Source organism: Thomasclavelia sp., from assembly GCF_047249845.1.
Classification (GTDB): domain Bacteria; phylum Bacillota_I; class Bacilli_A; order Erysipelotrichales; family Coprobacillaceae; genus Thomasclavelia.
The window spans coordinates 1-57,671 of sequence record NZ_JBKTWO010000011.1 but is presented as its reverse complement, the minus strand read 5'-3'; the positions used below and the strand labels follow the sequence as shown (position 1 = coordinate 57,671).

Annotated in this window: 55 protein-coding genes (1 of these 55 running past the window's edge); 8 read left to right on the top strand and 47 right to left on the bottom strand. The window is 28.3% G+C overall.

The window, feature by feature from the left end; genetic code table 11:
- The 3 genes from ACLR9T_RS04610 to ACLR9T_RS04600 all read right to left on the bottom strand — a co-directional run.
- Positions 1-356 carry the 5' portion of a hypothetical protein gene (locus ACLR9T_RS04610; RefSeq protein ID WP_413108361.1) on the bottom strand. The gene continues 208 nt to the left of window position 1, outside the view, so the window shows 356 of its 564 coding nt (coding positions 1-356); its start codon is at positions 354-356; its stop codon lies beyond the left edge, outside the window.
- 108 nt (positions 357-464) lie between these two features.
- A complete protein-coding gene (locus tag ACLR9T_RS04605) occupies positions 465-956 on the bottom strand; it encodes a hypothetical protein (protein ID WP_413108360.1) in 492 nt (163 codons plus the stop codon).
- Between the two features lie 122 nt (positions 957-1,078).
- Entirely contained in the window at positions 1,079-1,963 is an 885-nt protein-coding gene (locus tag ACLR9T_RS04600; RefSeq protein ID WP_413108359.1) for a D-alanyl-D-alanine carboxypeptidase family protein, read from the bottom strand.
- A 157-nt stretch (positions 1,964-2,120) separates the two neighbouring features.
- Here ACLR9T_RS04600 and ACLR9T_RS04595 point away from each other — a divergent pair, with 157 nt between their 5' ends.
- Entirely contained in the window at positions 2,121-2,858 is a 738-nt protein-coding gene (locus ACLR9T_RS04595) for an acyl-[acyl-carrier-protein] thioesterase (RefSeq protein ID WP_413108358.1), read from the top strand.
- A gap of 529 nt (positions 2,859-3,387) precedes the next feature.
- On the opposite strand, the gene ACLR9T_RS04590 is transcribed toward ACLR9T_RS04595, so the two are convergent.
- The 13 genes from ACLR9T_RS04590 to ACLR9T_RS04530 form a co-directional block, all read right to left on the bottom strand.
- A complete protein-coding gene (locus ACLR9T_RS04590) occupies positions 3,388-3,579 on the bottom strand; it encodes a DUF951 domain-containing protein (RefSeq protein WP_413108357.1) in 192 nt (63 codons plus the stop codon).
- A complete protein-coding gene (gene folD, locus ACLR9T_RS04585) occupies positions 3,569-4,417 on the bottom strand; it encodes a bifunctional methylenetetrahydrofolate dehydrogenase/methenyltetrahydrofolate cyclohydrolase FolD (protein WP_413108356.1) in 849 nt (282 codons plus the stop codon). The genes ACLR9T_RS04590 and folD overlap by 11 nt, the downstream gene beginning before the upstream one ends.
- A gap of 61 nt (positions 4,418-4,478) precedes the next feature.
- Entirely contained in the window at positions 4,479-5,459 is a 981-nt protein-coding gene (dusB, locus tag ACLR9T_RS04580) for a tRNA dihydrouridine synthase DusB (RefSeq protein ID WP_413108355.1), read from the bottom strand.
- Positions 5,460-5,719: 260 nt separating this feature from the next.
- On the bottom strand, positions 5,720-6,589 hold the full coding sequence (hslO, locus tag ACLR9T_RS04575) for an Hsp33 family molecular chaperone HslO (RefSeq protein ID WP_413108354.1): 870 nt from the start codon (positions 6,587-6,589) through the stop codon (positions 5,720-5,722).
- Between the two features lie 145 nt (positions 6,590-6,734).
- A complete protein-coding gene (ftsH, locus tag ACLR9T_RS04570) occupies positions 6,735-8,696 on the bottom strand; it encodes an ATP-dependent zinc metalloprotease FtsH (protein WP_413108353.1) in 1,962 nt (653 codons plus the stop codon).
- A gap of 9 nt (positions 8,697-8,705) precedes the next feature.
- The gene (hpt, locus tag ACLR9T_RS04565; protein WP_413108352.1) at positions 8,706-9,236 is read right to left on the bottom strand and encodes a hypoxanthine phosphoribosyltransferase; all 531 of its coding nucleotides are present in this window, start codon (positions 9,234-9,236) and stop codon (positions 8,706-8,708) included.
- Between the two features lie 25 nt (positions 9,237-9,261).
- Positions 9,262-10,506 carry a tRNA lysidine(34) synthetase TilS gene (gene tilS, locus ACLR9T_RS04560; RefSeq protein ID WP_413108351.1) on the bottom strand — a complete coding sequence of 415 codons (1,245 nt, stop codon included), beginning with the start codon at positions 10,504-10,506 and terminating at the stop codon, positions 9,262-9,264.
- A 96-nt stretch (positions 10,507-10,602) separates the two neighbouring features.
- Positions 10,603-12,111 (bottom strand): SpoIIE family protein phosphatase, encoded by a 1,509-nt coding sequence (locus ACLR9T_RS04555; protein ID WP_413108350.1) that lies wholly within the window; start codon positions 12,109-12,111, stop codon positions 10,603-10,605.
- 1,204 nt (positions 12,112-13,315) lie between these two features.
- Positions 13,316-13,810 (bottom strand): GNAT family N-acetyltransferase, encoded by a 495-nt coding sequence (locus tag ACLR9T_RS04550; protein WP_413108349.1) that lies wholly within the window; start codon positions 13,808-13,810, stop codon positions 13,316-13,318.
- 47 nt (positions 13,811-13,857) lie between these two features.
- Positions 13,858-14,151 (bottom strand): nitrous oxide-stimulated promoter family protein, encoded by a 294-nt coding sequence (locus tag ACLR9T_RS04545; RefSeq protein ID WP_413108348.1) that lies wholly within the window; start codon positions 14,149-14,151, stop codon positions 13,858-13,860.
- The gene (locus tag ACLR9T_RS04540; protein WP_413108347.1) at positions 14,151-15,797 is read right to left on the bottom strand and encodes an amino acid ABC transporter ATP-binding/permease protein; all 1,647 of its coding nucleotides are present in this window, start codon (positions 15,795-15,797) and stop codon (positions 14,151-14,153) included. The genes ACLR9T_RS04545 and ACLR9T_RS04540 overlap by 1 nt, the downstream gene beginning before the upstream one ends.
- Positions 15,784-17,517, bottom strand: coding sequence for an ABC transporter ATP-binding protein/permease (locus ACLR9T_RS04535; protein ID WP_413108346.1), 1,734 nt, complete (start codon positions 17,515-17,517; stop codon positions 15,784-15,786). The genes ACLR9T_RS04540 and ACLR9T_RS04535 overlap by 14 nt, the downstream gene beginning before the upstream one ends.
- The gene (locus tag ACLR9T_RS04530) at positions 17,510-17,884 is read right to left on the bottom strand and encodes a YbaN family protein (RefSeq protein ID WP_413108345.1); all 375 of its coding nucleotides are present in this window, start codon (positions 17,882-17,884) and stop codon (positions 17,510-17,512) included. The genes ACLR9T_RS04535 and ACLR9T_RS04530 overlap by 8 nt, the downstream gene beginning before the upstream one ends.
- A gap of 232 nt (positions 17,885-18,116) precedes the next feature.
- On the opposite strand from ACLR9T_RS04530, the gene ACLR9T_RS04525 reads away from it, so the two are divergent.
- Both ACLR9T_RS04525 and ACLR9T_RS04520 read left to right on the top strand, forming a co-directional pair.
- On the top strand, positions 18,117-18,623 hold the full coding sequence (locus ACLR9T_RS04525) for a CarD family transcriptional regulator (RefSeq protein WP_413108344.1): 507 nt from the start codon (positions 18,117-18,119) through the stop codon (positions 18,621-18,623).
- 9 nt (positions 18,624-18,632) lie between these two features.
- Positions 18,633-19,079, top strand: coding sequence for a hypothetical protein (locus tag ACLR9T_RS04520; RefSeq protein ID WP_413108343.1), 447 nt, complete (start codon positions 18,633-18,635; stop codon positions 19,077-19,079).
- 191 nt (positions 19,080-19,270) lie between these two features.
- Here ACLR9T_RS04520 and prmC read toward each other — a convergent pair whose 3' ends face one another.
- The 15 genes from prmC to nrdD form a co-directional block, all read right to left on the bottom strand.
- Positions 19,271-20,128, bottom strand: coding sequence for a peptide chain release factor N(5)-glutamine methyltransferase (prmC, locus tag ACLR9T_RS04515; RefSeq protein ID WP_413108342.1), 858 nt, complete (start codon positions 20,126-20,128; stop codon positions 19,271-19,273).
- On the bottom strand, positions 20,128-21,204 hold the full coding sequence (prfA, locus tag ACLR9T_RS04510) for a peptide chain release factor 1 (RefSeq protein WP_413108341.1): 1,077 nt from the start codon (positions 21,202-21,204) through the stop codon (positions 20,128-20,130). The genes prmC and prfA overlap by 1 nt, the downstream gene beginning before the upstream one ends.
- Before the next feature lie 378 nt (positions 21,205-21,582).
- A complete protein-coding gene (locus ACLR9T_RS04505) occupies positions 21,583-22,179 on the bottom strand; it encodes a thymidine kinase (RefSeq protein ID WP_413108340.1) in 597 nt (198 codons plus the stop codon).
- A 13-nt stretch (positions 22,180-22,192) separates the two neighbouring features.
- On the bottom strand, positions 22,193-23,563 hold the full coding sequence (gene dnaB / locus ACLR9T_RS04500) for a replicative DNA helicase (protein WP_413108339.1): 1,371 nt from the start codon (positions 23,561-23,563) through the stop codon (positions 22,193-22,195).
- Between the two features lie 9 nt (positions 23,564-23,572).
- Positions 23,573-24,019: a 50S ribosomal protein L9 gene (gene rplI / locus ACLR9T_RS04495; RefSeq protein WP_413108338.1), complete on the bottom strand. Its 447-nt coding sequence runs from the start codon at positions 24,017-24,019 to the stop codon at positions 23,573-23,575.
- On the bottom strand, positions 24,019-25,980 hold the full coding sequence (locus ACLR9T_RS04490; protein WP_413108337.1) for a DHH family phosphoesterase: 1,962 nt from the start codon (positions 25,978-25,980) through the stop codon (positions 24,019-24,021). The genes rplI and ACLR9T_RS04490 overlap by 1 nt, the downstream gene beginning before the upstream one ends.
- A 41-nt stretch (positions 25,981-26,021) precedes the next feature.
- On the bottom strand, positions 26,022-26,588 hold the full coding sequence (locus ACLR9T_RS04485) for a DUF2232 domain-containing protein (protein ID WP_413108336.1): 567 nt from the start codon (positions 26,586-26,588) through the stop codon (positions 26,022-26,024).
- A gap of 384 nt (positions 26,589-26,972) precedes the next feature.
- Positions 26,973-28,538 (bottom strand): putative ABC exporter domain-containing protein, encoded by a 1,566-nt coding sequence (locus tag ACLR9T_RS04480; protein ID WP_413108335.1) that lies wholly within the window; start codon positions 28,536-28,538, stop codon positions 26,973-26,975.
- Positions 28,528-29,220, bottom strand: a complete 693-nt coding sequence (locus ACLR9T_RS04475; RefSeq protein WP_413108334.1) for an ABC transporter ATP-binding protein — start codon at positions 29,218-29,220, stop codon at positions 28,528-28,530. The genes ACLR9T_RS04480 and ACLR9T_RS04475 overlap by 11 nt, the downstream gene beginning before the upstream one ends.
- Positions 29,221-29,315: 95 nt before the next feature.
- The gene (locus ACLR9T_RS04470; RefSeq protein ID WP_413108333.1) at positions 29,316-30,230 is read right to left on the bottom strand and encodes a ParB/RepB/Spo0J family partition protein; all 915 of its coding nucleotides are present in this window, start codon (positions 30,228-30,230) and stop codon (positions 29,316-29,318) included.
- On the bottom strand, positions 30,220-30,990 hold the full coding sequence (locus tag ACLR9T_RS04465; protein WP_413108332.1) for a ParA family protein: 771 nt from the start codon (positions 30,988-30,990) through the stop codon (positions 30,220-30,222). The genes ACLR9T_RS04470 and ACLR9T_RS04465 overlap by 11 nt, the downstream gene beginning before the upstream one ends.
- Before the next feature lie 13 nt (positions 30,991-31,003).
- Entirely contained in the window at positions 31,004-31,864 is an 861-nt protein-coding gene (locus ACLR9T_RS04460) for a phosphatidylserine decarboxylase (RefSeq protein WP_413108331.1), read from the bottom strand.
- The gene (locus ACLR9T_RS04455) at positions 31,861-32,475 is read right to left on the bottom strand and encodes a CDP-alcohol phosphatidyltransferase family protein (protein WP_413108330.1); all 615 of its coding nucleotides are present in this window, start codon (positions 32,473-32,475) and stop codon (positions 31,861-31,863) included. The genes ACLR9T_RS04460 and ACLR9T_RS04455 overlap by 4 nt, the downstream gene beginning before the upstream one ends.
- Positions 32,476-32,674: 199 nt before the next feature.
- Complete coding sequence (gene nrdG / locus ACLR9T_RS04450; RefSeq protein WP_413108329.1) at positions 32,675-33,193, bottom strand: anaerobic ribonucleoside-triphosphate reductase activating protein; 519 nt, start codon at positions 33,191-33,193, stop codon at positions 32,675-32,677.
- 2 nt (positions 33,194-33,195) lie between these two features.
- Complete coding sequence (gene nrdD, locus ACLR9T_RS04445) at positions 33,196-35,355, bottom strand: anaerobic ribonucleoside-triphosphate reductase (protein WP_413108328.1); 2,160 nt, start codon at positions 35,353-35,355, stop codon at positions 33,196-33,198.
- A 381-nt stretch (positions 35,356-35,736) separates the two neighbouring features.
- Between nrdD and ACLR9T_RS04440 the strand changes: the two genes are divergently transcribed.
- On the top strand, positions 35,737-36,417 hold the full coding sequence (locus ACLR9T_RS04440; RefSeq protein ID WP_413108327.1) for a PIG-L family deacetylase: 681 nt from the start codon (positions 35,737-35,739) through the stop codon (positions 36,415-36,417).
- A gap of 40 nt (positions 36,418-36,457) precedes the next feature.
- Here ACLR9T_RS04440 and ACLR9T_RS04435 read toward each other — a convergent pair whose 3' ends face one another.
- From ACLR9T_RS04435 to ACLR9T_RS04420, 4 genes are all read right to left on the bottom strand, one after another.
- Positions 36,458-37,303 carry a hypothetical protein gene (locus ACLR9T_RS04435; RefSeq protein ID WP_413108326.1) on the bottom strand — a complete coding sequence of 282 codons (846 nt, stop codon included), beginning with the start codon at positions 37,301-37,303 and terminating at the stop codon, positions 36,458-36,460.
- A 669-nt stretch (positions 37,304-37,972) separates the two neighbouring features.
- Complete coding sequence (locus ACLR9T_RS04430; RefSeq protein WP_413108325.1) at positions 37,973-38,917, bottom strand: glycosyltransferase family 2 protein; 945 nt, start codon at positions 38,915-38,917, stop codon at positions 37,973-37,975.
- Positions 38,904-39,311 (bottom strand): GtrA family protein, encoded by a 408-nt coding sequence (locus tag ACLR9T_RS04425; RefSeq protein ID WP_413108324.1) that lies wholly within the window; start codon positions 39,309-39,311, stop codon positions 38,904-38,906. Before ACLR9T_RS04425 ends, ACLR9T_RS04430 begins: the two co-directional genes overlap by 14 nt.
- Positions 39,283-41,724: a YfhO family protein gene (locus ACLR9T_RS04420; RefSeq protein ID WP_413108323.1), complete on the bottom strand. Its 2,442-nt coding sequence runs from the start codon at positions 41,722-41,724 to the stop codon at positions 39,283-39,285. The genes ACLR9T_RS04425 and ACLR9T_RS04420 overlap by 29 nt, the downstream gene beginning before the upstream one ends.
- A gap of 132 nt (positions 41,725-41,856) precedes the next feature.
- Here ACLR9T_RS04420 and ACLR9T_RS04415 point away from each other — a divergent pair, with 132 nt between their 5' ends.
- The 3 genes from ACLR9T_RS04415 to ACLR9T_RS04405 are packed head-to-tail and all read left to right on the top strand — an operon-like array spanning position 41,857 to position 44,427.
- A complete protein-coding gene (locus tag ACLR9T_RS04415) occupies positions 41,857-42,558 on the top strand; it encodes a response regulator transcription factor (RefSeq protein WP_413108322.1) in 702 nt (233 codons plus the stop codon).
- Positions 42,551-43,873: a histidine kinase dimerization/phospho-acceptor domain-containing protein gene (locus ACLR9T_RS04410; RefSeq protein ID WP_413108321.1), complete on the top strand. Its 1,323-nt coding sequence runs from the start codon at positions 42,551-42,553 to the stop codon at positions 43,871-43,873. Before ACLR9T_RS04415 ends, ACLR9T_RS04410 begins: the two co-directional genes overlap by 8 nt.
- A gap of 41 nt (positions 43,874-43,914) precedes the next feature.
- Positions 43,915-44,427 carry a dUTP diphosphatase gene (locus ACLR9T_RS04405; RefSeq protein ID WP_413108320.1) on the top strand — a complete coding sequence of 171 codons (513 nt, stop codon included), beginning with the start codon at positions 43,915-43,917 and terminating at the stop codon, positions 44,425-44,427.
- Between the two features lie 314 nt (positions 44,428-44,741).
- Here the strand turns inward: ACLR9T_RS04405 and ACLR9T_RS04400 are convergent, their stop codons facing one another.
- The 6 genes from ACLR9T_RS04400 to ACLR9T_RS04375 form a co-directional block, all read right to left on the bottom strand.
- On the bottom strand, positions 44,742-45,626 hold the full coding sequence (locus tag ACLR9T_RS04400; RefSeq protein WP_413108319.1) for a sensor histidine kinase: 885 nt from the start codon (positions 45,624-45,626) through the stop codon (positions 44,742-44,744).
- 15 nt (positions 45,627-45,641) lie between these two features.
- Positions 45,642-46,466: an ABC transporter permease subunit gene (locus tag ACLR9T_RS04395; RefSeq protein WP_413108318.1), complete on the bottom strand. Its 825-nt coding sequence runs from the start codon at positions 46,464-46,466 to the stop codon at positions 45,642-45,644.
- Position 46,467: 1 nt separating this feature from the next.
- Positions 46,468-47,379 (bottom strand): ATP-binding cassette domain-containing protein, encoded by a 912-nt coding sequence (locus ACLR9T_RS04390; protein ID WP_413108317.1) that lies wholly within the window; start codon positions 47,377-47,379, stop codon positions 46,468-46,470.
- A gap of 83 nt (positions 47,380-47,462) precedes the next feature.
- On the bottom strand, positions 47,463-48,134 hold the full coding sequence (locus tag ACLR9T_RS04385; RefSeq protein ID WP_413108316.1) for a response regulator transcription factor: 672 nt from the start codon (positions 48,132-48,134) through the stop codon (positions 47,463-47,465).
- An 83-nt stretch (positions 48,135-48,217) separates the two neighbouring features.
- Positions 48,218-49,996 (bottom strand): ABC transporter ATP-binding protein, encoded by a 1,779-nt coding sequence (locus ACLR9T_RS04380; RefSeq protein ID WP_413108315.1) that lies wholly within the window; start codon positions 49,994-49,996, stop codon positions 48,218-48,220.
- Positions 49,989-51,719: an ABC transporter ATP-binding protein gene (locus ACLR9T_RS04375; protein WP_413108314.1), complete on the bottom strand. Its 1,731-nt coding sequence runs from the start codon at positions 51,717-51,719 to the stop codon at positions 49,989-49,991. Before ACLR9T_RS04375 ends, ACLR9T_RS04380 begins: the two co-directional genes overlap by 8 nt.
- Positions 51,720-51,802: 83 nt before the next feature.
- Between ACLR9T_RS04375 and ACLR9T_RS04370 the strand changes: the two genes are divergently transcribed.
- Positions 51,803-52,612, top strand: a complete 810-nt coding sequence (locus ACLR9T_RS04370; protein ID WP_413108313.1) for a MerR family transcriptional regulator — start codon at positions 51,803-51,805, stop codon at positions 52,610-52,612.
- A gap of 11 nt (positions 52,613-52,623) precedes the next feature.
- Here the strand turns inward: ACLR9T_RS04370 and ACLR9T_RS04365 are convergent, their stop codons facing one another.
- The 6 genes from ACLR9T_RS04365 to ACLR9T_RS04340 form a co-directional block, all read right to left on the bottom strand.
- On the bottom strand, positions 52,624-53,061 hold the full coding sequence (locus tag ACLR9T_RS04365; RefSeq protein ID WP_413108370.1) for a hypothetical protein: 438 nt from the start codon (positions 53,059-53,061) through the stop codon (positions 52,624-52,626).
- A gap of 1 nt (position 53,062) precedes the next feature.
- Positions 53,063-53,440 carry a Spx/MgsR family RNA polymerase-binding regulatory protein gene (locus ACLR9T_RS04360; RefSeq protein ID WP_413108312.1) on the bottom strand — a complete coding sequence of 126 codons (378 nt, stop codon included), beginning with the start codon at positions 53,438-53,440 and terminating at the stop codon, positions 53,063-53,065.
- 147 nt (positions 53,441-53,587) lie between these two features.
- Positions 53,588-54,358 (bottom strand): nucleoid occlusion protein, encoded by a 771-nt coding sequence (noc, locus tag ACLR9T_RS04355; RefSeq protein ID WP_413108311.1) that lies wholly within the window; start codon positions 54,356-54,358, stop codon positions 53,588-53,590.
- An 8-nt stretch (positions 54,359-54,366) separates the two neighbouring features.
- Complete coding sequence (gene rsmG, locus ACLR9T_RS04350; protein WP_413108310.1) at positions 54,367-55,068, bottom strand: 16S rRNA (guanine(527)-N(7))-methyltransferase RsmG; 702 nt, start codon at positions 55,066-55,068, stop codon at positions 54,367-54,369.
- Positions 55,069-55,074: 6 nt separating this feature from the next.
- The gene (gene mnmG / locus ACLR9T_RS04345) at positions 55,075-56,937 is read right to left on the bottom strand and encodes a tRNA uridine-5-carboxymethylaminomethyl(34) synthesis enzyme MnmG (protein WP_413108309.1); all 1,863 of its coding nucleotides are present in this window, start codon (positions 56,935-56,937) and stop codon (positions 55,075-55,077) included.
- Positions 56,938-57,107: 170 nt separating this feature from the next.
- Positions 57,108-57,476 (bottom strand): hypothetical protein, encoded by a 369-nt coding sequence (locus ACLR9T_RS04340; RefSeq protein WP_413108308.1) that lies wholly within the window; start codon positions 57,474-57,476, stop codon positions 57,108-57,110.
- Between the last annotated feature and the right edge of the window lie 195 nt (positions 57,477-57,671).

Genomic DNA, 57,671 nt, shown 5'->3' with positions numbered 1-57,671 from the left:
GGATTATTACTGTTAATACTCTCTTTAACTATCTTACTAGCAACATTTACACTCGGTCTTCTGAAAATAATATATTTACAATTATTTAATAATCTACTTAATCTGCGAGCATACAAATAGGCATATGGAAATCCTCTTTCTTTAGGTTTCATCAATTTAAACATTTCAATCATATGATCTAAATACACATTTTCATTAATTTTATGTTCTTTTTTTGTATAATAAAGAAAAATATCTGTGGCACTTACACTGGCACATCCCGCTTTTCTTGCCCAAGAATCTAAAAACCATTCTTGATTACCGCCATGACTCACACACTTATTTTTTTTATATACTTTTGGATAATCTAAAATCATCATGCCACCTCTTCTCTATTTTTATTATACGGTATTTTACCTAAATTAGTCACTACTTAATATTATTAGCCCTATATATTAAAAGGGACAATGTCCCTTTTAATACTTTTATCTAGCTTTTTGTAATGCTTTCTTTAATTTAAAATCATCTATAAAACGTAAAGGGGTCTCAAATGTTCTTTGACCATAAACAAATCTCAGCTTTTTAGTTTTTGGATATGTAACACGTTTTATTTTTCGATAATCAAGTTTAATTTTACCAATCATCATTTGTCGATGACCAACATAAATAATTTGTTGTAAAAAAACACTTACACCTAAAGTAATAATTGTAAGAATATTGAGTGGTATATATGCACTATTTAAATTATTATTAATAGTACTTAAAATCATAATTGAAGAGCATATTATAAAAACACCAATATAAAGAATTAATAAAATAATATAAAAATATTTACCAGAATCACTGAGACATGATGTTAAAGTATGATCTTCTTTAGTTGCCAAATACATTGTAACACCATAAGAAATATTTATGTATGTAAACCATAATAAGGCTAAGAATACCAAAAGAGGTAAAATATTAAAAATAGCATTCATTAGATATACTCCTTCTTTCAATAAAATCATTATACAAGAAATTGTCCAATTATCCTATATAAAAATTAATAAAATTTAATAATAATTAATAATTATAACAAAAACCTGCTTAATTAAACAGGCTATGATATAAAATTACGTGCATAATACTCATCATAAGTAAGGTTACTATTATATACCTTTTTTGCTAAATCCCTTCCTAAATAACGAAGATGCCAAGGTTCATAACTATAACCAGTTAATGAATCTTTTCCCTCAGGATAACGAATAATAAAACCATAATCAGCTAATATTCCAGCAAACCATTGATACTCAGGATGGTTAACAATGTTTTCAAAAGAATAAGTATCTAATGCTACATCACAAGCTAATCCTAGAGTATGCTCGCTATGCCCTGGACGACTGCAAGTTTTATCAGCTTCTTCAACACTATAAGTATTTGCCATATGACGATAACTCTTTTCTTGTGCTGGTGTTGAGCGATAACCACTTACAACATAAAAGCTGATTCCTTTTTCTCGACATTTATTTCTTAAAGCTACAAAATCATCATAAACTACTCGAGACATTTGATGTTTTCGATATTTATATGCCGGATCACTAGAGCTAGTATAGCCATCATTGATGTAAATAAGATCATCTGGAACAAAATTATTATCTAATCGATAATATTTATTTACAATAGTATTCAGTTCATTAGGATTAGGCTGAAAAATAATATGTTCATAAAAATTATAATCTAAATTCATATTAACATATGTAACCACATCCTCATCAGATAAATCAGAATGTTTATTTTTATAATTTGTATAACGTTCTTTATTTGATGACGTATAATAATTTATTAATGTAATTGGATTTTTTGAAGGGGCTTTTTTTATTTTTATTTCATCAGGTGTATTTATTAATGTTATTATATTTGTTACTAAATATATAATCATTGAAATAATGGCTATAAAAATAATTACTACAATAGCAACTCTCTTTTTATTTAATCTTCGCTTCATCTCTCTACCTCGAAAATAATAAATATATTATTTAGATAATCATATCATAAAAATATTAATTTTTTTATGAACATTTACTATACAATGTATTTTTTTTGCATTATTATAATAATATTGACTTATTAAGTTAAAAAAATACCAAATGAAGGAGTAAATTATGGAAAATACAATTTCATCTTTAAAAATATTAGTACAATGTCAAGAAGCTGATTATCAAGGAAACTATCAGATTTCTAATCTAATGTCTAAATTATCAGATTTAGCTACTATAAATGCTTTACAAATAGGAATATGGAATAATAATTTATCAGAGAAATATGGTTTTGTTTTAACTAAAGAAACAATTATTTTAAAACGTCCAATTAAAATTAATGAGCTAATTAAATTATCTACACGTGCCAGCGGGTATAAAAGAATCCAGTTTACACGTAACTATTGGGTAGAAGATGAAAATGGAGAAGAAATTGCATCTATATATTCATTATGGACATTGATTGATTTAAAAAAGAGAAGAATCATCAAACCTGAAAAAGCTGGAATAGATATGCCTGAAATCATTCCATATAATTATACTATTAGCAGTTATAATGAAATATCTGATAATGTAGAATTATCTTATATAATGGAAAGAACAGTTTTATATAGTGATGTTGATGTTAATCAACATTTAAATAATAGTCGTTATTTTGAATGGGCATTTGATGCCATACCAATAAAATTCTTTGATAAAAATTACTTTAAAGAAATAAGTGTCATGTTCAAAAAAGAGATGACCCCTAACACAACTGCTAAAATATATAGATACATAGGAAAAGATTATGTCAAAATAGTATTTAAATCTACTGATGATAAAACTACATATTTTGAGTTTGGTGGCTATACAAACTCCATATAAAATAAATTAAAAATTCTTAATTATGAAAGATAAAAAAATCCAGTTTCAAAATTTTAAATTTATTACTTTTTTGATTTTTCAAATATTATGATTAATCTAAAAAATTTGCTTCTTTTCATTACATAATGAATAATTTTCAGATAATGAAAATCAATTTTCAACATATGAAAATTATTTTCAAAATTATATGATATTATAATTGTGTCCCAAATATCTATAATAGTATTCGTTTTCCCGTATAGAATACAGATATTAAAAGCCCTTTGTCCCAAAAGGGTTTTTTCCTTGTATAAAAAGTTTTTTATAACCTTTCTATAATATCTAATTTTTATAAATAAAATTATTTAAATATCTTTGAACCTAAATAATATAATAGTAATATTTTATTAATAGATTATTTTTATAATTATTAATTTAAATATAACCCATAGTCTATTTAAGATATATCTATATAATATAAAAGGCACTTTCGTGCCAATATATATCTATAATATTATCTAAATCTTCATCTAATATATCTTCATCCATATTACACTATAACTTTTTTTAATTTCTTTTCAAATTCCCGACGAGGAAACATTACTACTGCGCCACAGCCTAAACATTTGATTTTTATATCTGCACCCATTCTAATTATTTGCCATTGACTAGATTTTTTACATGGATGAGTCTTTTTCATTTCTACTATATCATTTAATTTATAATCCATATTATTCACCATTCCGTTTATAAAAAGCTTCAATAGTATTTTGCATTAACATTGTTATTGTCATTGGTCCAATTCCCCCAGGAACTGGAGTAATTGCTTTTACTTTATCTTTGACATCTTCAAAATCCACATCACCACATAATTTATTATTCTCATCACGATTAATCCCCACATCTAAAACAACAGCACCATCTTTTATATACTCATGATTAAAAAACTTCGGTTTCCCAATCGCAGCAATTAAAACATCAGCACGTGAACATACTTTCTTTAAATCTTTTGTTTTACTATGTGCTATTGTTACAGTAGCATTTTTTTGTAAACATAATAGAGCTACCGGTTTTCCAACAATATTACTTCTCCCTACTATAACAACTTCTTTACCACTTAAATCATAATTTATTTTTTCTAATAAAACTAACATTCCTTTTGGGGTACATGGTACCAAAGAATTTTGTCCTAAAAAAAGATTTGCTACATTATGGGGATGAAAACCATCAACATCCTTATCAAAGGAAATTGCATTAAGTACCTTTTCTTCACTAATATGCTTAGGCAATGGCAACTGCACTAAAATACCATCAACTGTTTCATCATTATTTAAAAGTTCTATTTCTTTTAACAACTGACTTTCACTAAATGATGAATCATGTTTTATAATTTTTGATTCAATTCCTATATAAGCACATCCTCGTTCCTTATTTCTTACATAAGTTAAGCTAGCTGGATTATCCCCTATCAGAATAACCACTAATTTAGGTATACGTGAATAATTTTCTCTTATCGTTTCAACTTCACTTTTTAATTGATCTTTAATTTTTAAAGCTATTTCTTTACCACTTATAATCATTGATAAATCCCCCTTAAACTATTAAATTCAATTATACCAAAATATCCTTCACATGCAACTACTAGATTATTTCTTTAAGATATTCCTGATACTTCATTAAAATCATCTCTAGTTGTTCATAAGTATCTATTTTTGATAATTCATTTTTTACTCTTGCAGAAGACTTTAAACCTTTGATATACCAAGGAGCATGTCCGCGCATTTGAAACATCGCCACCTTTTCAGGTTCTATTTCCATTAATCTTTTAGCATGTGCCAAGCACTGTGTGATTTTTTCTTGATAAGTTGGTTCACAAATTACTTGACCTGTTCGCAATGACTCTACCACTTGCTTGATTAACCATGGATTCCCTAAAGCTGCACGACCAATCATCACAGCATCTACCTTTGTTTCGGCAAGCATTTTACGAGCATCTTCAACAGTTTTTATATCACCATTGCCAATTACTGGAATATTTACCGCTTCTTTAACTTGACGAATAATTTCCCAATCAGCATATCCCTCATACATTTGTGAACGCGTTCTACCATGAATAGCAATTGCACTAGCACCAGCTTTTTCAATCAATTTAGCAACTTCAACAGCATTAATATGTTCTTTATCAAAGCCGCTGCGAATTTTTACTGTAACCGGTTTTGATACATTTTCAACAACTCCTTTGACAATCTCATAAATTTTATCTGGATACAATAACAGCTTACTGCCTGCATCAGCTTTTAATACTTTATTTACAGGACATCCCATATTAATATCAATAATGTCACAATTAGAATGCTCATCAATATATTTAGCTGCTTTGACCATTGTTTCTACTTCACCACCAAATAATTGAATACTAACAGGATGTTCTCCTTCATCAACCTGAAGCATATCAATCGTTTTATTATTTCCATAACATAGCGCTTTATCACTAACCATCTCAGAATAAACTAATCCAGCACCAAAATCTTTAATTATTTTTCGAAAAGCCATATTAGTAATACCTGCCATTGGCGCCATTACAACTTGATTTTCAATTTCAATATTTCCTATTTTAAACATTAACTCACTCCTCAATGGTATCTTATCAATTATTTAAAAAAAAAGAAATATAAATGTTTAAAAATCTTTAACCTGTTCATAATAATTACAGATAACTTACACTTCCCCGCTATTTTCCTCCCCGAAATAGACGTAAGTTATCGAGTTAGTTATATTCCTAAATATGTTGGTAAACCAACTAAAAGAAAGGCTTCCCCCGCCTTTCTTTTATTTTAAATAATCTTTAAACTATAAAAAAAGAAAATGTAATATTTTCTCTTCTATATCTTATCAACAATTTCTTTCAGTTCTTCCTCACTGAAATTATACTCTGTATTACAAAACTGACAATGAAGCTGACAACCATGATCCTTTTCAATCATTGAATTTAACTCATCTTTACCAATAGTAATCAGTGCTTTAGAAAGTTTATCTTTAGAACAATCACATTTAAAAAATAAATCCTGTTTTTCTGTAATCTCAACATCATCAAATAAAAGTTTCAAAATTTCTTCTGGAGTCTTTCCATTATTAATTAGTTGAGAAACAGGTGGACACTTTTTAACAACATTTTCTATATAAGTTATATCTTCTTCAGTAGCTTCTGGCAATAACTGAATAATAAATCCCCCTGAAGCCAAAATCTCATTAGTATCATTAACCAATACTCCAACTGAAACTACAGATGGCGTTTGCTCACTAACCGCAAAATAATAGCTAAAATCATCTCCAATTTCACCAGTTTGTAAAGGCACAGAACCTGTAAAAGGCTCTTTCAATCCCATATCTTTGATAACCTGTAAAGTACCTTCATGCCCCACAGCTACCCCTACAGCCAATTTACCGCTATCGTTATAAGTATAGTGAACTTCCGGATTAGCAACAAACCCTTTAATATTACCATCACCATTAGTAACGCTGATCATTGTTCCAATTGGACCTCCACCATTTATAACAACAGTCACTTTTTCATTATTTTTATTCATTTTAGCCATCATTAAAGTAGCAGACATCATCCTACCTAAAGCAGCTGAAGCTGTTGGCCATAAATTATGATCTTTTCTAGCAACATCAAGCAATTTAGTAGTATTACAAGCAAAAACTCGACAATTTTTACTATTTACCAAACCTCTAACTAAATAATCTTTCATATAAAATTTTCTCCTTATAAAAATACTGCAATCGATGATAAAATCATTGGTATAATCATACATAAAACAATAAACAATATAAATACTTTTTTGCTTCGTTCACTCATTTTCTCACCTCTAAATATGAAAAAAAGCGGTAACCGCTTTATTTCATATCATCTAATAAATCATCAGCATCATCAAATGAAGGTTTATTATCATCAATAGAATTATCTTCATTCGATAAATCATCTGAACTATGGTCAGCCGTTCCATCATGGCGGTCTAACATTTGACCTGTATTGAATAATGCTTCAATTTGTTCACCAGCCAATGTCTCATATTCTAATAAAGCATCAGCAATAGTTACCAATCTATCTTTGTTGGCTTCAATTATTTCTTTTGCCTTAGCATAACATTCATCAATAATCTTACGAACCTGAACATCAATTTCATATGCGATTTGACCAGAATGAGAATTACTATGTTGTGTATAATCACGGCCTAAGAATACATTCCCTTGTTCAGAATCATATTTAATTGGTCCTAATTCTGACATACCTAACTCTGTAACCATCATTCTTGCAATTCTTGTTGCTCGCTCAATATCATTATGAGCACCTGAACTTACATCTCCAAAGAAAATTTCTTCAGCTACACGTCCACCCATAAAACCTGCTATATTAGCTTCTAATTGTGCTTTAGTTTGAAAATAAGTTTCTTCTTTAGGGGTCATTAAGTTATAACCACCTGCCTGTCCACGAGGTACAATAGTAACTTTTTGTACTTTATTAGCATCTTCCAAAGTTAAACCTAACACAGCATGTCCAGCTTCATGATAAGCAACTAAGCGACGTTCTTTTTCACTATATTTACGTGATTTTTTAGCCGGTCCACCCATTACACGATCAACTGCTTCATCAATATCTGCCATTGATATAACTTTATGATCTTCACGAACAGCTAATAAAGCTGCTTCATTTAATACATTTTCAAGCTCAGCTCCTGAAAAACCTGGTGTTCTTTGAGCAATATTACTGAAATCAACATCTGGAGCAAACTTTTTATTACGAGCATGTACTTTTAAAATTTCTGTACGTGCATTTTTATCAGGATTAGCAACCTGGATTTGACGGTCAAAACGTCCTGGGCGCAATAATGCAGGATCTAAAACATCAGCACGGTTAGTTGCTGCTAAGATGATAATTCCTTCATTACCACTAAACCCATCCATCTCAACTAATAACTGGTTTAATGTTTGTTCACGTTCATCGTGTCCACCACCCATACCAGTTCCTCTTTGGCGACCTACAGCATCGATTTCATCAATAAAAATAATACATGGAGCAGTTTGTTTAGCCTTTTTAAACATATCTCTTACACGTCCTGCACCAACTCCGACAAACATTTCTACAAACTCAGAACCTGAGATTGAATAATAAGGTACACTAGCTTCACCAGAAACAGCTCTTGCAAGTAATGTTTTACCTGTACCTGGTGGTCCAACCAATAATACCCCTTTTGGTATACGGGCTCCCATCTGTGCAAATTTCTTAGGATTTTTCAAAAAAGCAACTAATTCTTTCAGTTCCTCTTTTTCTTCATCTGCACCAGCAACATCAGAAAATTTAGTTGTTTGATTTTTCTCTAATTTAGCTCTTGAATTACCAAAATCAAAAGCTTTAGCATTTCCACCACCTTGAGACATCATTCTAAAAATAAAGAACATACCTCCAAGTAATAGTACATATGGTAGAATATTCGCTATGATTCGCATAAACATACCGCGATCATTAGCATCTACAATTGTTGTTTCAATTCCTTTTTCATTTAATAGTCCTGTTAATGATTGCATCTCTGCTTCAGTATTAGGAATTGTTGTAGTAAACTCAACCTCTGTTGATTTACCATCACTTTTCTTTGTATACTTACCTGAAACATCAACTACTAAAGAAGAAGGAACTATCTCAACTTCCTTAATCTTTTCATCTTGTACTACTTCCACAAACTCACTATACTTAATTTCTTTACTGTTACTTTGATTCATAAAAGTAACCAGTCCCCCAATTAAGATTAACACTAATAGCCAGGGAAGAATTGACTTTAATAATCCATTCTTATTGTTCATAAACTCTCCTTACTTATAACACTCTTCTTTTAAAATGCCAATATATGGTAATTGGCGATACCTTTCGTTAAAATCCAATCCATAACCAACAACAAAAGCATTAGGAATTGTAAATCCAATATAATCAGCTTTCATATCAATAACTCGTCCTTCTGCTTTATCTAACATCGTTACAATTTTCACACTATTAGCTCTACGTTTTAAGAGCATTTCTTTAACATTGTATAATGTTTTTCCTGTATCAAGAATATCTTCAACAATTAAAATATTTTTACCAGTTACATCTTCCTTTAAATCTTGTTTAACAACAAGTGTTTTTGACTCAACACCATCATAACTGCTAACATTCATATAATCAAATGTTACATCACTATTTAAATGTTTCGAAAGTTCTGCCATGAAAGGAACAGATCCTTTCAACAATCCTACCAATAAGACTTCTTTACCTTCATAGTCTTTATCAATAATCTTTCCTAACTCTTTACATTTAGCACTAATTTGCTCTTCTGTAATTAAGATTTCTTTTATATTCTTATGCATCATGTTCACTCCTAATCATATATGCCTATAATTTTACCACATATAAATTAGGTTTTGAATATAAATACCTAATATTTTTTGCAAGATGTGGTACAAGAATAATCATTCCCTGACTATTTTCTACAACCGGCCAAGTCTCTCTTTTACTTTTAGGAATTTTATTATCAATATATAGACGCGATACTTTTTTAGTCCCACCTGCAGTATTAATTACATCTCCAGGCCGAGATGACCTTATCGTAATAGGAAAATCCTCTTTTGTCAAATAAATACCTTCATTTAAATGACCTACTTCGCTTAAATAAAAGTGCTCATGTTTATCATAAACTAATTGCTCATATTTTAAACAATAGCTTATGCTATTTTTCAATTTTGAAACATGTATATTATTATATTCTTTTATGAACCTAATATTAACAGGTAAATCCATTTTAATATTTGGTTTGTTACTTTTAATTTGTTTAATAACCTCTTTAATTAAAGAATCACTGATTAAAGGTGGATAAACGATTTCTTTAATTATTTCATAGATAAATTCCTCTAAAATATCTTTTGGAATTATCTGATAATCAATCTTATTTTGGTCATGATACAAGTCAAGATACTTTTTTAATTTTTCTACATTACTTAAATATCTCTGATTATGCAGTTTTGCATTATATAATAAATCATTTATCTGTTGCTCTGAATATTTTTTAAGTGTTATATTGCGAACAAAATCACGAGTAAACTCAGTTTCAAAATTTGTATAATCATCACGATATCTAACATTGTTATCATGACAATAATCTCGTAATACTTGTTTTTTAATATTTAAAAATGGTCTTAAAATAGTTAATCCACAAACTTCGCTAATATCTTTAATTCCTAAGTAGCCTTTTGTATTATGACGTTGTATCTGCATAATTATATTTTCAATTACATCATCTAAATGATGGGCTAAAACAACTTTCTTAACCCCATATTTACAAGCAATTTGGTAATAAAATTCATAGCGAAGTTTTCTTGCCTGACTTTGAAAATTATCTTTTCTATACTCTTTTTTATTTATTTCGCGAACATAACAAGGTATTTGATATTTACTACAGTACTGTAAAACTGTTTCTTGATCAAGATCACTATCATCTCTTAAGTGATAATTAACATGGCAAACAACGATTTTAAACCCTTTTTTATACATATTATCTAATAAAGCCATTGAATCACAGCCTCCAGATACACCTACCACATATAATTGATTTAAATCTAATAGTTTTTCTATATCTATCATTTCATCACCTCAAGTATCTTCACTATTATAACAAATAATCCTTTTAATAACATACTAATTTTAAACTTTCATAGAAAAAGATCGTTAATAAACGACCTAATTTAAATCCTCAGCTGTTTTGACTATTTTAATCACAACAATACTTATATCATCTAGATTATTTTCTTCCAAGACTTGATTCATTAATAAAGTTGAAATCTCTTGGGGATGTAACTGATTAAATAGTTTAATATTTTTATTAATAATTTGTTCAAATCTCTCCCCTGTTCCATCACTAGACATAATAATAAGATCATTATTATTTAATAACATTTCATAACTTGCCATTTTTAATTTAGAAACAATTCCCACTGGTAAAGAATTAGTAGCAATTTTTTCAACAATCCCATTTCTAATATGATAGCTTGGATTAGCACCATATTTGATTAATTTCATTTTTGCATTAGCAAGATTAATATTGCATAAATCTAATGTTGTAAACATATCATTTCTATTTTTTATTTTTAATAAAGCATTAATAGAGTCAATAGTATCTTTTAAACTTATTCCATTTAAAATCAATTTAGATAAAACTTCTAGCGTTAGTTTACTTTCAGCAGCTGCCATTTTACCTTGTCCCATTCCATCACTCAATGCTAAATAATGAAGATTATCCTGATGAAAGGCACTAAAAGAATCTCCACAATTTAATGGTTCTAAAGAATATTGTTGAAACCCAAATTGCAAAGAATAATTTTGCTGGTGTTTTAAGACTACTGATGTATATCCCAAATGATGCATAGAATCTTGTATCGAAACAACCTCTAATGATTCATTTAAATAATTTTCAATAATAGGAACAAGTTCATTTATTACCTCATTACTATTTATATCCATTAATCCTATTTCTATTGTATAAACATCTAATGATATTTGATGTTTATACAAATATGTAATATTAAATTGATATCCTAATAAATGTTCTTTTAATTGATCATCACCAAATGGCATTTCTTCTAATGAATTACTAAAATTATCAAAAACTTCACTTAATAATGAAAATTCATAAAATAAATCTTTTTTCAAATGAGAATTTTCTTGATTAACTCTTTTTATTTTTTCATAACTTTCCTTATATTCACTAATTCCATTTAAAAACTTATTTGGACTAATACAATTACTTTTTATATATTTTAAATCTTCATCACTATATTTTGATTTAAAACCCTTATTTATCAACTTACCCAATCGACTCACGCTGCCATCACGATAAAAACACAAATCACGGCTAGGACAATGTAAACATACATCTTCATAGACATATCCAACGAATTCTCCTACATTAACATTACGGTTTGCTTCTTGAAATATACTTGTCAATTGTTTAAATAAAGAGGCGAATGTATTAGCACGTTGAATTAATTTATTACGACTAGTAATATTTTTATAATCCTCACTAAGCAATTTTGGTTTACGTTTGAAAGTAGGAATGAATAAAAATAAAGCTGCACTTACTATTATAATAAAATTATGATAGTAATAATCATACTCTATAAAAAATGGAAGAATTAAATGACTTAAAATATACAATGTTGAACAAACTAATTTGTTTTGGGGTTTATACATAAAGAAAATACTAAAAGGAAGGATTAATGATAGTATTTCATCTTTAAGTAAAGGATTAATAAACATTAATATGATTGATATATATAAAATTGTGGGCATAGTACTATTTATATTTAAATAAAATACACTTAATAATAAATAGAACCGAAGTAATATCATCATATACACTTGATTTACTTCCACTAATGAAATGATGGCTAGCATTATCATCACTGAAAGAATCATCATTCGTTTATTTGTATATACTTCAATTGTGTTATGAATAAAGATAGGGACCACTTCTAAGCATAATAAACTATGTATTAATGTAAAGGATAGGATTACTAATACTTCTATATAGTTATATTTATATATGTATAAAAAAATTAAACTTACTAAAGTAACTATAAGGGCAATATATTTACTTTTAACAAATTTAAAATGCATCACTATTTGCATAAGTATTATACTAGTAAGAGAAATTAGTAATAACATATAGTTTTCGTAGGACAGGTATGTTGTTAAAACTAATGCACTTAAATATACAATTATATGCCGGTATCCACATATAAATGATATTACTAGCATAGGGATTACAAAACATAATGATGTATCATATATTTTTATTAAGCTTAGAAAGAGGGTTAATCCAAAAATTGAAATATAAGTCATTCCAATATTCTTTATTTTTGTTTTAGTCTTTTCTACTGACAAATCCATTTCATTCACCTCGTACTATTGATTATATGAACTTATCAATAAATAATTTGTCGTTTTTTAATCTTAATTACAAACATCTAAATAATTTCGTATAAATTAAACTACTTTTTTCAAATATTAGTAAAAAAATTAGAAAATTAGTCAAACTAATGACTATCAACATCTAACACTTATTAAAAATTTCCTTCCAACACACATCTATCAAATAAGTAATATTATAAGAAAGTCCTTTTTATTACTTTCAATATTTTTTTCATCTGCGTCTTTTTATAATTTTTTCTTTCTCATATACTATTTTCTACTCAAAATTTAAAGAAATATTTCTGTAAAGTTGTTTGAAATATTTTTATTTCCTCATTAAATCAAAATCATTTTTTTAACCATCTAAATTACAAGCCAATATTTTCTATATTTGCAATAACTACAATCGTGAAATTTGCTTAAATTAAAAAAACGTTAAACTATTGTAAAAATAATAATTAACGCTTTTATAACCTTACCTATATTATAGCTCCAATTTAAATCCTATATCGCCCATTACAATAGATTTTTCATATTGGATAAACCCCATTTTTTTTAATAATCTAATTGAACGAAAATTATCACTATAAACATGAGCAAAAACCCTTTTAAATTTATAATCATTTTTGAGTATATCAAGTAACACTTTAAATGATTCTGTTGCATATCCACAATGCCAAAAATCACTATCAAATGTATAACCAATAGTTACTGAAGTAGGCTCAATAACTTCTAAAAAATAATCGCCTATCAAGTAATTATTATTCTTTAATACTACTCCTAATTGATAACTGCCTCTTGTCCCATCAAAAGGATGCTCTAAACAATATTCAATTCTTTTAACTGCTTTATTATATGAATATCGCCACCACGATTGGTAGAATGCTACCTCTTTTTTATTACGATACTCGCTTAAACGTTTAGCATCAGACATATCTAATTCTCTAATTATTAAACGTTGGGTTTCAATACTCTCCATTTAGACACCTCACTGCTAACTATCATAACATAAACCAAACAATTATTTTAGTTTTTTATAGCATATTTAATCGTATTTATTAAATGTTTTATAGTAATTATAGGATATTTAAATAATATTCTCTTTCCCGAATATTTCATTACCTTTTTAATTCTTTGACGATATTCTTTTTGATAGCAATGAATTGGACATGATGAACAAAATGTCTTTTCATCTTTACGAGGACAGTATTCAATTCGTTTAAAAGCATAATTTCTTAATTCACTTAAATCAACTTTATTTCCATCTTCATAAATTTTAATCATTATACTAATTAATTCTTTTTCTTGATCTGTCGTCATTAACTTTGTCGCCCCTGCTCTATTTTAATAATTCGATTACATATTTTTAAAGAAGATGGTCGATGACTAACCATAATAATAGTTTTACCCTCACTGTTATCGCTTAACGATTTTAATACTAAAGCTTCATTCAAACTATCAAGATTACTTGTTGGCTCATCCAATAGAATTAAAGGAGTATCGTGTAAAAAAGCTCGTGCTAATGATAATCTTTGCAATTGTCCTCCAGATAGCGACTGATAAAGACTTCCAATCATTGTTTTATAGCCGTCTTTTAAACTAATAATGAATTCATGGAGATTAGCTTTTTTACAAGCTTCAATCACAGCCTCATCACTAGCCTCCATTCCTAGTTTAACATTATTGATAATGCTATCATTAAAAATATATGTATCTTGTGTAACGTAACTAATTAATTTTGCTAATGAATCACTTTGCCATGTTTTGATATTATGACCATTAATTAAAATCTCTCCATCAGCTGGATCATAAAAGTGCATCAACAATTTCAATAAAGTTGTTTTTCCACTTCCACTCCGTCCCTCAATACCAATTATTTCACCTGGTTCGATATTTAAATTAATTTTATTCAAGATTGTTTCATTGTCATATTTAAACGTTACATCTTTAATTTCAATCTTTCCAAGAAGTCCTTGATATCCATTGATTACAGCTTCAACCTGAGGTTTTTCATCCAGTAAATCAAGAACACGATTTCCACTTGCAAACGTAATAACTAAATTATGCGCTAACGAAGATAATGCCAAGACTGGTCCAAACGATGCCATTAAAGCAATCGTACTAATTAAAACTCCAATAAAATCAATTGCTCCTTGGCAATATAAATAGTACCCTAATATAAACATAGCTAGTGAAAATAAACTAACACAAATATCCCCAATCATTCGATATTGACCTTCAAGATCTTTTAATTCTTCATTCAGATCATTTAATGACTCACTTTTATTTTGAATTTCATCTAAACGCTGATTCCCACAAGAAAATTGATCAATGATTCTTAAACCATGAATTGATTCAAGTACATAACTCGTATATTTACCATAATCATTGCGATAATTTAATCCTTTATTACCTGATATTTTTCCAACAATTAATGGTATGACTGCCCCAATAAATAAATAAGCCAGCATCGCTAAAAACGCTAAAGCCAAATGAAACTTACCAATATAAACAATCATAGTAGTCGAAACAATCAAAGCAATCATTACCGGTGAAATTGTATGAGCATAAAATACTTCCAATAACTCAACATCACTAGTAATCATTGCAACTAAATTACCCTGATCTTTTCCATCAAGTTTCGCTGGTGCCAATTTTCGAAGTTTTGCAAACACAATATCCCTAATCATTGCCAGTAATTTAAATGCGATAAAATGATTACACCACTGTTCACCATAACGAAAGAAACCACGTAAAATACCACAAGCAATCAATAAATACAATAATCCTATAAATGTCTCTTTATTAATCACTTTAATAACTATCTCACCTGCAATAACAGTTAAAAATATTGCTGCTAAATATCCAATGACCCCTAAAATAATTGCACCTAGCATGATTAACAGCATTGATTTTACTAAAGCAATTAAACTAATTACAACTTTTAAGTTACTACGCTTTGGCATTTATCATACCTCCATAATTCTCAATTTCTTTTTGAGTATTGACTAATTCAGAATACTCTTGATTAGTCTTCATTAATTCATCATGACGACCATAACCAATTAACTTGCCATGACTTAAAATATAATTACATTTACAATTTTCAACACTCGCAAGACGATGAGAAATTAAAATAACAATTTTTTCATCTTGCATCTGCTCAATCAACCTCATGATTATTTCTTCACTTTCAATATCAATATTTGAAGTTGCTTCATCAAAAATATATACTTTAGTATCATGTAACAATGCTCTAGCAATACTTAAACGTTGTTTTTGACCACCTGATAAATTATTTCCTCGTTCTTCAATTTTACTATCTAAGCCATTAACACCTTTAAAATAATTCCATAAATTTACTTTTTTTAATACTCCAATCATTACAGCATCACTTGCATTCAAATATCCATCCAATAAATTGCTGCGTACAGTTCCTGCAAAAATATATGGATCATGTTCAACCATCGTAATTTGCTGCATTAAACAATGATGTTTGATCTGATTAATTTGTTTTCCATTATACATTAACCTACCTTCATAATGATCATAATAACCCATTAATAACTTAGCAATTGTACTTTTTCCACTTCCTGAACTTCCCACAACACCATAAATTCCTGGTTCATCAATTTTTAGATTGATATTATTTAATACAACCTTTTTATTATACCCAAACGATAACTCAGCTATTTCAATTTTATTAATACTATCTATTTCTAATTCTTTATTATCATTGATTGGCGTATCTAATAATCTAAAAATCTTATCACTTGCAGCATTTCCATTCATTGCAATATGAAAAAATGATCCTAACAAGCGTAAAGGAATAAAAAATTCAGCTGATAGCATTATCATCATAAAGGTTTCACCAAGATTAATTGAACCTGCTTGATAACTATACAATGAAATAATAATTCCTAATGCTGCCCCACCATAAGCAACTAGATCCATAATACTAATTGAATTTAACTGCATTACTAAGACTTTCATTGTAATACTTCTAAAACGTTGGGCCTCTTCATTCATTTCAATGTGTTTTACTTGATCACCTTGATAGCCTTTCAAAGTTGTTAGACCGCGAACATTATCCAAAAAACGTTCCGCCAAGTTTCCATAAAGACCCCAATATTTATTTAACAGCCTTTTAGCAAATTTTTGCACTAAAACAATTGATACAGGTATCAAAGGGACACAAACAAACAATACTAATGCTGCTTTAAATTCAACTTGTCCTAAAATTACAAATAAAGTAAGTGGAGCTAACATACTATAAAAAAACTGTGGTAAATACTTACCAAAATAAATCTCTAACTGCTCAACTCCTTCACTCATTAATTGTGTCAATGAAGCCGTACTAATAACATCATTATAATGATTGTTTAATAACAATACTTTTTGATAAATATCACATCTAAATTTCCCTTTAATATTTTTTGCAGCCTTAAATGAATAAGATGAAACTAATTTACTAAAATACCCTTTGACTATAATTAATACTACAATTATCGCTATCTTAACAATAAAATTACTAACTTCTCCACCATCGTACAATTCATTTACCATATTAGCAATAATTGCAATAATTATAACTTGTCCAATTAAAGTCAACCATTGCATCAAAACCTGTAAATAAATATACTTTTTATCCTCTTTTAAATAACTTACCAATCTTTTATTAATCATTTCTCACTTCTTTAATTGTTTTAATTCGAAAAGCAAAATAGTAATACTTAAAGATCACTAATAAAACAATCATTATCCTTCCATAAATATTATTCATCATTAAAAACGCAATCAGCAACATCATACTTGCAAATGATAATAACATTACTTTAGTTCGTAATGTCATTGCCCCCTTAGTTACAAAATCATCAAGATGATTTTGATATATTTTAGTTCCTTCAAACCAAACTTTAGCTCGAGTAGAACTTTTAGTAAAAAAGAACATCGCCGCTAAAAGAAATGGTGTTGTTGGTAAAACTGGTAAAACAATACCAATCATCCCGATTCCAGTGAATACCATTCCAAGTATAAAATATAGATATTTCATATCGTTCTCCTTATGTTATATTCGTCTAACATACTTTAACATTTACTTTAAAGTTTTTCAATAAAAAGTTAGTCTCATTTAACAATAAAACGGTTAATTTAACTATTTTCGAAAATAGACACATGAAATTATTAATTTTAAATGATATAATATATGATATCTCAACGTGTAGTTTAAAGGAACGTAAGTCCAGTTGTAACTACATGTTTTTAATTTAAAAGGAGGAATTTATATGTATGAAATTGGTGATATAATTTTATATGGGCATGAAGGAATTTTTAAAGTCAAAGATATCCTAACTCGTAAAACAAATAATATTAATAAACAATATTACCAGCTATCTCCATTAGATAATAATATTACTATTTATGCACAAATTGATAATATGTATTGTCTATCAAAAATGCGTAAAATATTATCCAAAGATGGCATATATAAACTAATTAAAGCAATGCCCAATAATGAAACAATTTGGATCAATGATAAAAATATACGCAAACAAAAGTATAATGATATTATCAGTCATGGTAACCATGAACAATTAGTTAAGTTAATTAAGACTTTATATTTAAATAAACTTGAACAAGAAAAAAAAGGAAAAAAATTTCATCTACAAGACCAGTATCTTTTAGATACAGCAGAAAAAATACTTTATGATGAATTTTCCATAACCCTTAATTTAAAACCTGAACAAGTTTTACCATTTATTTTGAATACTATTGAATTTAGTGAAAAATGAGGTGTTTCTATGTATAATATCAATGATTTTATTATTCATAAAAATAATATTATTTATCAGTTAATAAAAATTAATGCTCATACCTGCTCATTAATAAATATTCACAACCAAAAAGTAATTACTGCCAATATTAATGAGATCGTACGTAAAGTTTTAACCGTAGATGAATTAATGGAAGTAATTGAGCGTATTCCATATATCCGCACACTCAAAATAACAAGTGAACGTAATCGTCAAGAACTTTATCAAAAATCAATGAACAAATATGATGAAATCGAATGGATAAAATTAATTAAAACTATTTATATTCGAATTAAACGAAATCAAGCTCAAGATTATGAACAAGAATATTTTAAAACTGCTCAAAATATTTTTCATGATGAAGTAACTCTACTTTTAAAGATTTCATTTGATGATGTTGAAACATATATTAAAAATAAAATTATGGAATTCTGAAGCATCGACACTATTATCATAAGCTCTTTTTCACTTTACTTTTTTGTTTAAGTTAACTCATGTTATATACTATAATAAAATTTCATTATAATAATTGTTACTATTAAAAACATTTCTCTAATACTTGTTGATACAAAATTAATTGTCTAATCTAGTCAAAATTATTATACAATAAAAGCACCTCTCGGTGCTTATTTAAGATTACGATAAATAAATAACATACGATCTTTTCCGTTAATATCTTTAATGATTTCATGACAATCATTAGGGAAGTACTCTTGCAAAGCTTCTTCCATTAATTCCCGCTGATCAAATCCCATTTCAAAGGCTAATAAAGCTCGCTTTTTTATCAACTCATTTACTCCTTGAAAAATCTTACGGTAAAAATACAGGCCATCATTCCCACCAAACAGCGCAACATGGGGTTCATTATCTTTTACCATTGCCTCAATTTTTTGTTCTTGAGGAATATATGGGGGATTAGAAACAAAAATATCAACTTTAATTTCCTTTTCCAATAATGGTTGTAACATATCCCCAACCAAAAACTCCACTTCAGCTTCAAGACTCTTTGCATTATCTTTAGCAACTTCGATTGCCTTATCAGAAATATCTGTTGCATAAACTTTTAAACGTGGCTCTTCTAATGCCAAACTTGTTGCAATTGCTCCACTACCTGTTCCTACATCACAAAGAGTAATGTTTTCATAGTCTGCAAAGTAATCATCAATACGATATAAAATATTTTCAACTAACTCTTCTGTTTCATAACGAGGAATTAAAACATTTTCATTAACTTTAAAATCTCTACCAAAAAATGTTTCAACTCCTTTAATATATTGAATTGGTTTACCTTGATAATACTCTTCCATTCCAGCTAAAAATTTAGCTTCTAATTCTTCATTTACTTCTTCATCATACATTAAATATAGTTCATGAGGTTGTTTATTAGCCAGATGATAAAATAACACCTTTGCAACATTGACATCCTGATTGTAATCATCTAACTTGCTTTCAGCTAATTTAATTAGCTCTTTTACTGTTGGCATTAATGTTGTCCTTCCATTTTTAGACGTTGATCCTCATTTATTAGAGCTGTGATAATATCATCTAGCTTACCTTCGATGATTCGATCTAATTGTTGGATCGTTAGACCAATTCGATGATCTGTTACACGATTTTGTGGATAATTATAAGTTCTAATCTTTTCTGCTCGATCACCTGAACCAACTTTACTTCTTCTTTCACTTCCAACTTGCTCATCTTGCTGCTGTTGGTAATGGTCATAAATTCTGGCAATTAATGCTTTCATTGCCTTATCTTTATTATCATGTTGTGAACGTCCATCTTGACTAGCAGCTACAATTCCAGTTGGAAGATGGGTAATTCTTACAGCAGAATCTGTTTTATTAATATGCTGTCCACCTGCTCCACTAGCACGATAAGTATCAATTCTCAAATCATTTTTATTAATTTCAACATCTACTTCTTCAACCTCTGGCATAACCAAAACTGTAGCGGTAGAAGTATGAACACGCCCCTGTGTCTCTGTTTTTGGTACTCTCTGGACACGATGAGAACCAGATTCAAATTTTAATTTACCATATACACCTTCACCTTTAACCATAAAAGAAATTAAAGAATAACCACCTGCTTCAGCATCTATTGCTTCCATTACTTCAATTTTCCAACCTTGTGATTCAGCGTATTTAACATACATGCGATATAAGTCTCCAGCAAAAATATTACCTTCATCACCACCGGCAGCACCACGAATCTCCATAATTACATCTTTATTATCATTTGGATCTTTTGGAATTAATTCAATTTCTAACTTTTTAATAATTTCTGGGAATTTTTCTTCTAGCTCTGCTAATTCTAGTTTAGCTAATTCTTTGATCTCTGGATCAGATTCTTTGGCTAACTCTTTAGCATCTTCAATTCCAGCTTCAATTTCTTTATACTCCTGATATAAATCATATGCTGTTTGTAATGACGCTTGTTCTTTTGTAACCTCCGTCATTTTTTTTATATCACTTCCAATATCAGGATCCATCAGCATATGTCCTAATTCTTCATATCTGTTTTCCATTGTTTTTAAACGATCTAACATGCTTTCATTCATGATTTATACCTCCAAACCTATCATATTATATACTAAACATCGAAAATAAGCAAAATATATTTTATTTGATTTAATCTTGGTTTTTTTATAAATAAAATAATTTCAAAAAAAATATATATTATATTATAGTTCACATTGAGTTCACCTAATCGTTTTATTATATAGGTGTAGTAAGAAAACTACCCCTCCCTTTAATCATAAAAAACGAAGACAAGTTACATTAGGTAACTTGTCTTTATTTTATCATAAAAAATGATTATAATTTTGTATAACAACTAAAATCTTATAAAACTTAATACCACTATTAATAGAACGAAAAAGCGTTAGTCAATAAATCAGTGATTAAATGATTTATAAACTACGCTTTTATCATATTATTTAAAAATCAAACTTATTAGGTTTATCTTTCACCTCATGACAATGTCGACATCTAGGCTCATAATGTTCAACTGCTCCAACTAATACGATTGGATCATCAAATGAAGCGGGTTTTCCATCAACTAAACGTTGAGTCCGAGTTGCTGGAGCCCCACACTTAGCACAAACAGCTGTTAGTTTTGTAACAAACTCAGCTCTTGTAAGAAGCTCTGGCATGACTCCAAATGCTTCTCCTCTAAAATCTTTATCTAATCCTGCAACCATTACTCTAATTCCTTTATCTGCTAAATATTCACAAACATCAACAATATCTTTATCAAAAAACTGTACCTCATCAATTGCTACAACTTCTGTATCCACATCCACTTTTTTTAAAATATCTTGAGCTCTATCAACTACTAAACAAGGAACTTTAGCTCCCGAATGAGATACTATTTCTGTATCTGAGTAACGATTATCTACTTTAGGTTTAAAGACAATAATATTTTTATTAGCATAACTTAAAACATTGATTCTACGAATTAATTCTTCAGTTTTACCCGCAAACATACATCCACTAATTACCTCTAACCAGCCTTCACGATATTGATGGTACATCTATATCCTCCTTTTAACTTCTAAGATCTCGAACTCCTTCACCTGATCCATCTGGTCCCATTTGAGCCAAATCAGAAAAGCGACTATAATTTTTTTCAAATGCTAAATTAACTTCACCAGTTGCCCCGTTCCGGTGTTTTGCAATAATAATTTCTGTAAGTCCACTATCTTCACCTTCAGCAGGATCTTTATAATAGTCTTCACGATAAATAAAAGAAACAATATCAGCATCCTGTTCAATAGCCCCAGATTCTCTTAAATCGGACATCATCGGTCTTTTATTAGGACGTTGTTCAACTGAACGTGATAACTGTGACAGTGAAATAATTGGCACCTCTAATTCTCTAGCTAATGCTTTTAAAGTTCTTGAAATCTCTGACACTTCCTGCTGTCTACTTTCACGATTTTTAGATGAAGATGTAATCAACTGTAGATAATCAATAACAATCATCCTTAAACCATGCTCTGTCTTTAATTTTCTACTTTTAGCAACAATATCATTTATCTTTATACCAGGACTATCATCTATATAAAGATTACATTTTGAAACTCTTTCTGCAGCAGCATAATATTTATTAGCATTAGTTTTTAATATTTCCCCAGTTCTCATTGATGAACCTTCGATACTTCCCATTGAACAAATAATACGCTGTACTAATTGTTCTGCAGGCATTTCCAATGAAAATATTGCTACTGGATCATCAGCTTTATATGCTGCATTGTGTGCTATATTTAAAGCAAATGCTGTTTTTCCCATTGCTGGACGAGCTGCTAAAATAATTAAATCCCCTTTTTGAAAACCAGATGTGATTTTATCAAGATCTCTAAATCCTGATCTAACCCCAGAAATATTACCATCAATTTTTTGCAATAAATTCAAACGATCTGTCACACTTTTAATAACATTTCTAATCTCTCTAAATTCACCGGCACTACGATCCTGTGTAACCTTTAGAATCGATTTTTCTGTTTCATCAATAAAGGAATCTATATTTTCAACATCATCATAAGCACTTTCAGCAATTCTTGTTGTTTCTCGTATAATCCTTCTAAGAATTGCTTTATTATGTAATATTTGTAAATAATAATCACTATGTGCTACTGTAGGAACTGATTCACTTAAACGTAATAAATAATCAACTCCACCTACCTTGTCCAATTGATTATGATCCATAAGATAAGATGTTACCGTGGTAACATCTATAGGTCTACTTTCTTCATTAATAGAACTCATGGCTCTAAAAATTGCTTGATGAGTATCATCATAGAAATCATCTTCAACTGTTTTATTTAAAATATCAATACATTTATCTTTTGAGATCAACATAGCTCCAAGTAACGAGCGTTCAGCTTCTATATCATGAGGATATTCTCGATTTGCCATATTACTCTCCTATTGTTCTTTTAAATGTACGTTTATAGTTGCAACTATACCTTTATATAAGTCAACTTTTAATTTTGTATAACCAAGTGCACCAATTGGATGAGCATCTATAAACTTTCTTTTATCAATTCTTATATCATATTTATTTCTTAATTGTTCTACGATTTGTTTTGTTGATACACTACCAAAAGTTTTTCCATCTTTTCCAGATTTTAAAGTAAATTCTAAAGTAATCTCCTCAATTTGTTTAGCCAATTCTCTTGCTTTTGCTTGATTTTCTAAATCTTGTTGATGTTTAGCCTCTTTTTCAACTTCAACAATTTTACGACTTGTATTAGTTTCCAAAACAGCTAACTTATTCTTAATTAAATAATTTTGACCATAACCATCCGAAACTTTTACAGAATCACCTTTTTTTCCTAACTTCTTTACATCTTGTAATAAAATAACTTTCATTATTCACTCTTCCTTTCATCTAAATACATATTTATAGCTTCTTCTAATAAATTTATACCTCTAGTAACATCTTCCATTTCCAACTGGCAGGCAGCCATTGAAAAATGACCTCCGCCCCCTAGTTTTTCCATAATTAATTGAACATTAACATCACGAGTACTTCTAGCACTTATTGACACCTCTTCTTTACCCGTTTTCCCAACTATAAAAACAGCCTTTACACCACTAATTCCTAATAACTCATTACCTGCTTTAGCTAATAATGTCCTACTATATATTTTATCAGGCTTACCAAAGGCAATCAAAATATCTTTTCCATATCTATATGCTGTTTGGGTAATTGATAATTTGGTTAAAGTAGTATCATAATCATCTTCTAAATATTTATAAGCTTCACCAACATTAGCTTGCAATTCTTTTAATTTAGCAGCTGCATGAAATGTCCTTGTTCCAACTCTTGTTCTAAAATAATTTGTATCTATTAACATTCCTGTATACATAATCGTTGCTTCACGCTCAGTTACGCATATTTCTTCTTTTTGATACTCAAATAACTCTACAATTAGTTCTACAGTAGACGAGGCAGCAGGCTCTAAATAAGTTAACAAGGGCAACTCAACAAACTCTTCGCCACGTCGATGATGGTCAATTACTACTTTATTTCTAACTATATCTAAAATATTACTATCTATTGCCAATGCTGGTTTATGATTATCTACAATGACCAGTAATGTATTATTCATATTTAATTCCTGTGCTCTTAATGGTGATATAAACACTCCACGATATCTTTCATCATCACGCAAATTTTTTGCAACTGTTTTTGTTTTTTCTTCCAATGAATCATAATCAATTATAATATATGTTTTCTTTCCATAAGCCTTACACATTGCATACATAGCAATTGATGCTCCAAAGGAATCAAAATCAGATTGTTTATGACCCATAATTAATACATTATCAGATTGTTTAATTATTCCTGCTAATGATTGAGCAATAACTCTAGCTCTAATCATATTAGACTTTTCATAACTTTCACTATTACCGCCAAAATATCTAATCGGTTCATCATTAGATTTTACTGTAGCCTGGTCGCCTCCCCGCGAATATGCAAGTGATAAAGCTGAAAAAGCTAACTCATCAAGCTCACGTAATATATTACTACCTCGACCAATACCAATTGACAAAGTCATTACTTGTCCCAGCTGTTCTGCCTGTTCTTTAAATATATCTAATATTTTAAACTTATCTTCTACTTGTTTACGATAGGTACGCTCATTAAAAACTGCTATATATCCATCACTTTTATAACGTTTCAGCACAACTCCATTATCTTTAGCCCAATCAAGAATTACTTGTCTCGAAGTCGATTGAATTGAAGCTGCAGTTTGTTCATCAGCTTGTTCAATTGATTCATCATAGTTATCAACTGTTATATAGGCTACACAAATTTGTTGATCTTCAAATTCTTTAGAAATGCCAATATAGTCACTGACATCTTTAAGATATAACATTCGACTTTCTTTACTATTATAAACCTCGAACTTACGGGAGTTAATATCCACAACTTTTATATCATCATCTTCAAATAATGAAGCAAGCAGCGGTTGCCACTCTAACAGTTTCTTTCCAACAATATTTATTTTCATTTCTGTAAATAAATCACTTATCCATGAAATATTACGATTTTCATCATACTTAATTAACCCTAAGCCTCCAAATATAAAAGCATTTTTAGCTTCATCATTTAATACTTCACTAACACTTATATTATTTTCATTTATTAAACTAGAAGAATAGAAAATCAGAGCCAACGTAATAATATTTTTAATAAAAATATATGTAGCCAACACTAAAGAAGTCTTACTTGAAATAAAGATATATCCTAGTAATCCTAAAACAAATTCAATTAGTAATACAATCACAATCCCATTTCTAAGCCTTGTCATCTTTACTGTCATATTACTCACCATCCCATTAATAATATTATTATACATTAATTTTATTTTCTTTTCATCATTTTACCTATCAATATATCTGAATATACTCTTACAACATATGATTCACAAATAAACATAAACAACCATAATAAGCAAAATGTAATTTCAGGTGTAAATACATTCTTTAATCCCGGAATAACCCCCATAATATCACTGTATATTTCTAATCCTTCTTGATAAACATTAATTCCTAAAATTCCTCCTAATAAAAAGAAAATCAAAAAATTTTTTATTGCCGAAATAACCATCAAGCCATATTTAGCAAACCTTTTACTTTTTCGATTTCTTAAACAATATCCATAAAATACTCCCATTAATAATGAAGAACTAGCATAAAGTGTAAAAAATATTTCTCCTACCAAAAACAAAACAACAAAAGTAACTGCTAACACACTTAATCCCGCTTTATAATCATATAAATAAGTATAATAAACTAAGCCTAAAACCATAATATAAGCAAAAATAATATCAAAAATACTTCCAGTATATATATTAATAACTCCTAAAACACCAAATAGGGAGGCTATCATTGCCCCTTGTGCCATTATCTTAACCTTACTTCCACTCATAATTTCCTCCATCATATTAAAAGATGCTGCCAACTCTTTAATAATTTCATTCTAACAACTATTTATGAGTTAATTTATCAAATAATAACATATTAATAAATTATATTCAATTATCACAACTTTTACAAACTAAAACAACTATCATTAAATATCAATAAAAACATATTAATTTTTATATCCAACTTTTTACCTATGAATTATTATAACTTTATAATCAAATAAATTTTTTTATGAAGAAATATATATATTAAGGATTTTTTAGACTATATAGGACTGTGAGTATATGGAGTAAAATCTAAAAAAACGGTTATAATAATTAACAGGCGCAACTAACCCTCTCCCAGTTGCGCCTTTTATAATATTAATGATAATTATTTAATGTTATTAATCACTTTTTAATTCTCTACCATTCAACATATTTCTACATCCAAAAAGAATTAATAAGCTAATAATAAAGTTCATAGCTAAGGTTATATAGCTACCAATCAATACTGCATTACTTCCTCCAATACGATATATCATTATCATAACTATCGCACTTGGGATAGCACTTATAACCATCACTAACATTCTCATAAAATTTTCAAACAAAGCCGAAGAACGGCTTTTTAGAATTCGAAGTGATAATACACTACCGCTAATAAAAATACTTGTATATCCTAAAATATTTATTAAATAACTAAATATCATTATAACACCCTCTTGATAATATATTCCCATCAATATAAAGGATACTGCTGTTATTACAAATATTTTAATAAAAGTTGGGATAATAGCAGCTAATAACTTATTAAAAGGTTTATCGGGAATTAAATAGATCTGATAATTTTTTAACTCTTTTGATAAATCGGAGTTTTGTAATAAAGAAAACACCCAAATAACCATCATATATATAAACATCCCAAATCCAACATTGACAATTACTGTTATTACCATATAAATGCCTATAGAAACTAGATCACTTATACTAATAAAATTATTTGTCTTTTTCATTAATAAAATATTTTTAGACATTATTGCATATGCACCCTTTTTAAATTTACTAGACACATTTTTTTTAACTTTTACATTTCTTAATGCATCTTGATTGCCTGCTCTTGCTTCTTTAACGCGTTTTGATAGATCCAATGAATCCTGCAATGCCTGTTCATAAAAATCTCCTTTATAATTAATAAAGAATAAATATACCAATACTAATGTCCCTACTAATAAACAAAAACCTAATAAGACTAATAAATAGTTCTGCTCTACATAAGCAATCAATGCTAACTTTAACCAACCAAAGATAGGAACTGCATAAAATATATCCGATTGGATAAAATCACTAAATAATGTTTGATAATTACCAGTTTGGATATATAAAATAATAATTATTATAACAACAAATCCAATGATTATTGAGGGAATTAGCTTTGAATATATACGATATTTATCATCACCAATAGATAAAACATAAAGATAATCTGTTAGAACTAAAAAAATTAGTATTGTTATTGTTGATGCAAAATAAGTTAAAATAATAAACATTGGACTAAAACTAACACTACCTATAAAAACTGCTAATATAAACTGCGCAAATAATCCTAATATCAATGATTGGATAATCGTCTGAAAAGTTAAATAGCTCATAATCTGTCTTCTTGTAAATGGTCCAGTAAATAGATAAAATGCATCCTCTCCATAAAATAGAGCTTTTTTAGACTGCATTAATGTTGAGAACAACATTAATGCTAAAAACCCAATTAAAAGCAAAATACTCATATGAACATCAATATTATTTGTCATTATTTGACCAGAATTAGTTGTAAAAAGACTTATAAACATTAAAGCATAACATAAGATCATTATAATTGTAAAAATACCACTTAGCTTACGTTTGAATAAATTTCTAATCGTTCCTTTTATTTTTAATAGCCATAATTTAAATAATGGTTTCATATTATTTACCATTTGTTAATTCAAAAAAGTACTCTTTTAAAGATTCCTCTTCTAAATCTTCTTTTAAAATATGTTTAACAATTTTTCCTTTATTCATTATGTAAGCTTCATCATAAATATCATTAACAATATCAATAATATGGGTACTTATCAAAATTGCACACCCATCCTTTTTTAATTGTTTAAATATTTTTAATGTATCTTCAATACTAGCAGGATCTAAGCCAACCATTGGTTCATCTACCAATAACGCTTTAGGTTGAATTAACAAAGCCAAAAGCATGCTAAGTTTTTGCGTCATTCCTTTTGATAGTTCTTTTGCCATATTTTTTCTTTTATCCGTAAGTTTAAATAACTCAATATACTTTGATGCAATTTCTTCATAATTATCAATTCGATAAGCATTACCAATAAAATCAATATGTTCATCAATTGTTAATAAATCATATAAAATTGGTGTTTCTGGTACATACCCAAAACATTTCTTTGCTTCAATAGTATCATTATCATACCCACAAATCTTTATTTTACCCTCAAATTTTAATAAATTAGCAATACTTTTAATCGTAGTTGATTTTCCTGCTCCATTAGGACCCAAGAGTATTGTTATTTTACCAGGTTTTGCTTCCAGATCAATTGAATCAACAGCCTTAAAACCATCATATTGTTTAGTTAGATTTATAATCTCAATCATAAAAAACCTCCTTTTTATTAACTATAAATTAAAATCATTCATCAAACAATCAATGTAGTAATTATTTATAATAAAAAAGTTAAACAGTTTCCTATTTAACTTTCTTCTATTACTCCCATTAATTCTAAAATTCGATTTAAATCCTTAGTATCAGTATATTTTATAGTTACTGCTTTTTCATCTACTTTTATCTTAGTTCTAAACTTTTTCCGTAACAATCCTTCAACATAAACATACTCTTTAGGTTTTTCAACTTTAGAACGATCTTTACGACTATTACCCAATTCAATTCCTTTAACTACATTTTCAACATCACGAACAGATAATCCTTCATCAATACAACGTTTTGCTAAAAGTTCTGCTTTTTCTCTTGGTAACGTAATTAAACTACGGGCATGTCCCATCGTTATTTTACCTTCTAAAACATAACTTTGAATAACATCTGGTAACTGAAGCAATCTTAATGTATTAGCAATGTAGCTTCTTGATTTACCGATTCTTTTAGCTAATTGATCTTGAGTAAGCTCTAATTTTTCCATCATTGCCTGATAAGCTTTTGCTTCTTCAATCGAATTAAGATTTTCTCTTTGAATATTTTCTAGTAAAGCAATTTCCATCATTTGTGCATCAGTAAATTCAACAATGATTGCAGGTACCTTAGTCAATCCAGCAATTTTTGCTGCACGGCATCTTCTTTCTCCTGCTACTATTTCATAACCTTGAATTGATTGCTTTAAAATAACTGGTTGAAAAATTCCATGTTCCTTAATCGAAACTGCTAATTCTTGTAATTTTTCTTCATCAAATAATTGACGAGGTTGATACGGATTAGGACGAATCTCATCTAAATCAACAGTTACTTGTTTAGATTCGGGTGTGTTTTTTTCAATATCATCTATTAAAGTTGATATATCTCCTCCAAAGATTGCATCCAAACCTTTTCCTAATTTTTTATTTTTTATTGTTCCACTTTTTTTTGCAGTTGCTTTTTTTGTTGTATTACTTGGCATTACGTTTACACACTTCCTTTGCAAAATCTCGGTATGCTCTAGCACCCTCAGAATTATTATCATAATCAAATATTGCTAAACCCTCTGATGGAGCCTCTGATAATTTAATATTTCTAGGAATAGCTGTCTTATATACCTTTTCCTTAAAATATTTTCTAACTTCTTGAGATACCTCTACACCTAAATTTGTTCTTTGATCCAACATCGTTAACAAAACACCCTCAATTGTTAATCTTGGGTTAAATACACTTTGGGTTAATAATACGGTATTTAATAATTGCGTTAATCCTTCCAAAGCATAATACTCACACTGTACCGGAATCAATACTGAATCACATGCTGTAAGAGCATTAGTATTTAATAATCCCAATGCTGGTGGGCAATCAATTATAATATAATTATAATTCTTTTTCACTGCTTCAAGTGCTTTCTTTAAACGCTGTTCCCGACCTCTTTTAACATTGGCTAGTTCTAGATCAGCTCCTGCTAAATCTATACTACCTGGTGCAACATCTAATTTAGCTATATAAGAAGGTATGATCACATCTTTCATATCACATTCTTCAACAATAATATTATAAGTAGATAATTCAATATTATCACGATCTATTCCTATTCCTTGAGTAGCATTAGCTTGAGGATCCATATCAACTAGAAGTACCCGATTTTTAGCTTTTGCTAATGCTGCAGCTAGATTAATACTGGTGGTAGTTTTTCCAACTCCTCCTTTTTGATTTGTAATCGCAATTATTTTCGTCATTATTTAGCCTCCTTTAGTACTTCTTACCAATAGTTTCTCCTAATCTAACTACTGTTTCTTTGTTTTTATTTGTATTCTCCAAAATGTCTTCATCAATAACTGCTTGATTTTCTTTTAATAAAATAATTACTGTAGAACCCCCAAATTCAAAATACCCTTTTTCTTCACCTTTAAGACAGTACTTTTTATCATGATTAACGATTCGACCAACCATCATAGCTCCAACTTCCATTTGAATCATCATTCCAAAATTCTTTGATTCAATAACCGTATAATTCCGACTATTCTGCTTATAAATTGGATAAAAATCATTTGCTATAGGATTCACAGTATGAAACCTTCCTGGTATATATTTTGATTTTATTATTTTACCATCATCAATAAAACTATAGCGATGATAATCATCAACAGTTAATCTAAAAATCATACAATAACCATTTATATAATCATTCGCCAATTTTTCATCCATTAATAAATCATTTATAGAATAAAGCGTATTTTTAATAGTAAAATGACTATCCTCATTAATTTTATAGCATGTTAATTTTGAATCAGCTGGACTAATTAGTACATTATCATCAATTAAAAAGGGCCTTTTCCCTGTTTTTATTTTTCGTGTAAAAAAATCATTGTAACTTGTATATTCTCTTTGTTCATATTGGGACATATCTATTTGATTCTCTTTTATAAAAGAATCAATTCTATGCTTTGATAAACTGGAATTCATATACCAGCCCCCAATATTACTTACAAACCTGCAAACAAGAATTTTTAAAGCACATCTGCCAAGAAATGTGCCGTAAAGTTTTTTTAATAAATTATTTTGGTTTTCACCATTTGTTTTGACATTTCCCAAACGATCAACAACTATCATTTCATCACCACGATCTGAATTAATTCCACAATAACAAGTATCCCTAATGCAACCAATCCTTTTGATTGAACCTTAGGAACTTTAAAATCCACAATAAATAATATCCCTGTAACCAACATTAATGCTCCATATATATATGACAATTCAAAAACAACATAACGTAATGCATAGGCCATAGGTAAAATAAATGACGATGTTGTAACAGGTAATCCCTGATAATACTTTCTTTTTTCACTCGTTTCTTTTTGTCTTGTTTCTTCTTTAACATTAAAATACGCCAATCTGATTACAGCAGCTAAAACATAGAATATTTCAATTGCCAACCATCCGATTGAGCTTAAACCAACATTATAACCTAAAATAGCCGGGAAAACCCCAAAAGCTACTAAATCGCATAATGAATCTATTTGAATTCCAAAACGCTTTTCTTCATCAGTACGATTTTTCTTACTCCGAGCTACCATCCCATCAAAAGTATCACAAATCCCGCACATAATTAAGCAGATAAAAGCCCATTGATATAGCCCATTAAATGACAGATGAATTCCAGCCATTGCAAATACTAACGATAAATATGTAAGAATAACCGTATAACTATAATAACCGATCATTTTTCTACTCCCTAATATATTTTTTAACAAAAACAGTATAGCACATATTTAGCTAATAAGGTACATTAATCTAAATTTTGTCTTTTAAATAACAATATATTATTACCAATATAATTAAAAACTACCTACATTTTTTAGGTAGTTTTTAATTAAAATTTATTTATAAATTACTTCAGTAACCATAGATTTAAATATCTAATTAATCATTTTTATAAAATCTACTACCATTATATAATACAATCTTTTTATTTTCTAATGTTTTTTGTACATCTATTACTCTTTGATTCGAAGAACCTCTAAATCTCAACTTACGATCTTTTAATCTATCAATAAAAGGCCCATCTACTAAGATATCAATATATGGTAGTAACTTTTCATCAAATTCTTCTATTTCTTCATATAAAAACGATGAATAAAGCCAAATATTTTTATTCTGACAACACTCTTTAATTCTTTTTAATAATTTAGATACATCTTTTCTATTTTCAATCTCAAGTGGTTCTCCCCCAAGTATTGTTACTCCAACAATATGAGGTTGATTAATCAATTCTATCAGATTATTTTCTACATCTTCATTAAATTCTTTACCACCATTAAAATCCCACGTTTCCGGATTAAAACAATTTATACAATGTCGATGACAACCTTGAATATATAGAGAAACTCTTATTCCTTCACCATTAGCAACATCCGTTTTTCTAATTTGGGCATATCTCATTATTATTCACCAAATAAATGATTATCTAAATGGACAAATCGTTCAGCTATTTCTTGAGTTCTACCTTGATTCCAGAAATTATCACCTAAATATCCACAAGTACGTCGACATACATTTAAAGATTTATGATTACGATTACCGCAATTTGGACAATACCATTCACGATTTTCATCTAATAAAATTTCTCCATCAAAGCCACATTCCTGGCAATAGTCTGATTTGGTATTAATTTCTGCATACTGTATCGTATCATACATATAATCAATTAAAGCAGAAAGCGCATCTAGATTCTCTGACATATTTGTTACTTCTACATAACTAATTGCCCCACCCGATGATACTTTTTGAAACTTTGCTTCTACCTTTAATTTATCAAAAGCATCAATATGTTCTTTTACATTAACATGATACGAATTCGTTAAATAATCCTTATCAGTAATACCTTTAACAATTCCAAAACGTTTTTTCAATGCACGAGCGAAAGTATATGTAGTAGATTCTGCTGGTGTTCCATATAACCCAAAACCAAGACCTGTTTCTTCTTTCCAGCTATCACAAGCTTCTCTTAAACGCTGCATGATTTTTGTTGCTAATTCATTTCCTTCTTTTGAAGTATGCGTCTCTCCTATCAAAGATACTACACATTCATATAAACCAATATATCCAAGTGAAATGGTTGAGTACCCATTTTCTAATAATTTATCAATCGTTTCTCCAGATTTCAATCGAGCCAAAGCCCCATAGCGCCAATGGATTGGGCTTACATCTGATAACGTTCCTTTTAAACTTTCATGTCGCAACATTAAAGCTTCTTTACATAACTCTAATCTTTCATCTAATATTTTCCAGAAAATATCAAGTTTATGATTTGCTGATAATCCAGCATCAGCAAGATTTAAAGTCACAACTCCTTGATTAAAACGGCCATACCACTTGTATTCACCATTTTCATCTTTCCATGGCGATAAAAAGCTTCGACACCCCATGCATGGAAAAACCTGTCCTTCATAATTTTCTCTCATTACTTTAGCTGAAATAAAATCTGGCATCATTCTCTTAGATACACATTTAACTGCCAAATCTGTCAAGTAACGATATTCACTATCTTGAGGAACATTATTATCATCTAGTACATAAAGTAGTTTTGGGAAAGCTGGTGTAACATATGCCCCAACTGGATTTTTCATTCCAACATAGCGTTGTCTTAATGTTTCTTCAATTAACATTGCAGTTTCTTTTATATATTCAGGTTCTTCTTTTAAATACATAAATACTGATAAAAACGGAGCTTGTCCATTAGTTGTAGAAAAAGTATTAATCTGATATTGAATTGTTTGAATTCCTGCTTTTATTTCATCTTTTATTCTTGATGTAGCAATTTTTTCTACTTGTTCATCAGTATATTCAATACCAATTAATTTTCCTTCATGACGTACATTACGTTGATGTTTTTCATAACTTAATCTTACATAAGGCGATAGATGTGCTAAAGAAATAGTTTGTCCTCCATATTGACCATTAGCAACTTGTTGAACGATCTGAGTTGCTACTGTACAAGCAGTTTGTAAAGATTTAGGAGTTTCAATTAATTTATCGTTAATTACCGTCCCTTGTGCAAACATATCTTTTAAATTCACCAAATCACAGTTATGCATTTTTTGTATATAATAGTCCATATCATGGAAATGGATAATTCCATCATCATGAGCTTGAACGATCTTTGGTGGTAAAAGTAATCTCCGACAATAATCTTTTGAAAACTCTCCAGCAATCAAATCTCTTTGAGTTGCTAAAACTGTAGCATCTTTATTAGAATTTTCTTCCATTGCTTCTTTATTAGTTTGATTTACAATTCCATAGATTTCATTATCTATTGTATTAGTTTCACGTTGAAACTCTCGTACTTTACGATATCCTTCATATGCTTTAGCAGTTAAAATTTGTCCTTTTTCAATCAATTTTTCAAATACTTGTCCTTCAATACGATAAATTGAAATATTATCTTCATCGTATTTATGCCATTTTTCAATCTCTACTGCAATGTCATGTGCACACTTTGCATCAACAATTCCACTACCACACTTCATCGCTTTCAATATCGCATTTTCGATTTTAATAGCATCAAATTTAACTTTTTGTCCATCTCTTTTTACTACTTTCATACAATACTTTCCCTCCTAAAAATCTATTTCTATCGTATCAAAATTTTTTTGAATAGGAAAATAAAATGCTCTATTACTACTCATTCTATCTTCAAACAATTATCAATTATAACTGATATTACCATGAATTTCTTTATTTTTAGAAAATTAGTAAATAAAAAAATTTATCTGTTTATTTTATTCAATTTTACAAAAAAATTATTTATATTATATTGCTTTTTCCTAAAATTAACATAATAAACTAACAATAGTCATTTTATAATTAAAATCAACAAAATAGATTTTAACAATTATTGTAAGATAAATCAATGTTAAGATAATCTTAAGTTCTTTTAAGAAAGGTTTTATTTTATTAATTCAATAAAGTGGTACAATTTATATATGAAAAAAATTATTATTATTTGTATGGTCTTGCTTTGTGGTTGCAGCAATGCCAATGCAAAAGCGAACAAAACCAAAAATCAAGATTTATTTAATGAAATAAACTTTTCAAATTATCAAAATATTATGATAGTAGCACATCCTGATGATGAAACTATTTGGGGAGGTATCCATTTACTACAAAACAATTATCTTGTTATATGTTTAACTAATGGTAATAATCAAACACGTGCTAATGAATTTCATGAAGTTATGGAACAAACCCATAATACTGGTATTATCTTAGATTATCCCGATAAAACTAATGGCAAACGCGATAATTGGAAAAAAGTCTATCATGATATTGAAAATGACCTAAGCTACATACTATCTAATCACACTTATACAACTATAGTTACCCATAATCCTAAGGGTGAATATGGACATGCTCATCATAAAATGACTAGTGCTATTGTCACTTCAATAGCAAAAGATATCAATATAACTAGCAATTTAAAATATTTTGGTCGTTATTATCGTAAAAGTAATCCTATTTTACCAATGAAACATCTTTATACCGATGATTTACTTGAACAAAAAAATCAATTAATTTCTAACTATGCTTCTCAAAACAAAGTATGTGATAAGCTGTCACATATGTTTCCATATGAAAATTGGATTAGCTACCAAGATTGGTACTAATCCTTTTATTTGTGAAAAATAAAAAGAGTGTCAAAGGCACTCAATAATAATGTCGATTATATGTAGGATACTTTCGCTTTAAAACCATATAAATAATAATTAATACTATTCCAATCCCTCCACAAATTAATCCTGACATACGTAAACTATCAACTGGAATATCTATACTCATTCCTAATATTCTCATTCCTATTGTAAATTCCATAGCACTAACAATCAAAGGCAAGAACAACCCTAATAATACACCTGATACTAATGAACTTATCCCACTAAACAATGTCCATTTAAAATAAGATTTATTAATTACACCTAATAAAACAGCAATAATTATAATTCCAATTATGCTAATTATCCTAGTTATATTATTACTTAAAGTATCATATGTTTTAATAAATTGTTTTGTTTTTGGAGTAGCTGTTTGAATCTTTTCAACTGTACTTTTTACCTTTTTTTGTAAAGTTCCATCTTTATCAGCTAATTTAGTTTCAATCTTATCTATTTGCTCTTGAGGAATTTTCTTACCAATCGCTTCCTCAAGTTCAGGAATACTATTATCTATAGCATCTGATATCCCATCTAAAATAGCCGTTGTTTGTATATCTTTACCACTATTTATAGCTTCTGTAATTTGATCTAAAAAATCTCCTGTAATATTATTTAAAGTATCATTATTTTTTATTATATCTTCTACCTTACTAATATTTTCACTACTTACATCTGGAAAAGATTCATTTAAAACCTCTTTAATTTTACCACTTGCTTCTTGGATTACAATTGCATTAGTAACTGTTTTTGTTGACATTGCTCGAATTGATAAATTAACACATAGTAATATGATTACACATATCATAATAATTGTTAAAAATGCATTTAAAAATTTCTTCATTTTATCTTCTACGACCTCCAATTAATTTAATTATAAATCCTTTTATCTCTTAAGTCAAAAAAGAGTTCTAACCTATATGCATTAACAAGTAATTTTTTTATTTTAAACATTTTTCATCACTTATTAATAAGTAAATATTATTTAATAAAGTTCAATTCTATTTATAGTGTAAAAGCTCCTTGTTATTTTAATATCATTAAAAATGATTATAGATGATATTGATTTCAATAATCTTTGGCGTTATGATATTTCCTTTCTTATTTAGAAAGGATGGGAGATATTCCTTATGTTGCAGGTACTTAAAACCTTATTTCCAAGTGTCTCTTTTATTATATATAATCTTCCTTTTATCTACTCATAACCCCTCTTACTGCATTATTATCTACTTTATTTCCACCTGTATTTAGTCCCAAAAAAATTTACTTGTCAGTGCTGTATTTTTGGTAAAATTATCTGTTCCTTTTGACTTTCTCATTTCAAGACATATGAATAATAGATTAATCTAACAAAATTATTCCATATTAAAAAAGGTTAAAATCTTCTAAAGTCTTTAATAATTAAAAAACTCTATCCAATAAAATATCACTGAAAATAAGATTTTAATATCCAAAATAAAACCAGAAATAGATAAATCAATATTTTATCCTACTTCTGGTAAATAATAATCCTCTAATTATAACCATGTTTACGATTACTATCTTTTACAATATAAATTGGTCGAGCTTTATTTTCCATATAATCTTTAGATATATATTCTCCCAAAATTGCAATTAACAACATTTGTGTACCGCTTAAAAATAATATTAAACAAACAATTGTCGTATAACCACTAACACTATTTCCAAACATCAATGTTGATACTGCTGTATAAAGAGATAAAATAATCGAACCAACAAACAGAAACACACCAAATATTCCTGCTAATTTTAATGGAGCTGTAGAAAATGAGAAAATTCCTTCCAAGGCATAAGAAAACAAACTCTTAAAATTCCATTTAGTACTTCCAGCAGCTCTTTCAACATTATTAAAAGGAATCCATTTAGTTTCAAAACCAACATACGAAAATAATCCTTTCATATAACGATTATACTCTCTAATTTCTAATATCGAATTAACCATTAATCTATTCATCATCCTAAAATCACCAGCACCATCTGACATATCCAGGTTAGATAAACGCTGCATTATCTTATAAAATGACTTACTTAAAAAATTTCGTAATGCCCCCTCACCATCTCGATCCATACGTTTTCCTGCACAGCAATCATACCCTTCCTGGCTAACAGCATGATACATAGGGGCTAATAAATGTGGCGGATGTTGTAAATCAGCATCCATAATAACACAATAATCACCACTTGATTTCTCTAGTCCTGCAAACATTGCTGCTTCCTTTCCAAAATTTCGTGAAAATGAATAATAGCTGCAATGTTCATCTTTTAAACAAATTACTTTTAATAAATCTATTGTATGGTCATGACTACCATCATCAATAAATAATATTTCATAGTTGATATTTTCAATTTTCTTTAATTCCTTTGTTACTTCTTGATGAAATAAAGGGAGTACTTCTTCTTCATTATAACAGGGAACTATAACACTAATTTTGTCCATATTCATGACCTCCTTTAACTACAAAAATCTTAAACTTACATAAACCATAGTTAGATATTACCGTAATTACACTTACCACTATCTTTGAAAGCATTTCATTGGCTCCTAATAACTGAATAAAAATAAATAACAATATACTTTCAACTGCCAACGTCCCTAAACGTAATATAAAAAACTGATATGCTTCTTTTCTAGATTCATTTATACTTTTAAAGACATAACGCTTATTTGCCCAAAACGCAAATATCACTGCGCCCACCCATGAAATAATATTTGCAACTAACCAGCCTTGACGCAGCATTTTTATAAAAAACCAATAAATAATAAAATTTACTGCTGTCGTACAACCACCTACAAATATGTAACTAATTAACTCTTTTAATTCTTTTTTCATCTTTTTTCCATCTCCCTTGAAAAACTAATATTAATATACCCAAGGCACTGACTATAAAACCAACATCTTTCATTGGTGGTTTAAACATAATTTTAATTTGATGTTTTCCCTTTGAAATCTTAGCTCCTAAAAAAGCTTTATTCACACATTCACTACTAACTTTTTTACCATCAATCAATATTGTATAACCATTTTGATAAGCAAATGATGTTACAAGATAACCATCTCCTTTTACATCGATTTCACCATCTGCCACCATTCCATTTTGATTGTAAACACCTTTAAATGCATCTATTTCCTGATTACGTTTTTTAATAGCATTATAATCTATTGTATTAACCTTTATATCTGAAAGATCATATCTCCCTTTTGAAAATTCAATTTTTAATTTATCTATTGCTTCATTTTGACTTAAGATATATGTAAAATGGGTATTTTGATTTGGATATGCGGCATTTAAGCCTGATAATCTATTTCTAACTCCATTAATAGTGATACTAGTATCTGTACTTTTAATTAATTTAACTTTTTTTAAATCAAATTCTATAATCATTATTTTATTATATAAATCTTGATTAATATCTAATTCTAATTTTGCTTCTTTCTTTGTATTAATACGATAACCATTATTTAACTTAATAATCCCTAAATAATCACTTTTATTATTTATATTCGTTTTTAATTTAGTTTCCACTACCTTACTTTGATAGTCTATCTGATCAGTTTCTACAATAGTGTTATTGTATAGTGTATCTAGCGTTTGAGGAAATGATAAATTCTCAAATTCTTTATTACTAAATAGATCATTAGATGCATAAATCAAAGGTAAAATATCCTCACTCTGATATACATTTTTTTCTATTTCTTGATAACCAATTGGAACAACATTTTCACTATAAATTGTCTTTACTCCCATCATTCCTTGAAAAAACACATTAGAATTAGATAAGCATGCAACCCTATTTCTAATACTTATTGGGTTATTAATAATATCATAATAAAATTGATTATACTTAGTATTGCTAATGGAACTATAAATTGATGTTCTAAATATATCATTTTTAACTTGATTAACTGTGTTTAAAGGCTCTTTAAATATATCACTCCTACTATCATTTTCTAATTTAATATCTTTTATTTTAGAAACCTGCTGATATTTGTCTGATAAAACATAATTTTCTTCTTGATTATTTACAAAACTAATAGTAAAAGGCATAAATACTAATAACAATAATGCTGGTTTAATATTTTTTAAATATAATAATACTCCTATACTGCATACTATCATATCCAAAATAGCTAATGGCTGTTGATAAAATGATAAAACTGGTAAAGCTAATAATAAAATTATTTTAATATTTAATTTTATATCATTATGTTTTAAATAATTTAGAATATAGGTAGTCATATATATTAATAATGGAATAAATGGAATTAATATTTTTGGTCGGGGATATAAAAAACCATTCAAAACAAACGAAAAGATAGGGATAAATAAAATTAATAATAACCAAATATTCAATCTTCGAGTTTTTTTAACCTTTAGACCAACAATTAAACCTATCCATACTAAATATCCTAAGCCACAACCATAGTAATCATATAATAATGATTCAAAATTAAATCTAGGGATTAATAAGGTTAATAGATTGATTTTAGTATTTCCACTTTGATGATTTTCAAGCATTACATAAGCTGTAGGAATTAATAAAATTCCACAAATCATTATTGCTATTAATAAAGGTTTTAAAAAATGTAAGATTTCTTTAAAAGTTAATTTCATTTCTAATCTATACATTTCAAAACAAAAATAGCTTAATATTACCAGCAAAGCAGAAATACTAAAGAAATAACTATTTGTTATTATTCCTACTATAGAAATAACTAGCAAAATCATCTTTTTCTTTTCAATATATAAATCAACTGCTATTAATGCTATAATTAACATCGACATATAATCAACAAACATTATTTGACGATGACTTTGAAATAATACAGAAGAAGATAGTAATGCTATAGCTCCAATTATACATAGCCAAGTATTAAACTGTTTGCGTTTCAACCATAAATAGGTAAGATTAACACTTAAAACTAAATTAAAAATCATATAAGTAATTATTATATCTTTCATCTCTACTGATGGCAGTAAACAACTTACCAATATATCAACTCTAAATAGGCCGTAGTATGATATATTATAAATGTTCTGCCCAGCACCAATGTTAAAAGCAAAATCGGGGAAAATTGTTTTATTTTCTAACATCGTATTTCTAATATAATCAGCCAGATTGACATGTTGCGAAAGCCAATCTGTATTAGAACCAAAGATACTTGAAGAAGGCGTGATAAGATAAATTACCACCAAGGTTAAACATGTTAAAAATATAATTGGATAAATATTTTTTCTTTTCATTACTATCATTCTCCTGTTAATCATTATCTATTAGATTCCTTAAGAATAGCCTAAAGAATATATAAATATTTCTTAATTTTAAGTTTTATAATGTCTTAATATTGTATAATAAAAACGAAAGTTGGTGAATATATGGTAAATAACAAAATTTTAATTGCTGATGATAATCCTGAAATACGAGAAGTATTGAACGTTCTTCTATCAAGTGAAGGTTATGATGTTATTGAAGCAAAGGATGGTCAAGAGGCAATTGAACTAATAAGTAGTGAAATTGATTTATATATTCTTGATATTATGATGCCTGTAATCAACGGCTATCAAGCATGTATGGAAATTCGTAAAAAATCTAATGCCCCTATTTTATTTTTAACAGCTAAAAGTCAAGAAAGTGACAAAACATTAGGTTTTTCTAGTGGTGGTGATGATTATCTTTCCAAACCTTTTTCATATAATGAATTAACAACAAGAGTTAAAGCATTATTAAGACGATATTATATTTATCAAGGAAAAATAAATAATGATGAGTCTAATGAAAATAAAATTACATATAATAATATAGTAATCGATCCAAATAATGAGATAGTATTTTTAGATGGTGAACAAATTGAGTTAACATATATTGAATATCAAATCCTATATTTACTTCTAAGTAATCGCAAACACATTTATTCAACTCAGGCTTTATATGAAAATATATGGAATGAGCCATATTATTATAGTGCTAATAATACTATCATGGTTCATATTCGAAATTTGCGAAAAAAAATCGAAACAGATCCTCAAAACCCTAAAATAATTAAAACAATTTGGGGTAAGGGGTATCGTTGTGATTAAACATTTTTTTAGCAAATTAAGTATTCAAATAAGTGCGATTATTATTTTATTTAGTGCTCTTGGAATGACTGTATTTTGCTTATTATATTCATGTCGAGAAGATTTTTTTAAGTTTACTCAAAAACTAGGAATTATTTCAGAGAATACTGAAGCATATGCAATTAATATTGAAAATCAGTTAATTGATAATAATATTTCAATTAATGATATTGACTCTATAGACAATATTTTAGGTGTTAGTGAAATATATAGTGTCAACTTATATAACAAGGCTGATAATCTTGCAATAACTGGTTCTTATGCAACAATGTTAGATAATCTTTTAGTTGGATATACAGTTTATGATACTGATGCAATTTATAATGGTGATGAATATCATACTGATATTCAATTAAAAGATGGTACAGTCGAAATGTATGTATATTCATACGCTATTGCTAAAATGGTTGTTCCGTATCTAGTTTTTTCTATTATCATTGCTTTACTTATTTTTTTAATTCCAACATTTTTATTTATAAAAAGAAAAGTTCATCATATTGAAAACCTTAAAAATGATGTTACCTATATGTCTCAAGGCGATCTTAATCATCCTATCTCAATAAATAGTAACGATGAAATAGGTGAGTTATCACATCAAATCAATAATTTACGTTTAATCTTAAAAGATAATTTTGCTACTGAAGAAGCAAATAGAAAAGCTAATTATGATCTAGTAACTGCTCTTTCTCATGATTTAAGAACTCCTCTGACTTCATTAATGGGATATTTAGATATTATTAGATTAAAAAAATATAAAAATGACGACCAATATAATCTATATTTGAATAATTCAATTGATAAAGTTAATCAAATTAATGAACTAGCAAACAAGATGTTTGAATATTTTCTTGTCTTTAGTAAAGAGCAAGATACTGAATTAACTAAGATGTCTCTGGGTGTTATATATGAATATATTGTAGAAAATATTGGTGTACTTGAAGAAAATAATTTTGTTGTAAATAAAGATCTTGAACCTACAAATTCTTTTATTCGCGGAAATATAAACTTAATTAAAAGGATAGTTAATAATATATTCTCAAACCTTCTAAAATATGCTGAAAGTAATGAGCCTGTCTATGTATCTATGATATCTGATGAAAATAATTTAAAATTAATATTTAAAAATAAAAAAAAGTACTCAACTAATTATATTGAAAGTAATCAAATAGGGTTAAAAAGTGTTCAACAAATGTTAAAAATTCATGATGGAACTTTTATGATCACTGATAACGAGAATAATTTTACAGTTACTATAACAATTCCTTTAATTAAATAATTAGTGTATAATGTTCCTATGTTTTAATGAAAGGAGTACATATGCAAACAATAGCTAAATTTGATAAAGTATCAAAAAAACAATTTATAAAAGATTTTAAAGATTGTTTTGATAAATATGATGAAGGAACTATCAATGATATCTACAATTCTATAATAATTCCTAAAAGAGCAACTATTGGATCTGCAGGATATGATTTTTTTACCCCAATTAGTTTTATTTTAGAACCTAATAAAACAATAAAAATTCCTACTGGAATAAGAGTCTCTATTAATGAAGGATGGTTCTTAGCAATCTTTCCAAGAAGTGGATTAGGTTTTAAATATCGTTTACAATTAAATAATACTGTTGGAATTATTGACAGTGATTATTATTATAGCGATAATGAGGGTCATATTTTTATTAAAATAACTAATGATAGTAATGAAAATAAAGTTGTTGAGTTAAAAAAGGATCAAGGTTTTGCTCAAGGAATATTCATGCCTTTTGGGATTGTAGAAAATGATTTTACAGATCAACAACGTAATGGCGGATTTGGTTCTACAACTAAATAATCAAGTAGGAATAAATAATCAATACAATCACCCCGCCCCCTTACACCACTGGGCAAGCTCTTTAGCACACGTCCACCTATACTAAAATATGACTTAACTCATATTGGTCTACTAATGATGGTAGACCTTTTTTATGGCTTTATCTCTCAAAATAAAGTCATATCCCTTTACAACCATCCGCCGTATTTTCATTTAATAGTTTTATTCTACAATCTCTTGTTGTCAGACCCCTTTCACTCCCTAAATATTATGCTATTGGCATAGCTAAAAAAACTTGTTATAGATTCTAAAACCTATAACAAGTTCTTTTTTATCTAAAATTCCCACTTTAAACTTATAATAAGATCATTTTCCCTAACTAAAGCAGATATTTTTCCACCTAATAACTCAGTAAATTCCTTTACTATTGCTAGACCTAATCCTGTATTTTGTTTAGTTCGAGATATATCTGATGTATAAAATTCATCAAAAATACGTTCAACCTGAATCGGCTCACTAAGTGTATTTACAAACTCATAGCATATTCCATTGCTGGTATCAATCGCTACATAAACATCCCCCTCACTATGCTTTAGTGCATTAATGATCAAATTATCAAAGATTCGACGTAATAACCGTTCATTGCTAAGCATTTCTACTTTTTTATTACCATTAATATGTATTGATCGATTTTGTGAACTAAAATCTTGATAATAACATACTAATGCCTCTTCAAAAACTCTATTTACATCAATCATACTCATTTCAATATTTTCTTCATTAGAAATTATTTTTGTAAAAGCAAAAAAATCTTCAATCAATTGTGATAAACGTTTTAGTTTATCAATAATAATTGTTTCATATTTTTTTTGTTCATCTTTAGATAAATCATATTTTTGAAGTATTTCAACATATCCTAATGCTGAAGTTAAAGGTGTTTTTAAATCATGAGAAATATTGATAATTGTTTTTTGTAGATTACTATTCTTTTTTTCAATTTCAATCTCTAATTTTCTAAAAGTAATCATCATTTGATTAACTTCATGCAATAATTCACATAGCGCCTGATTACTATTAGTAGTTGTAATTAAAGAATTTGTATCCATTGATTTTATTTTTTTAATATTATTAGTAGCCTTTTTTATACTTCTTTTTAAATGAATTATATAAAAAATAGCAATATATAATAGTATAAATAAAATTATTATTAATACTAACATATTGCTACCTCCTAATTATTTAATATCACATCGATTAAAATAATATATCCCAATTATACTTGATCCTGCAGTTAATCCCAGACCCATTAATACTCCTATTAACAATGTCTTAAGTTCTATGCTTCCAACAACAGCTAAACTACGTATAATTGTTTCAAACTCGAATTGCATGATCATATTACTATCAATGTTAAATATAGTTATAATTAACATTATTAACATCTGTGATAACATTATCAACATAATCGCTATTGCATTATATCGTGATGTTTTTTTTGTAATAGTTGCAATCATCACTAATATACTCATTATACCACAAAAAATTGGTAACTGCCGTAACATTATTATAGTAATATCGAGAATATTAGAAACATTACTAGGATTATTAAATATGATATTTCCAAAATAACCAAAATAAGTACTAAGAATTATTAAAAAAATACCTAATCCCCAAGTCAATAACAATTTAGAAAAGTAATATGTCTTCCTAGATACATCAGTAGATATAACATTCTTTACTGTATGACTAGATAAATCAACACAAACTACTGCAAATACTATAAAAATTAGCGGATAATATAAATTCCCATTAGCTTTCATCATTCCCTCATCTAATGTCATTTCATTTTCTCCAGCTATTTTTCTAACATCCTCAGGACTTTCAATATCTTGATACTCTTCTAAAGCCGAATTTGATGTAGATCCACTGTTTAATCCAATATGACCTGGAGATCTTAGATAAATCGAAATACTGCAAAGAAGTATTACTGATAACATGCTGATATAAATACCTTTTCCTTTAAAAATTCGAAACAAATCTGCTTTAATAATATTCAACATATTAGTTTTCCTCCTTAATGATGCTTTTAAAATAATCCTCTAATGATACCCCTATCTCACTTATTCCATATAAATCAATTTCATTTTTTATAATAACTTTACTAACAACGTGTTGCGCATCTAAATAATCATATAATCTAATTTCCTGCTCATTTAAAACTTTATAATTAGTAGTATTTAACTCTTCTTCTAGTAATACGCACGTTTTTTTAATATCATTTACTTTAATACTCAAACAGCGACTGCATTCATTATCCAATTGCTCTTTTGATAATTCTTTAACTATTTTTCCACCCTCTAAAATTCCAAATTTATTTGCTACTAAATAAAGTTCAGACAAAATATGACTCGAAATAAGAATTGTTATATTCTCTTGCTGCAACTGCAATAAGGTTTCCCTAATTTCACTAATCCCTAATGGATCTAAACCATTAATAGGTTCATCTAAAATAATAAAATCAGGATTATTTAAAATTGCAAGTGCAATTCCTAAACGTTGCTTCATACCTAAAGAAAACTGTTTAAATTTCTTTTTGCCAGTATTATCTAGTTTAACCTTTCTTAATACCTCATTAATTTTTTTATGATCAATAATTCCTTTTAAAATACAATAGTATTTTAAATTATCATATGCTGATAAATTTGAATAAAAAGCAGGATTTTCAATCATACACCCCATCCTATTCTTACTATCTCTATTTTGAGCAATTTCTTTACCAAACAAATAAACTTTGCCACTATCTTTCATTGTTAATGAAGATATTACATTCATTAGTGTAGATTTACCAGCACCATTCCTACCTACTAACCCATAGATATCGCCTTTATTAATTGTAATATTTACCTTATCCAAAACTATATTATCCTGATATTTTTTAATAAGATCTTTAGTTCTTAATATCTCTTGTTTCATCATCTATTCCTCCTACACTTCCAACTATATAAAAAAAGAGTTAAATAACTCTTAATCAATCCTTAAATAAGTCTTAAATCAATTTATTCTTTAATTTTATAACCAATTCCCCAAACTGTTTCTATATATTCCTGTTTAGGATTAGCTTTTTTTAATTTACTACGAATTTTACTTATATGAACATTTAAAGTATTATCATCTGCTGAATCTTCATGATTCCATACCATTTCAAATAAAATATCTTTAGTAAAAACATGGGTGGGATTTTCTAATAATATTCTTAATAACTTAAATTCTATTTTTGACAGTCCTAATTTAACATTATTGCAAGTTACCTCAAATTTATTTTCATCAAGTACAATATCTTTATAAGTTATTAAAGATGAAATAAATGATACTTTCTTATGTTTTAATTGAATTTTTATTCGTGCCAATAACTCATTATTATCAAATGGTTTGATTAAATAATCATCTGCTCCTAAAGCAAATAAATCTAATTTAGTATCCATCTTACTTACTGCTGTTAATATAATAACAGGTAAATCTTTTTTCCCCTTTATTTCCCTAATAACTTCTTGTCCACTAAGACCAGGCAACATTAAATCTAAAAGTACTAAATCAATATTATCATCTAACAATAATAAAGCTTCTGTTCCCGAATAAGCACTAATACTTTCAATCTGATTTAATCTTAATAAATCACCAATCATATTATTAATATCATTATCATCTTCTACGATCAATATCTTAACCATTATTAACACCTCATTATCTATACTAGTATAACACATATTTCTATATAAAAAAAAGAAGTACCTAAATACTTCTTTTACATCAATTATGCATTACGAGCAAATTGAGAGTTATATAATTTTTCATATTCCCCTTGTTTTGCAAGTAATTCTTCATGAGTTCCTTGTTCTACAATATCACCATTATTTATAACTAAAATTAAATCTGCACTTTTAATTGTAGACAATCTATGAGCAATTACAAAACTAGTACGCCCTTTCATAACCCGTTGCATAGCTTCTTGAAGCATTTTTTCCAAGCGTGTATCAACAGATGAAGTTGCTTCATCAAGAATTAAAATTTGAGGGTCCTTTAAAATTGCCCGGGCAATCGTCAATAACTGCTTTTCACCTTGGGAAATATTATTTGCCTCTTCATTAATATGTGAATTATAACCATCAGGTAAAGTTCTAATAAAATGATGGACATTAGCCATTTTAGCAGCAGTAATAATTTCATCTTTGCGTGCATCTAAACGTCCATAACGAATGTTATCATAAATAGTACCTGAATATAGCCAAGTATCTTGTAATACCATTCCAAACATCGAGCGTAATTCTTCTCGAGGAAGATCCCGGATATCAACACCATCTATTTTAATACTTCCACCTTTTACATCATAAAACCTTAATAATAAATTAATAATCGTAGTTTTACCTGCCCCGGTTGGTCCAACAATAGCCACCATCTGACCACTTTTAACATTAACATTTAAATCTTTCATTAAATTTTCTTCGTAATAACCAAACTTGACATGTTCAAAATCTACATTCCCATGTATTTCATCTACGTGTTTTGCAGGATTAGCTTCTGGAATTTCTTCTGTTTCTTCTAATAACTCAATAACTCTACCTAATGCAGCAAAAGCTGACTGAATTTGTGATGATAAGTTAGAAATTTGAGATAATGGATCATTGATTTGCCAAATATATCTAATAAAAGCCTGTAACTGACCAACTAAAAATGTCCCTGCAATTACATCAGCAGTTCCCACTACTGCAACAGCACCAATTGCTAAATATGTCACCAAAGCATTTAATGGTGCAATAGTTGATGAGACAAATTGAGCTTTAAAAGCATTTTCTTTTAAATTTTCATTAATCTTTTTAAATTTTTTAACCGATTCTACTTGCTGATTATATAATAAAATTTCATTATATCCTGTATACATTTCAGTTACAGTACTATTTAGCTCTCCAAGAGCATCTTGTTGATTTTTAAATAATTTTTGACTTTTGCCAACTACTAACTTAGTAACTAAAAGTGATAACGGGATAATCATTGTTCCAATTAAAGCAATTTTAGGATTAATCAAATACATCATACTTAATGCTAATGTAACAGTTAATACACCACTAACTATTTGCGTAAAACTTTGTTGCAAAGCATTAGAAATAGCATCAACATCATTAGTAATGCGACTAAGAACATCACCAAAATGATGATTATCAAAATACCTCACTGGTAATTTACGAATCTTATTTTGCAAGGCATTGCGTAAATCTTCCATCGCATGTTGAATTGCATTAGTTAAATAAACAATTGAAATCATTTGTGCAACAGTTTTAATAATATAAATTATTACCAAACTAATACCAATTTTAATGATTGCACCAAAATTAATATTAACATTTGATAGATTAGTACTTTTAGCAACATCACTAGCTAATTGGGTAGTAACCATCCCTTCAAAAGTTGGTGCTAAAACAATAGAAATATTAAAAGCAAAAATCATTGCAATCGCAATAATAAATTGCCATTTATATGGCTTAATAAATGGTATTAGCCCTTTTAAACTCTTTTTAAAACTATATTTTTTATTCATAAGCTAACTCCTCCTCGCTTAACTGAGAAGTTGCTATCTCATGATAAATTTGACATTCCTTTAATAATTCACGATGTGTCCCATGACCAACTACCTTGCCTTCATTTAAGACAATAATTTGATCAGCTTCCATAATACTTGAAATTCGTTGAGCTACAACCATCATGATTGAATCCTTCATCTCTTTTTTTAACTCTTTTCTTAAAATTGAATCTGTTTTAAAATCTAATGCAGAAAAAGAATCATCAAAAATATAAATTTGAGCTTTACGTACTAATGCCCTTGCTATACTTAAACGCTGTTTTTGACCTCCAGAAACATTGGTAGCTCCTTCACTTATTTCCTCATCAAAACCATGCTCTTTTTTCATAATAAAAGGATATGCTTGAGCAACTTTAGCCGCATATTCTACTTCTTCATCACTGGCATCTTTTTTACCAAAACGAATGTTATCAGCAATACTACCACTAAACAGTACTGCTTTTTGTGGTATTACCCCTAATTTATCACGTAACTCCAAAACATCATAATCACGGATATCTTTACCATTGATTTTAATACTGCCGCTACTTACATCATAAAATCTTGGAATTAAGTTAACTAATGTACTTTTACCTGAACCGGTACTCCCTATAAAGGCAATCATTTGACCTTTTGAAACCTTAAATGATACATCTTGTAAAACCGGCTCCTCACCATCTGGATAAACAAATGTAACATGATCAAATTCAATACTTACCTGTTCATTTGAATCACTTTCTATTGGTTTATTCTTAATTAAAGGCTCTAACTTAAATACTTCTTCAATCCGCTTTGCTGATACTTCAGCTCGTGGATACATCATAAATACAGTACAAAAAAGCATAATAGAAAACATTGCATGAAATAAATAATCCATAAAAGCAACTAGTTGTCCAATCTCTAAAGAACCACTAGAGATAAGATGTGCTGCTACCCAATATATTGACAGACCAGCAATATTCATCAGCATAAAGAAAATTGGCTGAGTCATAGTCATAATTTTAAATAATTTTTTAGAATATTTTGTAAAATGATGATTGGTTTCATTAAATCGTGCTTGCTCATAACTATCATTATTAAATGCTCTAATCACACGAATTCCACTAAGGTTTTCTCTTGAAATACGATTTAAATCATCTAATGAACTTTGTTGATTTTCTGAAATTGGTTTAGTAACCTTAGCAACTATAACTACTCCTAAAATAATTAATGGAATTGTTGCTGCAATAATATATGATAACGGCAATGAAGCTCGTGCTGTCATAATAAAACTAAAGATAAACATAATTGGTGTCATCAATGCAGTTCGAAGTAAGACATTGACAAATTGCTGGATTTGAAAAGCATCATTATTCGTTCTTGTAATCATTGAAGATGTTCCAATTTGATTAAATTCATTAGCTGTAAATTGTTGTACCTTTTCAAAGATGTCATTTCTAATATCGCGTGTGATCGCAGTCGATATTTTTGAACAACAATATCCTAGAGCAATTGTTCCACCCACACCGATAAGTGAAACTAAAGCTATACAGCCACCCATCATATAGATAAAGCTAACATCTTTATTAGTAACTCCAACATCTATCATTGTTGCTACAATGGTCGGAATTCCTAATTCAACTAAAATAAATCCAAAAACTGAAATTACATTAAAAAAGAATAGTAATTTATAGTTTTTTAAATACTTTAAGATTAAGTTCATATCTTTCTCCTTTCATTGTATTGTGAAGCAACTGTATCTATGATAGACTATAAGGTAACCTTATAGTCAAGGAGGAATAATAAATGAAAGAAAAATTATTATCTTGTGGTACTTTTGCTAAAATTTGTGGTGTTGAAAAACACGTTTTATTTCATTATGATGAAATAAATTTGTTTAAACCAATTTATATAAATGATAAAGGATATCGTTTCTATTCATATCGTCAATATGACACCTTTAAAGTGATACTAGCTTTAAAAAAACTCGGAATGTCTTTAAAAGATATTCAAGTATATCTTGATAAACGTACTCCTGAGTTATTCCTTGATCTTCTTAAACAACAAGAAAATAAACTGATTGAATATATTAATGAAATGCAGCATATTCATGAGCTAATAAAAAGTTATCAAACTTTTACTACTGATGCTCTAAATGCAAATTATGATGAAATAAAAGTTGAATATCTTGAAGAAACTAGATTACTTTTATCTGCAAACCTAGAAAATACCACATCAAAAGATTTTGCTTCTTTTATGAATGATTATACTACTTTTATTGAAGGTAATCAGATAATTACAGGTGAATTTGTAGGTGTAATGATGAAGATAGAAAATATTATTAATAATAACGTAACTAACTACTCCTATCTATTTACTACCACTAATAATTCTACACAACAAACATTTGTCAAAAAAGCTGGAAATTATTTATGTGGATATCATCATGGTAGTGAAAATAAACTCTATGACTCATATTTAAGAATGTTAAATTATGCAAGTGAACATAAGATTATCTTAGGTCAATATGCATTTGAAGAATATATTATTTCTGATATTTGTGAAAGATCTAAAAATCATTATCTAACTCGAATAACAATAGAAATAGCGAGTTAAATAACTCGCTATTAATTCTTTTCATATTCAATCATATATTTCTTGACTTCATCTGCTGCAAGTTTTCGAACTTGGGTATTTGGATACTCTTTATACTCACCCAATGAAAAAACAGGTTCACTAATTTTATCCTGGTTTATTTTTAAATATTTTTCAACATCCGTGCTATTAGCAAAAATCTTATATGAGATACGTCCTTTATTATTTGTAATCTTATAAATAGTACATGCTTTTTTCATAGTATAATCAGCAGTTCTTAAATATAATTTTGCTATTTCTAACGTTTTAAATGGAAAATTCCAACGTTGTACTTTTCTTTTTTTATCACTTTCAATACAAATACAGCGCCCACAAGTACCACATATATATTGTCTATGATGCTCCAGACATTCTCTTGGTCGGATTTTAGGGGTAGCTCTACTGTCATTACTATAACATTCCTGACACATATTAAACCTCACTATTCTTTCTCCTTTGACTACGTGGTATAAAAATTCTAATTTCTTCTACATTATACCCGACTAAAAAATGATGTTCATCCATAATAATTGGCCTTTTCAATATTGAAGGGTTATTTTTTATAAAATTAATTAAATCTTCCATTTTCATATTATTAAAATCTATTTTAGATGCTTTAATGATCTTACTATTTTTTGAAATAATATCATCTGTTCCATTTTCACATCTCTCTAATATTTCTCTTATTTCATTAATATGCAAATCAGATGAAAAAATATTTTTTTCAATAAAACTCAAATTATTTTCCTTTAACCACCTGACAACCAATCTTCCTGAACGACTGCCTGGTGCAGTATAAACTCTTATCATTAATATCCCTCCATCTAAAATAAGGACTAAAATTAGTCCTTAGAAAACATTTACCCAATCCTATTTACTTTCCAAAATTATTCTATTTAGATACATAACATAAGATCTAATTATTAATATACTTATAAATTATTTTATCTCTTATAATTATTTTTTCACTCTTAATGTAATAATATATTCATCATCAGCTTCTTCTGTTTCACTAATTACTGGAATCCCAGATTTTTGAATCAGTTCAGTTGCTTGATTAATAGTATTAATTGCAATCTTAAAATTTTGTGAGACAGCTTTTCGTGGTCCTTTTTTTGGCTTAGCTTTTTCTTTTAATGGCTTACTTACCAATAATTCTGTTTGCTTAACATTTAATGATTTTTTTAATATTTCTTGTAATACTGATTGCTGTCTTTCCTTATCTAGAGATAACATTGCTCTTGCATGACGCTCAGTAATTTGCTTTGCTTTTAATGCATATTTAACATCATCTGATAACTTTAATAACCTTAATTTATTAGCTATAGTAGATTGTTTTTTTCCAACTTTATTAGCTAACTCAGTTTGATTCATAGCATAGGTATCTATTAATGTTTTATAAGCTTTAGCTTCTTCAATTGGTGATAAATTCTCTCGCTGGATATTTTCAATAATTGCATATGTATCTACCTGTTTGTCATCAATATCTTTGATAATACATGGTACTGTTTTTAACCCTGCTAATTTGCAAGCACGAAAACGTCTTTCTCCTGCTATTATTTGATAATTACGATTTAATTTACGAACAATTATTGGCTGAATCAAACCATTTTCTTTAATTGAAATAGCTAATTCTTCAATTTTTTCATCATCAAATACTTTACGAGGCTGGTTTTCATTAGCTTCAATTTTATTAATATCTATTTGCTTATATACCTTCTCTAACATATTTCCTCCTACAATGGTTGTTTTTTTATTTTAGCGAACATCCGAGGAAATTTATTTGGTGTTGCTTTTATTTTCTTAATAACTATATTACTTCGATGATTCTCATTAGTTAATGTAAAATCAACAACCTTTTCTACTTTCCCACCTAAGATACTAATGCCCTTTTTAGCTTCATTTAATTCTTCATCTGCTTTGAGTCCTTTTAAGGCTAAAAAATATCCGCCCCTTTTAACTAAAGGTAAACAAAGTTCATCTAATATATTTAGTTTTGCAACTGCTCTTGCCATTACTATATCACATTTCTCACGATTATCTTTAGCATAATCCTCAGCTCGAGCACTAATCGCTTTACAATCATTCAATGCCAGTTCCTGAAATAAATGATTTAAAAAAGTAATTCTTTTTGTTAGTGAATCAACAATTGTTATTTTTAAATCTGGATATACAATTTTTAAAGGAATACTTGGAAATCCAGCTCCTGCGCCAACATCAACGATATTTTGGTTATTAAACTCAAAATCAAATGCAATAGTTAGCGAATCATAAAAATGTTTTAGATATACTTCTTCTTCATCTGTTATTGCAGTTAAATTCATCTTTTCATTCCATTCAACTAAAGTTTTAAAATATTGTTGAAACTGTTTAATCTGAAAGTCTTTTAAAAGTATCCCCTTTTCTTCTAACTGTTTAATAAATTCTTCTTTTGACATGTATTCTTATTCCTCATTATATTTTTGTTTTAAATAGATTAATAACACTGAAATATCTGCTGGATTGATTCCTGAGATTCTTGAGGCTTGTCCTATAGTTAAAGGACGAATCATACTCAACTTTTGCTTTGCTTCTAATGCCAAATTATTAATATCTTCATAATTTATATCATTAGGAATCTTTTTTTCTTCCATTTTCTTTTGTTTAGCTGCTTGACGTAATGATTTGTCAATATACCCTTTATATTTAATTAAAATTGTAATTCTTTTTCTTTGTTCTTCACTTAGTTTAGGTGCCTCAATAAACGGTAAGATTTTTTCATAATCTAATTCAGGTCTTTTGATTAATTCTTTTGCACTAATTCCCTCATTTAGTCTAGTAGATCCTAACTGTTCTAAAATATCATTGATTGAATGCTTTGGCGTAAAGCGAATATTATCAAGCCTTTCAATCTCCTTAAAAATACCATCCATCTTATCTAGATATTTTTGATATATCTCATCACTAACAAGACCAACATCATGACCATATTTTATCAATCTTTCATCAGCATTATCATGACGTATCAATAAACGATATTCAGCTCGGCTTGTTAACATTCGATATGGTTCTTCAGTTCCTTTAGTAACTAAATCATCAATCATTACACCAATATAAGCTTCATCACGTTTTAAAATTAATGGATCTTTATTCTGAATTTTTAATGTTGCATTAATCCCTGCAATTAGTCCTTGACCAGCAGCCTCTTCATAACCACTAGTCCCATTAATTTGACCTGCAGTAAATAAATTATTAACAACCTTTGTTTCTAATGTAGGCCATAATTGTAAAGGATCAATTGCATCATACTCTATAGCATATGCATATTTCAAGATTTTACAGTTTTCAAGTCCTGGAATAGTTCTTATCATCTCTTCTTGAACATCATGAGGAAGTGAAGTAGAAAAACCCTGTACATAAATTGTATTCATTTCTCGTGATTCTGGTTCTAAAAAGATTTGATGTTGTGATTTATCTGAAAATTTAACTACTTTATCCTCAATAGAAGGGCAATAACGTGGTCCAATACCACTAACATATCCTCCATACATACTTGAACGTTCTAAATTATTACAAATTATTTGATGAGTTTTTTCATTTGTATAAGTCAGATAACATGGCAACTGTTTCTCTAATGGTATAAATTCATCTGTTTGATAACTAAAAGCAAGCTTGGCATCTGTTCCTGGCTGTAAGCTTGTCTTTGAATAATCAATACTATCAATTTCTACTCGAGGAGGAGTTCCTGTTTTTAAACGCTGTATTCTTAAGCCTAAAGCTCTCAAACGTTCTGATAAAAATTTTGATTCTTTTTCTTCATCTGGTCCACTAGCATATTTCTGATCCCCACACAATATTTCAGACTTTAAATAAGTTCCAGTTGTTAAAATGACTATTGTCCCTTTTATTTCATGACCATCAGCTAGAATAACTCCTTTAGCACAATTATCTTCAATAATTAAATCTTCAACCATTCCTTCTATAATATCTAAATTTTCTTGCTGCTGTAATACTTCTCTCATATACCTTGGATAAGCTTGTTTATCCGCTTGAGCCCGTAATGACTGTACTCCTGGTCCCTTAGCAGTATTTAACATTTTCATTTGTAAATATGTTCTATCAGCAGTTTTTGACATTTGTCCACCTAAAGCATCTATTTCACGAACAATTATTCCTTTAGCGGGTCCTCCAATTGAAGTATTACAAGGAAGGCTTCCAACATTATTAAAATTAGATGTAATTAAAACAGTTTTTTGATTCATTCTAGCTGGCGCTAATGCTGCTTCAATTCCAGCATGACCACCACCTACCACAATAACATCATACATTTATTATATTCCCTCCTTAATCCTAATCTATTGTACTACAAATTCTCTACTTTTTAAACAATTATCCGTTTTCAATAAAACACTTTTATTACTATAATTATTATATCTTCATTATTTTTAATCTATTTTACAAAAATAAAAACCTCCACTTATAATATGGAGGAAGAGCACTATGCTTCTATTATATCTTCATTAGATTCTATTGTTTCTTTAACCGGCTCAATTTCTTCATTAATTTCAACTTCTTCATTAATTTCAATTTCTTCTTTGATCAGTTTTGGTTTTAAAATATTAATTACTTTTCCAAAGAACATAAAAGAAAAAGCATAAAATAAATAACTAACCGAATTACCTACAAAATATGAAAATATATCTTTTATATCAGTACTCCAAGAAACATTTCCTTGCAATACTAATGAAGCAATATAATCATATGAATTTTTTATTGTAAATAATGTGTATCCCAATAATAAAATTGCTAATACATAACAAACTAATGTAAATGCCGGTTTATTAAACCAAGTTTTAATTTTTTTCATTTAAACATTTCCTTTCTTTTATTAATATACTAAAGTTTAATTATGGGATAATCATGTGATATCCTCCTATTACTATGTTTAATTAACAATAAACACACTCATTCTTATGAAATATTATTTATTGCAACACCTATAAATGTAAAAAACGGTTATGAATATTCATAACCGTTTATCATTAACAATCTTCTTTTTTTC

What these genes read in the sequence shown, in the direction of transcription:
- ACLR9T_RS04405 (WP_413108320.1), top strand. Translation starts at nt 43,915, where the DNA reads ATGCAAACAATAGCTAAATTTGATAAAGTATCAAAAAAACAATTTATA.
- ACLR9T_RS04555 (WP_413108350.1), bottom strand. Translation starts at nt 12,111, where the DNA reads ATGTATAAACCCCAAAACAAATTAGTTTGTTCAACATTGTATATTTTA.
- ACLR9T_RS04595 (WP_413108358.1), top strand. Translation starts at nt 2,121, where the DNA reads ATGGAAAATACAATTTCATCTTTAAAAATATTAGTACAATGTCAAGAA.
- ACLR9T_RS04390 (WP_413108317.1), bottom strand. Translation starts at nt 47,379, where the DNA reads ATGAAACAAGAGATATTAAGAACTAAAGATCTTATTAAAAAATATCAG.
- ACLR9T_RS04590 (WP_413108357.1), bottom strand. Translation starts at nt 3,579, where the DNA reads ATGGTGAATAATATGGATTATAAATTAAATGATATAGTAGAAATGAAA.
- nrdG (WP_413108329.1), bottom strand. Translation starts at nt 33,193, where the DNA reads ATGAGATATGCCCAAATTAGAAAAACGGATGTTGCTAATGGTGAAGGA.
- ftsH (WP_413108353.1), bottom strand. Translation starts at nt 8,696, where the DNA reads ATGAACAATAAGAATGGATTATTAAAGTCAATTCTTCCCTGGCTATTA.
- ACLR9T_RS04520 (WP_413108343.1), top strand. Translation starts at nt 18,633, where the DNA reads ATGTATAATATCAATGATTTTATTATTCATAAAAATAATATTATTTAT.
- nrdD (WP_413108328.1), bottom strand. Translation starts at nt 35,355, where the DNA reads ATGAAAGTAGTAAAAAGAGATGGACAAAAAGTTAAATTTGATGCTATT.
- dusB (WP_413108355.1), bottom strand. Translation starts at nt 5,459, where the DNA reads ATGTTTAAAATAGGAAATATTGAAATTGAAAATCAAGTTGTAATGGCG.
- ACLR9T_RS04460 (WP_413108331.1), bottom strand. Translation starts at nt 31,864, where the DNA reads ATGATAGTTGTTGATCGTTTGGGAAATGTCAAAACAAATGGTGAAAAC.
- ACLR9T_RS04475 (WP_413108334.1), bottom strand. Translation starts at nt 29,220, where the DNA reads ATGATTGAGATTATAAATCTAACTAAACAATATGATGGTTTTAAGGCT.
- ACLR9T_RS04385 (WP_413108316.1), bottom strand. Translation starts at nt 48,134, where the DNA reads ATGGTTAAGATATTGATCGTAGAAGATGATAATGATATTAATAATATG.
- noc (WP_413108311.1), bottom strand. Translation starts at nt 54,358, where the DNA reads ATGTTAGAGAAGGTATATAAGCAAATAGATATTAATAAAATTGAAGCT.
- hslO (WP_413108354.1), bottom strand. Translation starts at nt 6,589, where the DNA reads ATGAAAGATTATTTAGTTAGAGGTTTGGTAAATAGTAAAAATTGTCGA.
- dnaB (WP_413108339.1), bottom strand. Translation starts at nt 23,563, where the DNA reads ATGGCAAATCGAGAATATCCTCATGATATAGAAGCTGAACGCTCGTTA.
- ACLR9T_RS04420 (WP_413108323.1), bottom strand. Translation starts at nt 41,724, where the DNA reads ATGAAAAGAAAAAATATTTATCCAATTATATTTTTAACATGTTTAACC.
- ACLR9T_RS04600 (WP_413108359.1), bottom strand. Translation starts at nt 1,963, where the DNA reads ATGAAGCGAAGATTAAATAAAAAGAGAGTTGCTATTGTAGTAATTATT.
- ACLR9T_RS04535 (WP_413108346.1), bottom strand. Translation starts at nt 17,517, where the DNA reads ATGATTAATAAAAGATTGGTAAGTTATTTAAAAGAGGATAAAAAGTAT.
- ACLR9T_RS04360 (WP_413108312.1), bottom strand. Translation starts at nt 53,440, where the DNA reads ATGATAAGAGTTTATACTGCACCAGGCAGTCGTTCAGGAAGATTGGTT.
- ACLR9T_RS04430 (WP_413108325.1), bottom strand. Translation starts at nt 38,917, where the DNA reads ATGGACAAAATTAGTGTTATAGTTCCCTGTTATAATGAAGAAGAAGTA.
- rplI (WP_413108338.1), bottom strand. Translation starts at nt 24,019, where the DNA reads ATGAAAGTTATTTTATTACAAGATGTAAAGAAGTTAGGAAAAAAAGGT.
- rsmG (WP_413108310.1), bottom strand. Translation starts at nt 55,068, where the DNA reads ATGTCAAAAGAAGAATTTATTAAACAGTTAGAAGAAAAGGGGATACTT.
- ACLR9T_RS04530 (WP_413108345.1), bottom strand. Translation starts at nt 17,884, where the DNA reads ATGAAATATCTATATTTTATACTTGGAATGGTATTCACTGGAATCGGG.
- ACLR9T_RS04465 (WP_413108332.1), bottom strand. Translation starts at nt 30,990, where the DNA reads ATGACGAAAATAATTGCGATTACAAATCAAAAAGGAGGAGTTGGAAAA.
- ACLR9T_RS04340 (WP_413108308.1), bottom strand. Translation starts at nt 57,476, where the DNA reads ATGAAAAAAATTAAAACTTGGTTTAATAAACCGGCATTTACATTAGTT.
- ACLR9T_RS04380 (WP_413108315.1), bottom strand. Translation starts at nt 49,996, where the DNA reads ATGAATAAAAAATATAGTTTTAAAAAGAGTTTAAAAGGGCTAATACCA.
- ACLR9T_RS04365 (WP_413108370.1), bottom strand. Translation starts at nt 53,061, where the DNA reads ATGTGTCAGGAATGTTATAGTAATGACAGTAGAGCTACCCCTAAAATC.
- ACLR9T_RS04490 (WP_413108337.1), bottom strand. Translation starts at nt 25,980, where the DNA reads ATGACAGTAAAGATGACAAGGCTTAGAAATGGGATTGTGATTGTATTA.
- ACLR9T_RS04415 (WP_413108322.1), top strand. Translation starts at nt 41,857, where the DNA reads ATGGTAAATAACAAAATTTTAATTGCTGATGATAATCCTGAAATACGA.
- ACLR9T_RS04480 (WP_413108335.1), bottom strand. Translation starts at nt 28,538, where the DNA reads ATGGTAAATAATATGAAACCATTATTTAAATTATGGCTATTAAAAATA.
- ACLR9T_RS04485 (WP_413108336.1), bottom strand. Translation starts at nt 26,588, where the DNA reads ATGAGTGGAAGTAAGGTTAAGATAATGGCACAAGGGGCAATGATAGCC.
- hpt (WP_413108352.1), bottom strand. Translation starts at nt 9,236, where the DNA reads ATGCATAAGAATATAAAAGAAATCTTAATTACAGAAGAGCAAATTAGT.
- folD (WP_413108356.1), bottom strand. Translation starts at nt 4,417, where the DNA reads ATGATTATAAGTGGTAAAGAAATAGCTTTAAAAATTAAAGATCAATTA.
- ACLR9T_RS04470 (WP_413108333.1), bottom strand. Translation starts at nt 30,230, where the DNA reads ATGCCAAGTAATACAACAAAAAAAGCAACTGCAAAAAAAAGTGGAACA.
- ACLR9T_RS04505 (WP_413108340.1), bottom strand. Translation starts at nt 22,179, where the DNA reads ATGTACCATCAATATCGTGAAGGCTGGTTAGAGGTAATTAGTGGATGT.
- ACLR9T_RS04545 (WP_413108348.1), bottom strand. Translation starts at nt 14,151, where the DNA reads ATGACGACAGATCAAGAAAAAGAATTAATTAGTATAATGATTAAAATT.
- ACLR9T_RS04435 (WP_413108326.1), bottom strand. Translation starts at nt 37,303, where the DNA reads ATGAAGAAATTTTTAAATGCATTTTTAACAATTATTATGATATGTGTA.
- ACLR9T_RS04425 (WP_413108324.1), bottom strand. Translation starts at nt 39,311, where the DNA reads ATGAAAAAAGAATTAAAAGAGTTAATTAGTTACATATTTGTAGGTGGT.
- mnmG (WP_413108309.1), bottom strand. Translation starts at nt 56,937, where the DNA reads ATGTATGATGTTATTGTGGTAGGTGGTGGTCATGCTGGAATTGAAGCA.
- ACLR9T_RS04440 (WP_413108327.1), top strand. Translation starts at nt 35,737, where the DNA reads ATGAAAAAAATTATTATTATTTGTATGGTCTTGCTTTGTGGTTGCAGC.
- ACLR9T_RS04540 (WP_413108347.1), bottom strand. Translation starts at nt 15,797, where the DNA reads ATGCCAAAGCGTAGTAACTTAAAAGTTGTAATTAGTTTAATTGCTTTA.
- ACLR9T_RS04375 (WP_413108314.1), bottom strand. Translation starts at nt 51,719, where the DNA reads ATGAACTTAATCTTAAAGTATTTAAAAAACTATAAATTACTATTCTTT.
- prmC (WP_413108342.1), bottom strand. Translation starts at nt 20,128, where the DNA reads ATGCCAACAGTAAAAGAGCTAATTAAATTAGCTGAAAGCAAGTTAGAT.
- ACLR9T_RS04400 (WP_413108319.1), bottom strand. Translation starts at nt 45,626, where the DNA reads ATGTTAGTATTAATAATAATTTTATTTATACTATTATATATTGCTATT.
- prfA (WP_413108341.1), bottom strand. Translation starts at nt 21,204, where the DNA reads ATGAATGAAAGCATGTTAGATCGTTTAAAAACAATGGAAAACAGATAT.
- ACLR9T_RS04550 (WP_413108349.1), bottom strand. Translation starts at nt 13,810, where the DNA reads ATGGAGAGTATTGAAACCCAACGTTTAATAATTAGAGAATTAGATATG.
- ACLR9T_RS04370 (WP_413108313.1), top strand. Translation starts at nt 51,803, where the DNA reads ATGAAAGAAAAATTATTATCTTGTGGTACTTTTGCTAAAATTTGTGGT.
- ACLR9T_RS04605 (WP_413108360.1), bottom strand. Translation starts at nt 956, where the DNA reads ATGAATGCTATTTTTAATATTTTACCTCTTTTGGTATTCTTAGCCTTA.
- ACLR9T_RS04395 (WP_413108318.1), bottom strand. Translation starts at nt 46,466, where the DNA reads ATGTTGAATATTATTAAAGCAGATTTGTTTCGAATTTTTAAAGGAAAA.
- ACLR9T_RS04525 (WP_413108344.1), top strand. Translation starts at nt 18,117, where the DNA reads ATGTATGAAATTGGTGATATAATTTTATATGGGCATGAAGGAATTTTT.
- ACLR9T_RS04455 (WP_413108330.1), bottom strand. Translation starts at nt 32,475, where the DNA reads ATGATCGGTTATTATAGTTATACGGTTATTCTTACATATTTATCGTTA.
- tilS (WP_413108351.1), bottom strand. Translation starts at nt 10,506, where the DNA reads ATGATAGATATAGAAAAACTATTAGATTTAAATCAATTATATGTGGTA.